The organism is Vibrio barjaei (assembly GCF_001639065.2).
Classification (GTDB): Bacteria; Pseudomonadota; Gammaproteobacteria; order Enterobacterales; family Vibrionaceae; genus Vibrio; species Vibrio barjaei.
Genome location: NZ_LQXO02000064.1, coordinates 1 through 57,671, shown reverse-complemented (window position 1 = coordinate 57,671; position 57,671 = coordinate 1). Strand labels below are relative to the sequence as shown.

General features: G+C 45.2%; 55 protein-coding genes. 22 read left to right on the top strand and 33 right to left on the bottom strand.

Annotated features, from left to right (window positions below):
• Nucleotides 1-122 precede the first annotated feature (122 nt).
• Nucleotides 123-1,106, top strand: a complete 984-nt coding sequence (locus AWH66_RS25135; protein WP_063604574.1) for a DUF2860 family protein — start codon at nucleotides 123-125, stop codon at nucleotides 1,104-1,106.
• Here AWH66_RS25135 and AWH66_RS25130 read toward each other — a convergent pair.
• Entirely contained in the window at nucleotides 1,103-2,626 is a 1,524-nt protein-coding gene (locus tag AWH66_RS25130; protein ID WP_063604573.1) for a YifB family Mg chelatase-like AAA ATPase, read from the bottom strand. The genes AWH66_RS25135 and AWH66_RS25130 overlap by 4 nt on opposite strands.
• A 483-nt stretch (nucleotides 2,627-3,109) precedes the next feature.
• Here AWH66_RS25130 and ilvG point away from each other — a divergent pair, with 483 nt between their 5' ends.
• Genes ilvG through ilvA form a run of 5 tightly spaced genes read left to right on the top strand, consistent with a single transcriptional unit; the run spans nucleotide 3,110 to nucleotide 9,403 of the window.
• A complete protein-coding gene (gene ilvG, locus AWH66_RS25125; RefSeq protein WP_063604572.1) occupies nucleotides 3,110-4,756 on the top strand; it encodes an acetolactate synthase 2 catalytic subunit in 1,647 nt (548 codons plus the stop codon).
• Nucleotides 4,756-5,037 carry an acetolactate synthase 2 small subunit gene (ilvM, locus tag AWH66_RS25120; protein WP_006073039.1) on the top strand — a complete coding sequence of 94 codons (282 nt, stop codon included), beginning with the start codon at nucleotides 4,756-4,758 and terminating at the stop codon, nucleotides 5,035-5,037. Before ilvG ends, ilvM begins: the two co-directional genes overlap by 1 nt.
• A gap of 14 nt (nucleotides 5,038-5,051) precedes the next feature.
• On the top strand, nucleotides 5,052-6,005 hold the full coding sequence (locus AWH66_RS25115; protein ID WP_006073040.1) for a branched-chain amino acid transaminase: 954 nt from the start codon (nucleotides 5,052-5,054) through the stop codon (nucleotides 6,003-6,005).
• Nucleotides 6,006-6,017: 12 nt separating this feature from the next.
• A complete protein-coding gene (ilvD, locus tag AWH66_RS25110) occupies nucleotides 6,018-7,859 on the top strand; it encodes a dihydroxy-acid dehydratase (RefSeq protein WP_063604571.1) in 1,842 nt (613 codons plus the stop codon).
• A gap of 5 nt (nucleotides 7,860-7,864) precedes the next feature.
• Complete coding sequence (gene ilvA / locus AWH66_RS25105; protein ID WP_063604570.1) at nucleotides 7,865-9,403, top strand: threonine ammonia-lyase, biosynthetic; 1,539 nt, start codon at nucleotides 7,865-7,867, stop codon at nucleotides 9,401-9,403.
• 31 nt (nucleotides 9,404-9,434) lie between these two features.
• On the opposite strand, the gene punR is transcribed toward ilvA, so the two are convergent.
• Nucleotides 9,435-10,334, bottom strand: a complete 900-nt coding sequence (gene punR, locus AWH66_RS25100; RefSeq protein ID WP_063604569.1) for a DNA-binding transcriptional activator PunR — start codon at nucleotides 10,332-10,334, stop codon at nucleotides 9,435-9,437.
• A 137-nt stretch (nucleotides 10,335-10,471) separates the two neighbouring features.
• Here punR and punC point away from each other — a divergent pair, with 137 nt between their 5' ends.
• Nucleotides 10,472-11,677 (top strand): purine nucleoside transporter PunC, encoded by a 1,206-nt coding sequence (punC, locus tag AWH66_RS25095; RefSeq protein WP_063604568.1) that lies wholly within the window; start codon nucleotides 10,472-10,474, stop codon nucleotides 11,675-11,677.
• Nucleotides 11,678-11,715: 38 nt separating this feature from the next.
• Here the strand turns inward: punC and AWH66_RS25090 are convergent, their stop codons facing one another.
• Nucleotides 11,716-12,492: a transporter substrate-binding domain-containing protein gene (locus AWH66_RS25090; RefSeq protein WP_063604567.1), complete on the bottom strand. Its 777-nt coding sequence runs from the start codon at nucleotides 12,490-12,492 to the stop codon at nucleotides 11,716-11,718.
• 92 nt (nucleotides 12,493-12,584) lie between these two features.
• On the opposite strand from AWH66_RS25090, the gene AWH66_RS25085 reads away from it, so the two are divergent.
• Nucleotides 12,585-13,328 carry an amino acid ABC transporter permease gene (locus tag AWH66_RS25085; protein WP_063604566.1) on the top strand — a complete coding sequence of 248 codons (744 nt, stop codon included), beginning with the start codon at nucleotides 12,585-12,587 and terminating at the stop codon, nucleotides 13,326-13,328.
• A 58-nt stretch (nucleotides 13,329-13,386) separates the two neighbouring features.
• Here AWH66_RS25085 and glmU read toward each other — a convergent pair whose 3' ends face one another.
• The 23 genes from glmU to AWH66_RS24975 all read right to left on the bottom strand — a co-directional run bounded on the left by glmU (nucleotide 13,387) and on the right by AWH66_RS24975 (nucleotide 33,468).
• Nucleotides 13,387-14,748 carry a bifunctional UDP-N-acetylglucosamine diphosphorylase/glucosamine-1-phosphate N-acetyltransferase GlmU gene (glmU, locus tag AWH66_RS25080; RefSeq protein ID WP_063604565.1) on the bottom strand — a complete coding sequence of 454 codons (1,362 nt, stop codon included), beginning with the start codon at nucleotides 14,746-14,748 and terminating at the stop codon, nucleotides 13,387-13,389.
• Between the two features lie 152 nt (nucleotides 14,749-14,900).
• On the bottom strand, nucleotides 14,901-15,323 hold the full coding sequence (locus AWH66_RS25075) for a F0F1 ATP synthase subunit epsilon (protein WP_042478114.1): 423 nt from the start codon (nucleotides 15,321-15,323) through the stop codon (nucleotides 14,901-14,903).
• Nucleotides 15,324-15,341: 18 nt separating this feature from the next.
• Complete coding sequence (gene atpD, locus AWH66_RS25070; protein WP_063604564.1) at nucleotides 15,342-16,745, bottom strand: F0F1 ATP synthase subunit beta; 1,404 nt, start codon at nucleotides 16,743-16,745, stop codon at nucleotides 15,342-15,344.
• 35 nt (nucleotides 16,746-16,780) lie between these two features.
• Nucleotides 16,781-17,647, bottom strand: a complete 867-nt coding sequence (gene atpG / locus AWH66_RS25065; RefSeq protein ID WP_063604563.1) for a F0F1 ATP synthase subunit gamma — start codon at nucleotides 17,645-17,647, stop codon at nucleotides 16,781-16,783.
• A 41-nt stretch (nucleotides 17,648-17,688) separates the two neighbouring features.
• Nucleotides 17,689-19,230 carry a F0F1 ATP synthase subunit alpha gene (gene atpA, locus AWH66_RS25060; RefSeq protein WP_063604562.1) on the bottom strand — a complete coding sequence of 514 codons (1,542 nt, stop codon included), beginning with the start codon at nucleotides 19,228-19,230 and terminating at the stop codon, nucleotides 17,689-17,691.
• A gap of 13 nt (nucleotides 19,231-19,243) precedes the next feature.
• Nucleotides 19,244-19,777, bottom strand: a complete 534-nt coding sequence (atpH, locus tag AWH66_RS25055; RefSeq protein WP_063604561.1) for a F0F1 ATP synthase subunit delta — start codon at nucleotides 19,775-19,777, stop codon at nucleotides 19,244-19,246.
• A 14-nt stretch (nucleotides 19,778-19,791) separates the two neighbouring features.
• Complete coding sequence (gene atpF / locus AWH66_RS25050) at nucleotides 19,792-20,262, bottom strand: F0F1 ATP synthase subunit B (RefSeq protein ID WP_006073063.1); 471 nt, start codon at nucleotides 20,260-20,262, stop codon at nucleotides 19,792-19,794.
• 82 nt (nucleotides 20,263-20,344) lie between these two features.
• A complete protein-coding gene (gene atpE / locus AWH66_RS25045; RefSeq protein WP_006073065.1) occupies nucleotides 20,345-20,599 on the bottom strand; it encodes a F0F1 ATP synthase subunit C in 255 nt (84 codons plus the stop codon).
• Between the two features lie 60 nt (nucleotides 20,600-20,659).
• On the bottom strand, nucleotides 20,660-21,466 hold the full coding sequence (gene atpB / locus AWH66_RS25040) for a F0F1 ATP synthase subunit A (protein ID WP_063604560.1): 807 nt from the start codon (nucleotides 21,464-21,466) through the stop codon (nucleotides 20,660-20,662).
• An 8-nt stretch (nucleotides 21,467-21,474) separates the two neighbouring features.
• Nucleotides 21,475-21,864 carry a F0F1 ATP synthase subunit I gene (locus AWH66_RS25035; protein ID WP_006073069.1) on the bottom strand — a complete coding sequence of 130 codons (390 nt, stop codon included), beginning with the start codon at nucleotides 21,862-21,864 and terminating at the stop codon, nucleotides 21,475-21,477.
• A gap of 191 nt (nucleotides 21,865-22,055) precedes the next feature.
• The gene (locus AWH66_RS25030; protein WP_063604559.1) at nucleotides 22,056-22,937 is read right to left on the bottom strand and encodes a ParB/RepB/Spo0J family partition protein; all 882 of its coding nucleotides are present in this window, start codon (nucleotides 22,935-22,937) and stop codon (nucleotides 22,056-22,058) included.
• 23 nt (nucleotides 22,938-22,960) lie between these two features.
• The gene (locus AWH66_RS25025) at nucleotides 22,961-23,734 is read right to left on the bottom strand and encodes a ParA family protein (protein ID WP_038224165.1); all 774 of its coding nucleotides are present in this window, start codon (nucleotides 23,732-23,734) and stop codon (nucleotides 22,961-22,963) included.
• A gap of 13 nt (nucleotides 23,735-23,747) precedes the next feature.
• Complete coding sequence (gene rsmG / locus AWH66_RS25020) at nucleotides 23,748-24,383, bottom strand: 16S rRNA (guanine(527)-N(7))-methyltransferase RsmG (RefSeq protein WP_063604558.1); 636 nt, start codon at nucleotides 24,381-24,383, stop codon at nucleotides 23,748-23,750.
• Nucleotides 24,380-26,275, bottom strand: a complete 1,896-nt coding sequence (gene mnmG / locus AWH66_RS25015) for a tRNA uridine-5-carboxymethylaminomethyl(34) synthesis enzyme MnmG (protein ID WP_063604557.1) — start codon at nucleotides 26,273-26,275, stop codon at nucleotides 24,380-24,382. Before mnmG ends, rsmG begins: the two co-directional genes overlap by 4 nt.
• Nucleotides 26,276-26,748: 473 nt before the next feature.
• Nucleotides 26,749-27,186 (bottom strand): FMN-binding protein MioC, encoded by a 438-nt coding sequence (gene mioC / locus AWH66_RS25010; protein ID WP_063604556.1) that lies wholly within the window; start codon nucleotides 27,184-27,186, stop codon nucleotides 26,749-26,751.
• 9 nt (nucleotides 27,187-27,195) lie between these two features.
• Nucleotides 27,196-28,557 (bottom strand): tRNA uridine-5-carboxymethylaminomethyl(34) synthesis GTPase MnmE, encoded by a 1,362-nt coding sequence (gene mnmE, locus AWH66_RS25005; protein WP_063604594.1) that lies wholly within the window; start codon nucleotides 28,555-28,557, stop codon nucleotides 27,196-27,198.
• 111 nt (nucleotides 28,558-28,668) lie between these two features.
• A complete protein-coding gene (yidC, locus tag AWH66_RS25000) occupies nucleotides 28,669-30,291 on the bottom strand; it encodes a membrane protein insertase YidC (protein ID WP_063604555.1) in 1,623 nt (540 codons plus the stop codon).
• Nucleotides 30,292-30,293: 2 nt separating this feature from the next.
• A complete protein-coding gene (gene yidD / locus AWH66_RS25610; RefSeq protein ID WP_081836355.1) occupies nucleotides 30,294-30,551 on the bottom strand; it encodes a membrane protein insertion efficiency factor YidD in 258 nt (85 codons plus the stop codon).
• The gene (gene rnpA / locus AWH66_RS24995; protein WP_081836356.1) at nucleotides 30,518-30,874 is read right to left on the bottom strand and encodes a ribonuclease P protein component; all 357 of its coding nucleotides are present in this window, start codon (nucleotides 30,872-30,874) and stop codon (nucleotides 30,518-30,520) included. Before rnpA ends, yidD begins: the two co-directional genes overlap by 34 nt.
• A gap of 9 nt (nucleotides 30,875-30,883) precedes the next feature.
• Nucleotides 30,884-31,021 carry a 50S ribosomal protein L34 gene (gene rpmH, locus AWH66_RS24990; protein ID WP_004400210.1) on the bottom strand — a complete coding sequence of 46 codons (138 nt, stop codon included), beginning with the start codon at nucleotides 31,019-31,021 and terminating at the stop codon, nucleotides 30,884-30,886.
• Nucleotides 31,022-31,228: 207 nt separating this feature from the next.
• Nucleotides 31,229-31,966: an amino acid ABC transporter ATP-binding protein gene (locus AWH66_RS24985; protein ID WP_063604554.1), complete on the bottom strand. Its 738-nt coding sequence runs from the start codon at nucleotides 31,964-31,966 to the stop codon at nucleotides 31,229-31,231.
• Nucleotides 31,963-32,634 carry an amino acid ABC transporter permease gene (locus AWH66_RS24980; RefSeq protein WP_038224176.1) on the bottom strand — a complete coding sequence of 224 codons (672 nt, stop codon included), beginning with the start codon at nucleotides 32,632-32,634 and terminating at the stop codon, nucleotides 31,963-31,965. Before AWH66_RS24980 ends, AWH66_RS24985 begins: the two co-directional genes overlap by 4 nt.
• Nucleotides 32,635-32,703: 69 nt before the next feature.
• Complete coding sequence (locus AWH66_RS24975) at nucleotides 32,704-33,468, bottom strand: amino acid ABC transporter substrate-binding protein (RefSeq protein WP_063604553.1); 765 nt, start codon at nucleotides 33,466-33,468, stop codon at nucleotides 32,704-32,706.
• Nucleotides 33,469-33,859: 391 nt separating this feature from the next.
• Here AWH66_RS24975 and dnaA point away from each other — a divergent pair, with 391 nt between their 5' ends.
• The 5 genes from dnaA (at nucleotide 33,860) to AWH66_RS24950 (ending at nucleotide 40,764) form a co-directional block, all read left to right on the top strand.
• On the top strand, nucleotides 33,860-35,266 hold the full coding sequence (gene dnaA / locus AWH66_RS24970) for a chromosomal replication initiator protein DnaA (RefSeq protein WP_038224178.1): 1,407 nt from the start codon (nucleotides 33,860-33,862) through the stop codon (nucleotides 35,264-35,266).
• Nucleotides 35,267-35,353: 87 nt separating this feature from the next.
• Complete coding sequence (gene dnaN, locus AWH66_RS24965; protein WP_063604552.1) at nucleotides 35,354-36,454, top strand: DNA polymerase III subunit beta; 1,101 nt, start codon at nucleotides 35,354-35,356, stop codon at nucleotides 36,452-36,454.
• Nucleotides 36,455-36,469: 15 nt separating this feature from the next.
• Nucleotides 36,470-37,552: a DNA replication/repair protein RecF gene (recF, locus tag AWH66_RS24960; protein ID WP_063604551.1), complete on the top strand. Its 1,083-nt coding sequence runs from the start codon at nucleotides 36,470-36,472 to the stop codon at nucleotides 37,550-37,552.
• 12 nt (nucleotides 37,553-37,564) lie between these two features.
• The gene (gene gyrB / locus AWH66_RS24955) at nucleotides 37,565-39,982 is read left to right on the top strand and encodes a DNA topoisomerase (ATP-hydrolyzing) subunit B (protein ID WP_063604550.1); all 2,418 of its coding nucleotides are present in this window, start codon (nucleotides 37,565-37,567) and stop codon (nucleotides 39,980-39,982) included.
• Nucleotides 39,983-40,329: 347 nt separating this feature from the next.
• Nucleotides 40,330-40,764, top strand: a complete 435-nt coding sequence (locus AWH66_RS24950; protein WP_006075097.1) for an Hsp20 family protein — start codon at nucleotides 40,330-40,332, stop codon at nucleotides 40,762-40,764.
• A 67-nt stretch (nucleotides 40,765-40,831) separates the two neighbouring features.
• On the opposite strand, the gene AWH66_RS24945 is transcribed toward AWH66_RS24950, so the two are convergent.
• The 3 genes from AWH66_RS24945 to glyQ form a co-directional block, all read right to left on the bottom strand.
• Nucleotides 40,832-42,082 carry a valine--pyruvate transaminase gene (locus tag AWH66_RS24945; protein ID WP_063604549.1) on the bottom strand — a complete coding sequence of 417 codons (1,251 nt, stop codon included), beginning with the start codon at nucleotides 42,080-42,082 and terminating at the stop codon, nucleotides 40,832-40,834.
• A 175-nt stretch (nucleotides 42,083-42,257) separates the two neighbouring features.
• Nucleotides 42,258-44,324 carry a glycine--tRNA ligase subunit beta gene (gene glyS / locus AWH66_RS24940; protein ID WP_063604548.1) on the bottom strand — a complete coding sequence of 689 codons (2,067 nt, stop codon included), beginning with the start codon at nucleotides 44,322-44,324 and terminating at the stop codon, nucleotides 42,258-42,260.
• An 18-nt stretch (nucleotides 44,325-44,342) separates the two neighbouring features.
• Entirely contained in the window at nucleotides 44,343-45,251 is a 909-nt protein-coding gene (gene glyQ / locus AWH66_RS24935) for a glycine--tRNA ligase subunit alpha (RefSeq protein ID WP_063604547.1), read from the bottom strand.
• 403 nt (nucleotides 45,252-45,654) lie between these two features.
• On the opposite strand from glyQ, the gene AWH66_RS24930 reads away from it, so the two are divergent.
• Complete coding sequence (locus AWH66_RS24930; protein WP_038224185.1) at nucleotides 45,655-46,209, top strand: TMEM165/GDT1 family protein; 555 nt, start codon at nucleotides 45,655-45,657, stop codon at nucleotides 46,207-46,209.
• Nucleotides 46,210-46,350: 141 nt separating this feature from the next.
• Nucleotides 46,351-46,611, top strand: coding sequence for a hypothetical protein (locus AWH66_RS24925; RefSeq protein WP_063604546.1), 261 nt, complete (start codon nucleotides 46,351-46,353; stop codon nucleotides 46,609-46,611).
• A 35-nt stretch (nucleotides 46,612-46,646) separates the two neighbouring features.
• On the opposite strand, the gene tusA is transcribed toward AWH66_RS24925, so the two are convergent.
• A complete protein-coding gene (gene tusA / locus AWH66_RS24920; RefSeq protein ID WP_006075103.1) occupies nucleotides 46,647-46,895 on the bottom strand; it encodes a sulfurtransferase TusA in 249 nt (82 codons plus the stop codon).
• 133 nt (nucleotides 46,896-47,028) lie between these two features.
• On the opposite strand from tusA, the gene AWH66_RS24915 reads away from it, so the two are divergent.
• The 4 genes from AWH66_RS24915 to AWH66_RS24900 all read left to right on the top strand — a co-directional run bounded on the left by AWH66_RS24915 (nucleotide 47,029) and on the right by AWH66_RS24900 (nucleotide 49,946).
• Complete coding sequence (locus AWH66_RS24915) at nucleotides 47,029-47,214, top strand: hypothetical protein (RefSeq protein ID WP_006075104.1); 186 nt, start codon at nucleotides 47,029-47,031, stop codon at nucleotides 47,212-47,214.
• A gap of 171 nt (nucleotides 47,215-47,385) precedes the next feature.
• Nucleotides 47,386-48,327, top strand: coding sequence for a LysR family transcriptional regulator (locus tag AWH66_RS24910; RefSeq protein ID WP_063604545.1), 942 nt, complete (start codon nucleotides 47,386-47,388; stop codon nucleotides 48,325-48,327).
• Nucleotides 48,328-48,411: 84 nt separating this feature from the next.
• Nucleotides 48,412-49,023: a c-type cytochrome gene (locus AWH66_RS24905; RefSeq protein WP_051867648.1), complete on the top strand. Its 612-nt coding sequence runs from the start codon at nucleotides 48,412-48,414 to the stop codon at nucleotides 49,021-49,023.
• A complete protein-coding gene (locus tag AWH66_RS24900; protein WP_063604544.1) occupies nucleotides 49,020-49,946 on the top strand; it encodes a c-type cytochrome in 927 nt (308 codons plus the stop codon). Before AWH66_RS24905 ends, AWH66_RS24900 begins: the two co-directional genes overlap by 4 nt.
• 53 nt (nucleotides 49,947-49,999) lie before the next feature.
• Here AWH66_RS24900 and acuI read toward each other — a convergent pair whose 3' ends face one another.
• From acuI to fadB, 3 genes are all read right to left on the bottom strand, one after another.
• Nucleotides 50,000-50,980 carry an acrylyl-CoA reductase (NADPH) gene (acuI, locus tag AWH66_RS24895; RefSeq protein ID WP_038224188.1) on the bottom strand — a complete coding sequence of 327 codons (981 nt, stop codon included), beginning with the start codon at nucleotides 50,978-50,980 and terminating at the stop codon, nucleotides 50,000-50,002.
• Between the two features lie 151 nt (nucleotides 50,981-51,131).
• Nucleotides 51,132-52,295, bottom strand: a complete 1,164-nt coding sequence (gene fadA, locus AWH66_RS24890) for an acetyl-CoA C-acyltransferase FadA (protein ID WP_038224190.1) — start codon at nucleotides 52,293-52,295, stop codon at nucleotides 51,132-51,134.
• A gap of 26 nt (nucleotides 52,296-52,321) precedes the next feature.
• Nucleotides 52,322-54,490, bottom strand: a complete 2,169-nt coding sequence (fadB, locus tag AWH66_RS24885; protein ID WP_063604543.1) for a fatty acid oxidation complex subunit alpha FadB — start codon at nucleotides 54,488-54,490, stop codon at nucleotides 52,322-52,324.
• A gap of 220 nt (nucleotides 54,491-54,710) precedes the next feature.
• Here fadB and AWH66_RS24880 point away from each other — a divergent pair, with 220 nt between their 5' ends.
• The 3 genes from AWH66_RS24880 to hemG are packed head-to-tail and all read left to right on the top strand — an operon-like array spanning nucleotide 54,711 to nucleotide 57,383.
• A complete protein-coding gene (locus AWH66_RS24880) occupies nucleotides 54,711-55,334 on the top strand; it encodes a YigZ family protein (protein ID WP_063604542.1) in 624 nt (207 codons plus the stop codon).
• A gap of 32 nt (nucleotides 55,335-55,366) precedes the next feature.
• Nucleotides 55,367-56,824 carry a TrkH family potassium uptake protein gene (locus tag AWH66_RS24875; protein ID WP_062463395.1) on the top strand — a complete coding sequence of 486 codons (1,458 nt, stop codon included), beginning with the start codon at nucleotides 55,367-55,369 and terminating at the stop codon, nucleotides 56,822-56,824.
• Between the two features lie 31 nt (nucleotides 56,825-56,855).
• Complete coding sequence (hemG, locus tag AWH66_RS24870) at nucleotides 56,856-57,383, top strand: menaquinone-dependent protoporphyrinogen IX dehydrogenase (protein WP_063604541.1); 528 nt, start codon at nucleotides 56,856-56,858, stop codon at nucleotides 57,381-57,383.
• Nucleotides 57,384-57,671: the final 288 nt, after the last annotated feature.

The following is a 57,671-nucleotide window of genomic DNA, read 5'->3' as shown; positions in this document are numbered from 1 at the left end:
GCCTTCCGTTATACGTGGCTTAGCGAAGCATTTTGCTAAGCCATTTTTTATCGCTACAGTACCCGCCAAGTTTATAAGGAAATAACTTCTTTACCCACAACCTACTGATTTATGGATATGTCATGGCCATTCGATACTCCTTTCTTTCGCTTATCGCGCTTATAGCATTTACTGCGACCTACAGCTCTCTATCTGTCGCGTCACTAGCCCAGAGTAAAGGCTTTAGCGGTGAAATATCGGTCAGCAATACACAAGTAGGAGAAAAATCCAATTTAGTGGCCAGCATCGATCCCAAAATCAGCGCCTCTCAAGAAGCATACGATGAGTTCTGGATGCCATTAGGTATGCTCAATTACACTTTTGGTTCGCAAAGCAATAAACAATGGTTCATTGGTACTTCCCGTAACGATATTGCCGTCGGTACCTTTGTATTAGAAGGCGGTTATCGGCAACAACAAAACGATGGTTCTATTTGGAGTGTGTCTTATTTGCCGACCGTCCTTGGAGAACCGATTTGGAACAATCCATACGTCAGTGCCGAACAGCTGCAAGCAGCAGAAGCAACAGGCGATGCGTATCGTTTTCAGATGGAGAACATCGCAGGCTCACTGTTTACCCTAGATTTGGCATACGGAACCCGAGTAGTTGATGAAGAGCTTTCGGCAACAAACCTTAATCTTCACTCTGATTATGATAGGAATAGCCATCTCTACTATGCGAAAGGCTCTTACACGTTAGCGGTTAATAATCACTGGCTGTTGTTTCCATCAGTGATTTATGTGGTTGATGATGCTAAGGGTCAAGCCGTCAGAAACCAAGGGTCTGGCGCCGAGCTTACTGCTCTATTCACCTATCAGCGACACAGCGTTGCCACGACCATGAGCTATATGAATCATGAATATCGTGGCGAGAATGTCATTTTCGATCAGAATCATCGTATCGATGAAAAATACAGTGCGTTTTTGGCTTACGAATACCTCTCTTTATGGAACATTGATGCATTATCTTTGATATCCCTATCAGGATACAACGCGACAGATTCCTCCATCGCCTTTTATGAGTCCGCCGATTGGATAACCTCTGTAGGCATGAACTTCGCCTTCTAAACGGCTTGCGCAGTCAATTGTTTTAGCAACCTATCCATAGCGCGATACCCTAACGCTTCAGCTAAATGTGCTCTTTGAATAGCCTCCTCACCGCCAAGATCAGCAATAGTACGTGCTACTTTGATAATTCGATGATAGGCACGAACAGACAGCCCCAAACGGTGTAGAGCATTCTCAAGAAACTCAGCATCCGCTTTCTTTAAGCGACAACAATCCTCGATTTCACCGCTGTGAAGGAGTGCATTCACCTTGCCATTGCGACTCAACATCACATCACGCGCTCGATGAACACGCTGACGCACGACTTGAGTTGACTCTCCTCGCTCTCCCCCTTCAGACAATGTGCCTTTGGGCAATGACGGTATTTCAATCGACATATCAAATCGGTCGAGCAAAGGTCCCGATAATCGACTGAGGTAGCGTAGAATCAGCTGAGGGTTGGTGCGTGATTGATTACCTTCATAGTAACCAGTAGGGCTCGGGTTCAATGCCCCAACAAGTTGGAATCGAGCTGGAAAACGGGTTTTCCCTTGGGCTCGTGAGATAATAATTTCGCCGGATTCAAGCGGCTCTCGAAGTGAATCCAATACTTTTCTTTCAAATTCGGGCATTTCATCGAGGAATAGTAACCCATTATGTGCCAGAGAAATTTCTCCTGGTCTTGGTATCGAACCTCCACCAACTAATGCCGCCATAGAACTCGAATGATGAGGGGCACGAAAAGGCCGAGTTTTCCAATTGTCTTCATTAATTTCCTGTTGCGTCAACGACGCGACCGAGGCCGTTTCCATCGCTTCTTGTTCGCTCATTTCAGGTAATAAGTCACAAAGCCGTGAGGCCAACATGGTTTTTCCGGTTCCAGGAGGACCGAGAAAGAGTAAGTTATGATTTCCTGCAGCGGCAATCTCTAAAGCTCGCTTTCCTTGCTGTTGGCCGATGATATCTTGTAGATCGCGTGTTTTAGGCACCATTTTTATCTGCTTAGCGTCGGTATATAGGGATAAAGCTTGTTGGCCCATCAAATACGCACTAACATCGAGTAGACCTGATGCCGATTTATGGTGCTCTCGGCCAACCAAAGCCGCCTGATTACCATTGCCCTCTGGCACCACTAAACATCGACGGCTTTTGTTAGCGGCTAGTGCCGCAGGTAAAACACCCTTGACGACCCTAAGCTCTCCAGAAAGCGCTAGCTCACCAACAAACTCATGCGCGAGTAGCTTATCGTGAGGTAACTGATCAGACGCCGCCAAAATGCCTAATGCAATAGGAAGATCAAATCGCCCTCCCTCTTTGGGCAGATCCGCTGGAGCAAGATTCACCGTGATTCTTTTCGCCGGAAACTCAAACCGTGAATTGATAATGGCACTGCGTACTCGGTCTTTAGATTCCTTAACTGTCGTCTCTGGAAGTCCTACCAGTGTAAAGCCGGGCATACCGTTACTGATGTGGACTTCAACCGTAACCAAAGGTGCTTCAACACCAACGCTCGCTCGACTATAAATAATCGATAATCCCATGAAATCCCTTTTTCCTTCCAATTTCTCTCACTTAGATGGTTAAAAGTCAGAGTTTTATATATACCCCATGTTATACAGCCATATTTAATGCTGAGTAAATGTGAAAAAAGTATGATTTTTTGCTTGTCAGGTAACAGAAATTTGTGATACCACTAGTGACGCAAACATTTTCGTTAGAAACAACACAACGATTTAGAAACAAGATAATGACTTTTAACGCTCACTCTCACACTCTGATTAGCCTGATTATTGTGGTCCTGATTGGTACCGCACGGGGGCATGTGGGCGGAAAATAACCACGAGATTCAAAAAACCCCCGCACTGAGAAGTCCGGGGGTTTTTTTACAAACTCAAAATATAAATTTGATAGTGATCACTCATAGAAGCCCTCTCGGTGGATATGACAGGAAGAAATGGAGCACACAATGTGCAATCGAACGACAAACAGTCACGACAGCAAGCGTGACACCCAAGGAGGCTATAATGACAGGTGCTGAATTAGTTGTAGCCGCATTGAGACAGCAAGGCATTGAAACGGTATTTGGCTATCCTGGTGGAGCCATCATGCCAATCTACGATGCTCTGTATGATGGTGGTGTAGAACATATCCTCTGCCGACACGAACAAGGCGCTGCAATGGCTGCCATCGGTCTGGCAAGAGCCACCAAAGACGTTGCTGTTTGTATGGCCACCTCCGGCCCCGGTGCCACCAATCTCGTAACCGGCCTCGCCGATGCTTTTCTCGATTCGATCCCTCTCGTAGCTATCACTGGTCAAGTTGCCAGCTCCTATATCGGTACTGATGCATTCCAAGAAATGGATGTGATTGGTATGTCTCTCTCGTGTACCAAACATAGCTATCTGGTCACTGACATTGAAGAGCTAGCTCCAACTCTTGCCGAAGCATTTGAAGTTGCTAAAACAGGCAGACCTGGCCCTGTTATTGTCGATATTGCTAAAGATGTCCAACTTGCTAATGCTCCGGTTGATGTCCTTCCCCCGTTTACGCCACCAGCGATCCCTGTTGCTTTGTCAGAGCAAGTCCAGTTAGCACAGCAACTGCTTGATCAAAGCTCTCGCCCTGTTCTGTATGTAGGTGGTGGTGTGCAACTTGCCGATGCCACAGAGTCTGTACGTGAGTTTTTACGCCTCAACCCTATGCCAAGTGTCAGCACACTAAAAGGCTTAGGCACCATAGAGAGACACGACCCACACTACTTGGGAATGTTGGGCATGCACGGTACCAAGGCCGCAAACTTAGTCGTTCAAGAATGTGACCTTTTAATCGTGGTTGGTGCTCGTTTTGATGACCGCGTGACCGGAAAACTGGATACCTTTGCTCCTCATGCAAAAGTGATTCATATCGATATTGATGCTGCAGAATTTAACAAGCTAAGACAAGCTCATGCCGCATTACGTGGTGACATCAACATCATCTTGCCACAACTTGAACTGTCAAAAGATATTGCTCCTTGGGTACATCACAGCGAAAGCTTACGCAGTGGTTTTAAATGGCGCTATGACCATCCAGGAGATTTGATTTTTGCTCCACTGCTCCTTAAACAGCTATCAGACATGATGCCTGAGTCTTCGATTATCTCGACTGACGTTGGCCAACACCAAATGTGGGCAGCACAACATATCCAGCCTAGATTGCCTGAGAATTTCATTACTTCGGCTGGTCTCGGCACTATGGGCTTTGGTCTTCCAGCAGCAATGGGAGCAGCAGTTGGTCGCCCTGACGACCAATCGATCCTAATTACTGGTGACGGTTCATTCATGATGAATGTTCAAGAGCTAGGCACACTGAAGCGCCGTCAAATACCCGTTAAAATTGTGCTGTTAAATAACCAACGTCTTGGTATGGTTAGACAGTGGCAGTCACTGTTTTTTGATGGTCGACACAGCGAAACAATTTTGGATGATAACCCTGACTTTGTCATGCTCGCTAAGGCATTCGATATCCCAGGAAAAACCATCACTCGCAAAGAAGAAGTCGAGCCTGCACTCAAAGAAATGCTAGAGAGCAAGACCTCATACATGCTTCACGTGTTGATAGATGAAGAAGAAAACGTATGGCCTTTGGTTCCGCCAGGTGCCTCAAATAGTGACATGTTGGAGAATACCTAATGGACAGATACTTATTAGACATCAAAGCCGATGACAAGCCTGTCTTGCTAGAGCGCGTATTACGCGTTATTCGCCACCGTGGCTTTATCATTAAACAAGTGGCTGCAACACAAAACCATGAAAGTAAGATTGCCAGTGTTGAGATCATTGTTGATAGCGATCGCCCTATCACGACCTTGATCAATCAGATTGAGAAGCTTTGGGATATTCGCACCATCGAGGTGACAGAGCTTAAACACAACGAACTGACCAATCACAACCTACAAGAACAAAGTGCATAAGGAAGGAATGCTAAATGGCTAAAAGTACAGCAGATTTTATTTGGTTTAATGGTGAGATGGTTCCATGGGCAGAGGCGAACGTTCACGTCTTAACTCACGCAATGCATTATGGTACTTCTGTTTTTGAAGGGGTTCGTTGTTATAACACACCTAACGGTCCTGTGGTTTTCCGTCACCCTGAGCACGCCAAGCGCCTTAAAGATTCCGCTAAGATTTATCGCTTCCCAATTCCTTACACTGAGGAAGAAATCATGGAAGCAACCCGTGAGACACTGCGCCAAAATAAGCTTGAATCCGCTTATATTCGTCCATTAGGTTTTGTCGGTAACGTTGGTCTAGGTGTTTGCCCTCCAGAAGGAACGCAAATGGAGCTCATCATTGCCGCTTTCCCTTGGGGCTCTTACCTAGGTGAAGAAGCACTGGCAAACGGTGTAGACGCAATGATCTCAAGCTGGAACCGCGCCGCGCCAAATACCATTCCAACTGCAGCAAAAGCTGGTGGTAACTATCTTTCTTCATTGCTTGTTGGCGGTGAAGCACGTCGTCACGGTTATGACGAAGGTATTGCTCTCAGTGTCGATGGTTATCTATCAGAAGGCGCTGGTGAGAACATTTTTGTAGTGAAAGATGGCGTCATCACAACACCACCAGCAACCAGCGCGATCCTACCAGGCATCACTCGCGACTCGATCATGACTATTGCGAAAGATATGGGCTACGACGTTCGTGAAGCTAACATTGCTCGTGAAGCACTTTACCTCGCAGACGAAGTATTTATGACCGGTACCGCTGCTGAAATCGTTCCGGTACGCAGCATTGATAAAATCGATGTTGGTACAGGTAAACGCGGTCCAATTACCAAAGTTATGCAAGATGCGTATTTTGGCCTATTCAATGGCACCACTGAAGATAAGTGGGGCTGGCTAGATTACGTATACCCAGAACAGAAACCAGCATCAGCAAAATAAGGAAGAAGTACAATGCCTAAATACAGATCAGCCACCACAACTCATGGTCGCAACATGGCTGGTGCTCGTGCACTTTGGCGTGCAACTGGTGTCAAAGAAGAAGATTTCGGTAAGCCAATTATTGCTGTTGTAAACTCGTTTACCCAATTTGTACCGGGACACGTTCACCTTAAAGACCTTGGCCAACTCGTCGCCAGAGAAATTGAAGAAGCGGGCGGTATTGCCAAAGAATTCAATACCATTGCTGTTGATGATGGCATCGCTATGGGTCACGGCGGTATGTTGTACTCACTGCCTTCACGTGAGCTCATTGCCGACTCTGTAGAGTATATGGTCAACGCTCACTGTGCAGACGCCATGGTGTGTATCTCCAACTGCGATAAGATCACTCCGGGAATGTTGATGGCTTCAATGCGCCTGAACATTCCAGTGATCTTCGTTTCTGGCGGTCCAATGGAGGCTGGTAAAACTAAGCTTTCTGATCAGATCATCAAACTCGATCTGGTTGATGCCATGATCCAAGGTGCCGATCCTACGGTTTCTGACGAGCAAAGTGAGCAAGTTGAACGCTCAGCATGTCCAACTTGTGGTTCTTGCTCAGGCATGTTCACCGCCAACTCGATGAACTGTCTAACAGAAGCATTAGGTCTTTCGCAACCAGGTAATGGCTCACTACTTGCGACTCACGCAGACCGTGAAGTGCTGTTCAAAAATGCTGGTAAGCGTATCGTTGACCTAACTAAGCGCTACTACGAGCAAGATGACGCGACTGCCCTCCCACGCAACATCGCCACCAAAGATGCTTTTGAGAACGCGATGGCGCTTGATATCGCTATGGGGGGCTCAACCAATACGGTGCTTCACCTATTAGCAGCCGCCCAAGAAGGTGAAGTGGATTTCGATATGGAAGATATCGACCAAATGTCTCGCCGCGTCCCTAACCTGTGTAAAGTGGCACCTTCCACACCTAAGTATCACATGGAAGATGTACACCGTGCTGGTGGGGTTATCGGCATTCTGGGTGAACTTAATCGTGCAGGCTTGCTTAATAGCCAAACTAAGACTGTTCTTGGCCTTACGATGGAAGAACAACTCAATCAATACGACATTATGTTGACGGATTCCGAGGAAATTAAGTCGTTCTATCGCGCAGGTCCTGCTGGTATTCGCACCACTCAAGCGTTCTCTCAAGATTGTCGCTGGGATACCTTAGATGATGATCGTGAGAATGGCTGTATTCGCACAAAAGACAACGCCTATAGCCAAGATGGTGGTCTCGCAGTGCTGAAAGGTAATATTGCTCTAGATGGCTGTATTGTTAAAACAGCAGGTGTAGATGAAGGCAGCCTGGTATTCCAAGGCCCTGCTGTTGTTTTTGAAAGCCAAGAAGATGCGGTTGATGGCATTTTGGGTGGTAAAGTAAAAGCAGGCGATGTTGTGGTTATTCGCTACGAAGGACCAAAAGGCGGTCCGGGAATGCAAGAAATGTTGTACCCAACCACATACCTAAAATCGATGGGCCTTGGTAAAGAGTGTGCACTTCTCACTGATGGTCGATTCTCTGGCGGTACTTCTGGCCTATCTATCGGTCACGCCTCTCCGGAAGCGGCAAATGGCGGTACTATTGGCCTTGTCAAAGACGGTGACACTATTAGCATTGATATCCCATCACGCAGCATCACGTTGGATGTCGCTGAATCTGAGCTTGCTGCTCGACGCGCAGAGCAAGACAAGTTGGGTTGGAAACCGGCAGATCGCGAACGTACGGTCTCTTTAGCACTTAAAGCTTACGCTAACCTTGCAACCAGTGCAGACAAAGGTGCAGTGCGCGATAAGTCGAAACTCGAGGGCTAACAGCGATGAGTGCAGCAGATAATCATCCTGAGTCTGGCGCAGATTATCTGCGCCAGATACTCAGAGCACCAGTTTATGAAGTGGCGACCGTAACGCCACTTCAAGAAATGCCAAGATTGGCAGCACGCATCGGCAACCAAGTTCAAATCAAGCGTGAAGATCGCCAGCCTGTGCACTCGTTTAAATTGCGCGGTGCTTACAACATGGTGGCCAATCTAACTGATGAGCAAAAACGTGCAGGTGTAATTGCCGCCTCAGCGGGTAACCATGCTCAAGGCATGGCACTATCTGGCACGAAACTGGGCATCAATACCACCATTGTGATGCCTAAAACCACCCCAGATATCAAGGTTGAAGCGGTTCGTGGCTTTGGTGGTAACGTCGTTCTGCATGGCAGCAATTTTGATGAAGCCAAAGCCGAAGCACAGCGTCTGTCAGAAGAAAATGGCTACACCTTTGTGCCTCCTTTCGATCACCCATTGGTGATTGCGGGGCAAGGTACCATTGGTATGGAAATGCTGCAGCAAAATGGTCACCTCGATTATATTTTCGTCCCTGTTGGCGGTGGTGGTCTAGCTGCTGGCGTTGCGGTCTTGGTCAAACAACTGATGCCTGAGATAAAAGTCATTGCTGTTGAACCGGAAGACTCAGCCTGTCTTAAAGCTGCGATGGATGCCGGAGAGCCTGTGGTACTCGATCAGGTCAGTATGTTTGCAGATGGTGTTGCGGTAAAAATCATTGGTAATGAAACCTTCCGACTGTGCCAGAAATATATTGATGGCCACATTACGGTTTCTAGCGATGAAATCTGTGCCGCAGTGAAAGACATCTTTGAAGATACTCGCGCTATTGCCGAGCCATCAGGTGCACTAGCACTCGCGGGTCTGAAAAAATTTGCTGAGCAAAATCAACTGCAAGGTAAGCAGCTAGGGACTGTGCTTTCGGGTGCTAATACCAATTTCCACGGCTTGCGTTATGTCTCTGAACGTTGTGAACTCGGTGAAAAACGTGAGGGTATACTAGCGGTGACTATTCCAGAGCGCCAAGGCGCCTTCTTCGAGTTCTGCAATATTATTGGTGGTCGAGCGGTTACTGAGTTTAACTACCGATATAACGATGACAAATTGGCCAACATTTTCGTCGGCGTGCGTCTCGTAGGTGGTCAAGAAGAATTGGATGGCATCATTAGTGATCTCAGAGCGAGTGGATACCCTGTGGTTGATCTCTCTGATGATGAAATGGCAAAACTGCACATTCGCTATATGATTGGTGGCAGACCGTCAAAACAGCTTAAAGAACGCCTATATAGTTTTGAATTCCCAGAGTATCCCGGAGCGCTACTTAAGTTCTTAAGCACATTAGGGACGCATTGGAATATTAGCTTATTCAATTATCGTAACCAAGGCGCAGATTACGGGCGAGTTTTGTGTGGTTTTGAATTGGAAGACAGTGATTTGAATGAGTTCTCGGCTCATTTGAGAGAACTGGGCTACCAGTGCAAAGACGAGACCGATAATCCATCTTATAAGTTCTTTTTATCTTAATCAGAAAATGGGAAGCGGCTGCTTCCCATTTTTATTTCAACCAATCTCGATACAGCTGAGCTTCATCCCCTAAGTACTCCACCATCCAATCCAATAGATTATGATTATCGTGCTTTCTCCACACCAAGCAGCATTCACTTGGCGCTTGGGCGTCTTCGAGAGTCCGCTCCACCAGCATGCCATAGTCGATGAGTGGCTGGGCAATGTGCCTTGGCATATAACCAATGCCTACGTTCTTTTTCAAACACTCGATGGCGGTAAACCAATTGGGCAACAATAACCGTCGCTGTTGCGGGTAGTGCTCATTGTGACGCTTAGGTAACACTCGCGACGTGTCATCAATGCAAATAGCGGTAAATTGACTGACGAAATCTTCATCCAGTTGCGCCTGATGAGCACATGGATGCGAGGGCGACATTACCAGAGCCCAATCTAGGCTGCCTATCTTCTTAACGCCGTATTCACCACTGACAGGAATCGCACTGGTCGCGCCAATCACAATATCCGCTCGTTGCTGGGAAATAGCCTCCCAAGAGCCATTATAGACCTCCATATTGATCTGCAGCTCTGCGAACTCAAACTCTTGATAAAAATCTTCTATCAGGTCAGACAGCTTATCTACTCTAACCACATTATCTAAGGTCAGCTTCAAGCTACTTTGCCATCCGAGAGCTGTACGTCTTGTCTGGTGAGTAAGTTCATCCATTTTGCGCAGCATTTGCCGAGCTTCCACTATGAAGACTTCGCCGGCCGAGGTTAACTCAACCTTTCTTGGTAGCCGAGTAAACAGTTTTACTCCGAGTTCTTGCTCAATTTGTCGCACACTGTAGCTAATCGCTGAGGGCACTTTATGCAATACCTCAGCGGCAGCGCTAAAGCTTCCTAATCGAGCGACCACATCTAACATTTCTAATGATGAACGAGAATACATATTAGCTTTCAAAATTTTTGATAGATAACTACAAAATATAGCGTTTTATTTTTCAAAGATCCAAAAATAGAATAAACACCATCAGCAGTATGGGCTGGCGCCAATTCATTCCTGTGAAAATATTTCAAGGAATAACAATGAAAATAACCAAACTACAACTCATCTATCTTGCGACCTTATCCATGTTGGGCTTCATAGCTACCGATATGTATTTGCCTGCGTTTAAACTCATTGAGCAAGATTTTGCGACAGGACCAGAACAGATTGCTCTGTCATTGACGGTCTTTTTAGTCGGCATGGGGCTGGGTCAATTCCTATGGGGACTAGCCAGTGACCGTTTCGGGCACCGTAAAACCCTATTTGCAGGACTCGTTGTCTTTACGATTGCCTCGGTAGGCTTAGCGTGGAGCCAAGAAGTATGGCAACTGCTAGCTCTGCGTATGCTGCAAGCTATTGGAGTCTGTGCGCCGGCTGTAATTTGGCAATCTATGGTGATCGACAAGTTCGATAAAAGAGCCAGCCAACAGATATTTGCCACTATTATGCCTCTCGTCGCCCTGTCTCCGGCACTAGCACCTCAGCTTGGCGTGTTATTAACTGAATTATGGGGATGGCATAGCATCTTTGTTGTACTGGCAATCACTGGCGCTCTACTAGCCATGATCACCTTATCGATGAAAGATCATAAAAAAGCAGAGCGTAAACAATCATCTGTTGGTGCTGATCTTAAGAGTCTATTGGGATCACGTGAATACGTGGGCAACGTGATGTTGTTCTCAGTCGCTTCTGCAGCGTTCTTCGCCTATCTAACCGGTATGCCGGAGATTATGAGCCAGCTGGGCTATTCGGCAAAAGACATTGGTTTGAGCTTTATTCCACAAACCATCGCATTTATGCTCGGTGGCTTTATGGGCAAGAAGTTAGTGGCTAAGTTAGGTGATGACGCGGTATTGAAACAGCTACTAGGGCTGGAGACAGTCGCTATACTGTTGGTATTTGCTGCGTGTCAGTGGGAACTAACCAGCGTATGGCCAATTCTAGCGCCATTCTGCTTACTTGCAGTGGCTAATGGAGCACTGTATCCAATTGTTGTAAACCGAGCTCTATCAAGCGCACCACATTGTTCAGCAACTGCGGCAGGTCTACAAAATAGCTTACAGATTGGTATTAGTAGTTTAGCCAGTGCGCTAGTCGCTGCATTTGCCGTTGTCGCTCAATCAGCGGTTGGTTACGTGATTCTTGGCTGTTTAGCATTAATGTGGGTAGGTTATCTGATCGCAACACCAGCACTAACGGAAGAACTGACCATACCGGACAACTCGCGAGTTGTGAGCGACGAGTAATCAAAAATGGGTGACTAAGTCACCCATTTTTCTAAATATTAAAGACTTTTCAGCCCCCACTTTTTCGCAGTTTCTTCAAAGAAACCCTGCGTTTTTTTCAGCTCTACCCAATGATTCACATAGTTAATCCAAACTTGGTCACTTTGTGGTAACAGCATCGAAATCGGTGTCGGCTTGCGAGGTTCCTTAACAGGTACAATGGCAAGTTGCTTGAACTTGGTTACTAACGTTGCCGCTTCCACATTTGACGTCACAGACACATCGGCACGACGCGCGAGTAGTTCTTGGAAATCTCGAGCAGGAGCTTCAATCACAATGTGCTCAGCATCTGGGAAAAAGTCTTTCACCATTTTCTCTTGCACGGTACCGAGCGTGGCAGCCACCTTTACATCAGGTTTGTTAAAATCCGCCCAATCAGAAAATTTCTCTAGGTCTTTCTTTTGAACCACGGGGACAAATGCCAGATAGAAATAGGGCTGGCTATATCCGGCCACTTTAGCACGCGACATGTTAAGCGACGCACTGCCCGTCATATCGTATTTGTTGGCAGTAATGCCGTTTACTAACGTTTTCCAATCCGTTGCCACATACTCCACTTTAACACCAAGATCTTTTGCAAGTTCTGTCGTCACATCAATATCGAAACCACGATACGAATTGGTCGCAGGATCTTTCATGGTCATCGGGTTCCAGTCACCCGTTGTACCCACACGCAATACACCTGAATCTAAGATCTTCTGCAGACGACTGGTTTCAGCCGCTACCTGACCGATAGAAAGAAAAGTAATAATAAAACCCAGAATCCACTTCTTCATTGAATAGTCCCTAAAATTATTAAACATTAGTGGTACATCCTTGATAACATAGCAGTAACAGATGGATTTTTCAGGAATAATTAGGGACGATTGTGAGCTATCGATTACTTGCTGTTGTTTTGTGCCTACCACTATTAAGTGGCTGTTCTGAGTATGAATGGGGTTGGTATGTGCTTGATCCCTCTACTGAACAAGGAAAAACTAACCTCGCTTTCCTACTAGCGGGCTTCAAGGACACTATCTATGTGTCCTTGCTAAGTATGGTGTTTGCCATGCTCATAGGCCTGCTTGTTGCCTTTCCAGCCTTGTCACAGAAGCCTTGGCTGCGCGCTATTAATCGAGTCTATGTCGAAGTAATTCGCTCCATACCGGTTCTAGTTTTGTTACTTTGGGTGTACTACGGCATGCCCACGTTATTAGACATTTCTCTCAACCATTTTTGGGCAGGAGTGATAGCACTTACTATCGCGGAAAGTGCCTTTATGGCAGAAGTGTTCCGTGGCGGTATTCAGGCAGTGACTCGTGGTCAGCATGAAGCTGCTGAGTCACTCGGCCTCAATTATTGGCAGAAGATGCGACTGGTTATCTTACCGCAAGCCTTTCGTCAGATACTGCCACCACTAGGCAACCAGTTTGTCTATATCCTCAAAATGTCATCATTAGTGAGCGTTATCGGACTAAGTGACCTAACTAGACGCGCCAATGAGCTTGTTGTAAATGAGTACTTACCTTTAGAAATCTATACGTTTTTGGTACTCGAGTACTTAGTGTTAATCCTATTTGTATCACAAGCTGTACGCTGGCTAGAAAAGCGTATTGCTATTCCAAGCCACTAACAATAAGTATGAAGAGACAAAAAAAGGGCCTCAACGAGGCCCTTTCTAATGGAAGAGTTTACTTCTGTTTGGTTGGACGCTGCCATCCTGTGATTTTGCGCTCCTTTGCGCGAGTAATCACTAACTCACCTTCTGCTACGTCTTTGGTTAACGTGGTGCCCGCACCAATCGTCGCCCCATCAGCGATAGTAATAGGAGCAATCAGTTGACTGTCAGAGCCGACAAACACGTCATTGCCGATAACCGTCTTAAACTTATTTGCACCGTCGTAGTTGCAAGTAATAACACCGGCACCAACGTTAGTACGCTGGCCAATGTCGGCATCACCTAGGTAAGTTAAGTGATTAGCTTTCGAACCTTCACCTAGACGCGCATTTTTCACTTCAACAAAATTGCCAACGTGAGAGTCATTACGTAAATCCGCTCCAGGGCGTAAACGTGTAAATGGTCCAACAGTACACTCCTCACCAACTGTCGCACCTTCGATTACGCTGTAGGGACGCACCAGGGTGTTATCGTCGATTTCACAGTCTTTCAGTACACAACCTGCACCAATAACTACGTTATCACCAAGAGTTACACTTCCCTCGATGATGACATTGGTATCGATTTCTACATCCATACCACACTGTAGCTGACCACGAAGGTCAAAACGTGCAGGGTCGCGGAGCATAACCCCCTGCTCTAGTAGCTTCTGTGCTTGCATAGATTGGAATGCACGCTCTAGACGAGCCAGCTGAGCACGGTCGTTCACCCCTTCAACTTCAATAGGGTTTATTGGGTGCACGGCTTCTACTGCACGACCTTCATTGTGAGCGGCAGCAATCACGTCTGTCAGGTAGTACTCACCTTGCGCATTATCATTGCTTAGGCCGGACAACCAACGCTTAAGATCACCACCGGTTGCGACCATCACACCCGTATTAATCTCTTTAATCAGCTTTTGCTCTTCCGTGGCGTCTTTTTGCTCAACAATCGCAACAACAGGGCCATTCTTACGCACGATACGACCATAACCTATTGGGTTATCAAGAACGACAGTGAGTAAAGCGATACCACCTGTAGGTTGAGCATCTAATAGATTTTCAATGGTCTCTTCAGAGATAAGAGGCACATCACCGTAGAGAACTAGGACTTTTTCATCTTCCGCCAAATAGGAAGATGCCTGATCAACAGCATGACCTGTGCCTAACTGATCGGCTTGTAGAACCCAGTTAACCTTTTCTTGCTGCAAAGCTGATTGCATCATTTCACCACCATGACCATAAACAAGGTGGATATTCTTAGAACCTAAGCTTTCACAAGTATCGATGACATGCTTTACCATCGGCTTGCCAGCAAGTGTATGCAACACTTTTGGCTTATTGGAATACATGCGGGTTCCTTTCCCCGCTGCAAGAACAACTGCACTGAATTTCATTATTATCAAACCATTGACGTTAACTAAGCTAACGTCATTCTAGCTATGAATAACAATAGTGTTAAATAGATTGGGTAAATTTCTGATAAAAATTAAGCAAAAAGGCGACCCTTAGGTCGCCTTTTTCATCGCGGTTAGTCAGTTTACCTGAATTAACGACGTTTTTTTGTCAGTTCGATTACTCGAAGCTGAGCAATGGCTTTAGCCAGTTCACTGGCCGCTTGCGCGAAGTCCATGTCGCCATGCTGATTAGAAATCGATTCCTCAGCTTTGCGCTTGGCTTCTTCTGCCTTTGCTGCGTCTAGTTCCTCACCACGGATAGCTGTATCAGCCAGTACAGTAGCTGTACCAGGCTGAACTTCTACAATACCACCAGAGACATAAATGAACTCTTCGTGGCCGTGCTGTTTAACGATACGCACCATACCAGGCTGAATAGCGGTCAGCAGCGGTGTGTGACCATGGAAAATACCAAGTTCACCTTCGCTACCGGACACCTGGAACGTTTCTACGCGACCAGAGAAAAGCTTTTTCTCAGCGCTTACTACGTCTAGGTGAAAGGTTATTGCTGCCATATCGCCTCCTATTTAGCCTTATAGCTTCTTAGCATTCTCGATAGCATCGTCGATAGTACCGCAGTACATGAACGCTTGCTCTGGAATGTCATCGTAGTCACCAGCTAGTAGACCTTTGAAGCCACGTAGAGTCTCTTTAAGAGGTACGTAGATGCCTGGGTCGCCAGTAAATACTTCCGCTACGTGGTAAGGCTGAGTTAGAAAACGTTCAATCTTACGAGCACGAGATACAACTTGCTTATCTTCTTCAGATAGCTCGTCCATACCTAGAATCGCGATGATGTCTTTCAGCTCTTTATAACGTTGCAGTGTTTGCTGCACACCACGAGCAACCTCGTAGTGCTCTTGACCAACCACTAGAGGATCAAGCATACGAGATGTTGAATCTAGTGGGTCAATCGCTGGGTATAGACCCATAGCAGCGATGTTACGGTTAAGTACAACCGTTGCATCCAAGTGCGCGAACGTTGTTGCTGGAGACGGGTCAGTCAAGTCATCCGCAGGTACATATACCGCCTGTACGGACGTGATAGAACCAGTCTTAGTTGACGTGATACGCTCCTGTAGTACACCCATCTCTTCTGCAAGAGTTGGCTGGTAACCTACCGCAGATGGCATACGACCTAGAAGTGCCGATACCTCTGTACCTGCCAGTGTGTAACGGTAGATGTTATCAACGAACAGTAGTACGTCACGACCTTCGTCACGGAAACGTTCTGCCATTGTTAGACCAGTCAGAGCAACACGTAGACGGTTACCTGGTGGCTCGTTCATCTGACCGTAAACCATTGCTACTTTTGATTCTTCAGGGTTTTCAACGTTTACAACGCCTGCTTCCTGCATCTCAAAGTAGAAGTCGTTACCTTCACGAGTACGCTCACCTACACCCGCAAATACGGATAGGCCAGAGTGTTGTAGTGCGATGTTGTTGATAAGCTCCATCATGTTAACGGTCTTACCTACACCTGCACCACCGAATAGACCGATTTTACCACCCTTAGCGAATGGACAAACCAAGTCGATTACTTTAACACCCGTTTCTAGAAGAGCGACTTCGTTAGATTGCTCTTCGTAGCTTGGCGCTTCACGGTGAATCGCATAGCTTTCTTCTGCACCGATCTCACCACACTCGTCAATCGCATCACCAAGTACGTTCATGATACGACCAAGAGTCTTAGTACCTACTGGTACTGAGATTGGCGCGCCTGTGTTCTCTACTGTTACGCCACGACGTAAACCATCAGAGCTACCCATTACGATACAACGAACTACGCCACCGCCTAGCTGTTGTTGAACTTCAAGAACAAGACGCTCTTTAGAGTCCGTTACGTTTAGAGCATCGTATACACTTGGTACGTCGCTCTGTGGGAACTCTACGTCGACTACCGCACCGATGATCTGTACGATCTTACCTGTAGCCATCGTTAATCCTCTAATCTATTTCGTTTTACCTAAGCTTAAACCGCAGCTGCGCCGCCAACGATTTCTGATAGTTCTTGTGTGATAGCCGCTTGACGCGCCTTGTTGTACACAAGCTCTAGATCATCAATCAAGTTGGTCGCATTGTCCGTTGCAGCTTTCATTGCAATCATTCGAGCCGCTTGCTCACAAGCAAGGTTCTCTACCACACCTTGATACACTTGAGATTCGATATAACGAAGCAATAGTGCGTCTAGTAGTGGTTTTGGCTCAGGCTCATAAATGTAGCCCCATGAATGTTCGCGCTGCATCTCATCACTGTCAGATTTAGGCAGAGGTAGCAATTGATCGATCGTTGGTTCCTGAATCATAGTGTTCACAAAGTGGTTATACACTACGTACAGGCGATCCAATTCGCCTTCGTCATATTTCTTCAGCATCACACCAACCGTACCGATTAGGTCTTCCAGACTAGGCTCATCACCCAGACCAGATACCTGTGCCGCTACTTTTGCGCCGCTGTTATTAAAGAATGCTGTTGCTTTAGAGCCGATTACAGCCAGCTCAACTTCAGCACCCTTATCTTTCCAATCCTGCATCTCTAGGACAGCTTTTTTGAACAAGTTAATGTTCAAGCCACCACAAAGACCACGGTCGGTAGAAATAATGACATAACCAACACGCTTGGCTTCACGCTCTTCTAAGTACGGATGTTGGTACTCTAGGTTTGCGTTAGCCAAATGACCGATCACTTTACGCATAGTTTCAGCGTATGGACGAGAAGCTTCACGCGCGTCTTGCGAACGACGCATTTTTGAAGCTGCTACCATTTCCATCGCTTTCGTAATTTTCTGAGTGCTTTTCACACTACCGATTTTATTACGTATCTCTTTTGCGCCGGCCATCGTTACTCTCCATAAGTGGTGACCAGAAGGTCACCCACCAATTACCAAGTCTGAGTTGCTTTGAAATCGTCAGTCAGTTTCTTAAGCTGAGCTTCGATATCGTCGTTGTAAGCACCCGTAGTGTTGATCTCTTTAGCAAGATCAGCATATTGACTGTGAGCATACGATAGAAGCGCTGCTTCGAAGTCTAGAATCTTGTTGATTTCAACATCATCTAGGTAGCCGCGCTCAACAGCAAAGATAACTAGCGCTTGGTCAAATACAGACATAGGAGCGTATTGCTTCTGCTTCATTAGCTCTGTAACTTTTTGACCGTGGCTTAGCTGACGCTTAGTTGCATCATCTAGGTCAGATGAGAACTGTGCGAATGCCGCTAGTTCACGATAAGCCGCTAGTGCAGTACGGATACCGCCAGATAGCTTCTTAATGATCTTCGTCTGTGCTGAACCACCTACACGAGATACTGAGATACCTGGGTCAACCGCTGGGCGTACACCCGCGTTGAAGGCTTCAGTTTGTAGGAAGATCTGACCATCGGTAATCGAGATTACGTTCGTAGGTACGAATGCAGATACGTCACCCGCTTGAGTTTCAATGATAGGAAGAGCAGTCAAAGAACCGGTCTTGCCTTTCACTTCACCATTAGTGAAACGCTCTACGTACTCTTCGTTTACACGAGCTGCACGCTCTAGTAGACGTGAGTGGAGGTAGAATACGTCACCTGGGAATGCCTCACGGCCTGGTGGACGTTTAAGTAGTAGAGAGATCTGACGGTAAGCTACCGCTTGCTTAGATAGATCATCATAAACAATCAGAGCGTCTTCACCGCGGTCACGGAAGTACTCACCCATTGCACAACCAGAGTATGGCGCAAGATATTGCAGTGCAGCAGATTCAGATGCAGATGCTACAACAACGATAGTGTTTTGTAGTGCACCGTGCTCTTCCAGTTTACGCACAACGTTTGCGATTGTAGATGCCTTTTGGCCAATCGCTACGTAGATAGAGAAGATACCAGAGTCTTTCTGGTTGATGATTGCATCGATCGCCATCGCGGTTTTACCGATCTGACGGTCACCGATGATAAGCTCACGCTGACCACGACCGATTGGGATCATTGAGTCAACTGACTTATAACCAGTTTGTACTGGCTGATCAACCGATTTACGGTCGATTACACCAGGTGCAATCACTTCTACTGGTGACGTAAGCTTAGCTTCAATTGGACCTTTGCCATCAATTGGCTCACCTAGCGTGTTTACAACACGACCAAGCAGTTCCGGACCAACTGGTACTTCAAGAATACGACCAGTACCTGTTACTTTCATGCCTTCCTTAAGGTCAGCATATGGGCCCATTACTACTGCACCAACCGAGTCACGCTCAAGGTTAAGTGCTAGTGCATAACGGCCACCCGGTAATTCAATCATTTCACCTTGCATCACGTCCGCTAGGCCGTGAATGCGAATGATACCATCGCTTACCGATACGATAGTACCTTCATTACGAGCTTCACTCACAACATCGAAAGATTCGATACGCTGCTTGATTAGGTCGCTAATTTCTGTGGAATTAAGTTGCATGCTCCAATCCCCATCAAGACTGCATTGCTTCACTCAGGCGGTTCAAACGACCACGTGCTGAGTTATCAATTACAAGATCTCCGGCTCGAATAATAACCCCACCTAGTAGGGTCTCATCTACACTGCAATTCAGCTTAACTTTGCGTTCTAGACGCTTCTCAAGTTTGTCGCTGATCGCTGCAAGTTGCTCGTCGTTTAGAGATGACGCTGAAATCACTTCAACATCAATTTGTTTTTCTAGCTCTTTTTTGAAAGCTACAAACTCTTCTAACACATACGGCAAGGCTGCTAGTCGACCATTTTCAGCCATAACTTTAATCAAGTTTTGACCGAATTCATCAAACTGTTCACCACCAACGGCAATAAAGATATCAGCGACTTTTTTCGCTGTTACAGAACCAGATAACAGGTCTGCAATATCTTCATTCTTGGTAATTTCAGCGGCAAAAGTTAGCATTTCAACCCATTGGTCTAATGCTTGCTTTTCTACCGCAAAGTCAAATGCTGCTTTAGCATAGGGGCGTGCGATTGTAGTCAATTCAGACATATGCGCCCCTCGCCTTAAAGTTTCGCAGTAATATTGTCGAGAATATCTTTTTGCGCATCCTTATCGATACTACGCTCAAGAATCTTCTCAGCACCAGCTACAGCCAGAGTTGCAACTTGTTTGCGCAGCTCATCACGGGCACGGTTACGTTCAGCTTCAATTTCTGCTTCAGCTTGAGCAAGAATCTTTTGGCGTTCTGCCAAAGCTTCTTCACGAGCTTCATCAACAATTTGTGCTTTACGCTTGTTTGCCTGTTCAATGACCTCTGTTGCAGTGCGCTTCGCTTCCTTCATTTGGTCAGAAGCGTTGGCTTGTGCTAGATCCAAGTCTTTAGCAGCGCGCTCAGCGGCTACTAGACCGTCAGCAATTTTTTTCTGACGTTCTTCAATCGCATTCATGATTGGTGGCCATACATACTTCATGCAGAACCACACAAATAGTGCGAATGAGATTGCTTGACCTAGCAGAGTTGCGTTCATATTCACAACAGCTACCCCTCTAATGGTTCATTGACGAGCTAAAGTTTAATCAGGTGACAAGTCCGAAACTTGTCTGAGAAAAAGCTGATTAACCTAGCTGACCAACGAATGGGTTCGCGAATGTGAATAGCAGTGCGATAACAACACCGATCATAGGAACCGCATCAAGTAGACCTGCGATGATGAACATCTTAACTTGAAGCATCGGAGCCATTTCAGGTTGACGAGCCGCGCCTTCAAGGAATTTACCACCTAGAAGACCAAAACCGATCGCCGTACCAAATGCTGCCATACCGATAATGATACCTACGGCGATTGCAGAAAAGCTCAGTAAAGTTTCCATTACTATCTCCAATTTATAGTTGTTGGCTTAAATTTGCCCAAATAAAAAGCGTTAATAAAGTTAGTGATCGCTGTCTTCGTGTGCCATTGATAGATAAACAATTGTTAGCATCATAAACACGAAGGCTTGAATCGTAATAACCAGAATATGGAATATCGCCCATGGTAGTGAGCCCATCCATTGTAAATACCATGGTAGCATTGCAGCACAAAGAATGAAGACCACCTCACCCGCAAACATGTTACCAAACAGACGCATACCGAGAGAAAGTGGCTTTGAAAGCAAAGACACGACTTCGATCAGCATGTTGAAAGGAATCATGATTGGATTGTTAAATGGGTGTAGCGTCAATTCTTTTGTAAAGCCAACTAGACCTTTTACTTTGATGCTGTAGTAAATCATCAGAGCAAAAACACCTAGCGCCAAAGCCATGGTGATATTGACATCAGCAGAAGGAACCACTTTGAGATAAGGGATGCCCATCTGCTCTGCAGGGTAAGGTAAGAAGTCAATAGGAACAAGGTCCATGACGTTCATTAAAAATACCCAACAGAAGATAGTTAGTGCTAAAGGCGCGATTAGCGCGTTGCGTCCATGAAACGTTTCTTTGACGTTGTCGTCAACGAATTCCACGATCATTTCAACAAAACACTGCAGCTTGCCCGGCACACCAGCTGTTGCTTTCTTAGCTACTGAACGAAATACTCCTAGGAATATCAGACCAGTAAACACAGAAAAAAACAGGCTATCGATATGTACGTTCCAGAAACTCGTCTCCTCCACAATTCCATAGCTTGCCAGAGACAAGTTGGTCAAGTGGTGAGTGATATATCCGGCCGATGTTAGCGCTTCACCTGGCGCAGCCATAACTCATCCTATTTTTTGTTGTTGACGAATATTACTGGTGCCATAAGGTTAATTAAGACGGCCAGTAAAAAAGTGAGATTCAAGGGAATCACTTCCACCTGAATATACATGTAAGCTATCGAGAACAGAGCAACCGTAATGAGGATTTTCAGAGTCACTCCTGCGTAGAAAGACGCGGCAACCTTTTTCGCAGCTCGAGCCCCACTAAACAAAAATGCACACAATGCAAAAACCGCATTAGCAATAACAAAACTGCCACCACCAATGAGCGCTGAAATTCCCCACTCAGCATTTACAGCTACTGCCATTCCAACAGCTACCAATGTAACCGCGCTGGCTTGAATCAGTAACAATCGCTTTGCAAGCTCTCGTCCTGGTCTAGCTAGCACAGCTACCATGTATTCTTACCTATAGTTTTTTCCACAATGCACCTAAATTACTACTGTGCTGGGAGATTCGCGAAAATTATACTTTCCGACAAAGTTATTGCAATCAAACAGCACCAAAAAGGTGCTATTTCGTTCACAAAACCATAACTTTCGCACAAAATTTCAATTTATAAATAATTGACCTACATCAATTATCTCATTTAGCTCTCAAGCTTGGCAATAAGTTGCTCCAATTTGTGAGGTTCATCAAGACTTATCGTTACTTTTGCTTTTCCGCTTGCATTTCGTACAAGAGACACTTTTGCACCTAGAATTTCACTTAAACGATGTGAAATTTCTTTAGCATCACGGTCTTCTGACTGTTTTTTCTCTGAAGAGTTCGGTTTTAAGCACTTTTTCACTAAATCTTCGGTTTGACGAACCGTCAGCTGTTTCTTAGCAACGGTGTCTGCAACCTCACATTGAACTTCACCTTCCAATGCTAATAGTGCGCGAGCGTGACCCATATCTATCTGTTTCGCTTCAACTAGCTTCTTCACAGATGACTCTAATTGATTCAAACGCAGCAAGTTACTAACCGCAGTACGTGATTTACCAATCACATCGGCCACTTGCTGGTGGGTCAATTCAAATTCGTCCTGTAGCCTTTCCAAAGCCTGAGCTTCTTCAATGGCGTTTAGGTCTTCACGTTGAATGTTTTCAATCAGCGCCATCGCAACCGCAGCACGATCCTGAACGTTCTTCACCAGACAAGGCACCATTTTCAGGCCTGCTTGTCTTGCTGCTCGCCAGCGTCTTTCACCAGCAATAATTTCAAACTGCTCATGACCAACACTTCTGACCACAATCGGTTGAATAATACCTTGCGACTGAATGGATGCTGCGAGCTCTTCGAGTGCTTCAGGAGCCATGTCTTTGCGCGGCTGGTAAATACCAGGGCGCAGACTATTGATTGAAAGTTCAGCCAGGTTACCATCGGTAGATAGGCTTTGGCTTTGCGTTGCGACTTGTTGTTTTTCTCTGGCAATAGAGCTCGTCGATAAAAGCGCGTCGAGCCCTTTGCCTAAACCACGTTTAGACATTGAATCTATTTTCCTTAAGAGCGTTAAGCCAATACTTCTTCGCGTCGTAGCATCTCACCGGCAAGGGCAAGATAAGCTTTGGCACCGGCGGAATACTTGTCGTAGTACATCGCTGGTTTACCATGACTTGGCGCTTCTGCGAGGCGTACATTCCTAGGGATAACGGTTCGATAAACCTTGTCTCCGAAGTGTTTTTTCAATTGTTCAGACACTTCATTAGCAAGACGATTTCGAGGGTCGTACATGGTACGAAGTAGCCCTTCAATCTTCAGGTTTTCATTGACTACCGCTGCCAACTTACTGATGGTATCCATCAATGCTGTCAGTCCCTCTAAAGCAAAGTATTCACATTGCATTGGCACTAACACAGAGTCAGCAGCAGCCATTGCGTTTATTGTAAGTAGGTTCAAAGAGGGAGGACAATCGATAAAGATGAAATCATAGTTATCGCGGATTGGCGCAAGTGCATGTTTTAAACGCACTTCTCTAGCAAACACTTCCATGAGTTTTATTTCAGCAGCCGTAACGTCTCCATTGGCAGCGATGAGGTCAAACTGACCAGAAGTGTCCTGACAAACTACCTGTTCAAAAGGAAGCTCATCAACCAGCAAATCGTAAGCAGTTGTTTCAACTTGATACTTATCGACGCCACTGGCCATCGTCGCATTTCCCTGCGGATCAAGATCTATCACTAATACCTTACGTTTAGTGGCAGCCATTGATGCCGCTAAATTTACACACGTGGTAGTTTTACCAACGCCACCTTTTTGGTTCGCAATAGCGACAATTTTTCCCACGACAACTTCTCCATTATCCCTTCTTGGATAAGATTACAAGATGACGGTCACCTTCCAACTCAGGAACTTGCAAAGGTTTGATATCGATCACAGAACACCACTCCGGTAGCTCTGAGACTTCCTGTTCATGAAGTTGACCTTTTAATGCATAGAAGCGACCACTCTGTGATTTTGGTAAATGTTCACACCAATTCACCATATCGGTCATAGAGGCAAAGGCTCGGCTCAAAACACCATCAAAGCCACCTTCAGGATCAAACTCTTCAACTCGAGATTGAACCGCAGTAACATTGGCCAGTTTAAGCTCGTGAACCACCTGTTTGATAAAACGAATACGCTTACCTAAGCTATCAAGCAAAGTGAACGAACGGTTTGGGTGCATGATCGCCAAAGGAACCCCAGGCAGTCCCGGTCCCGTTCCAACATCAATAAAACGTGCACCTTCAAGGTGCTCACCAACAATGATGCTATCAAGGATATGTTTCACTAACATATCTTCAGGTCGGCGCACCGAAGTCAAGTTGTAAGCCTTATTCCATTTATCAAGTAATTGGACATAGCCTACAAGTTGCTGCTTTTGAAGTTCAGAGACCTCTAATGAGGTCTCTGATAATAATTGTTCAAGTTTTGCGGTTAAGTTGTTGCTCACGCGGCTTCACCTTTTTTAAGCATTCCTTGTTTTTTCAAGTAAACCAGAAGGATAGAAATCGCTGCGGGTGTAATGCCAGAAATACGGGAAGCGATTCCAACCGTTTCAGGTTTTGCTTCTGTCAGCTTGGCAACGACCTCGTTAGACAGCCCTTTCACATCGCTGTAATCAAGATCGGCTGGGATCTTGGTGTTTTCATGGCGAAGAGACTTAGCGATCTCATCTTGTTGACGCTGAATATAACCTTCATATTTCACCTGAATTTCAACTTGCTCACTGGCTTGTTGATCTTCCATAGCGGGTGCGAACGCATCTAATGACGTCAATTGTGAATAGTTCAATTCAGGACGACGTAGTAGATCTTCACCGCTTGCCTCGCGAGAAATAGGTGTCTTCAGTAGCACATTAAGTGCTTCGATACCTTCAGATTTTGGATTAACCCATGTTTCTCTTAGTCGCTGACGCTCAGTCGCCATGTTATTCAGTTTTTCGTTGAATCGAGACCAACGTTTCTCGTCAATTAAACCGAGATTATGCGCATGCTCCGTCAAACGAATATCGGCATTGTCTTCACGCAGCAATAAACGATATTCCGCGCGAGATGTAAACATGCGATACGGCTCTTTGGTACCCATGGTTGATAAATCGTCAATCAGTACACCCATATAAGCCTGATCACGACGTGGGCTCCAGCCTTCTTTGCCTTGCGAGTAGAGGCTAGCGTTTAGACCTGCCATTAGACCTTGTGCCGCCGCTTCTTCGTAACCGGTGGTGCCATTAATCTGGCCAGCAAAGAACAAACCAGAAATAAACTTGGTTTCGTAAGTCTGTTTTAGATCACGAGGGTCAAAGAAATCGTATTCGATAGCATAACCAGGGCGAACAATATGTGCGTTCTCAAAGCCCTTCATTGAACGAACAATTTGTACCTGTACATCAAACGGTAAACTAGTTGAAATACCGTTAGGATACAGCTCATGTGTAGTCAAACCTTCAGGTTCTACAAAGATCTGATGGCTATTTTTGTCCGCAAAACGCATGACCTTATCTTCAATAGAGGGGCAATAACGCGGTCCAATGCCTTCAATCACGCCGGCATACATTGGGCTTCGATCGAGGTTATTGCGAATCACCTCATGCGTGGACTCATTAGTGTGCGTAATGAAGCACGGAATCTGCGTTGGATGTTGGTTGCGGTTACCCATGAAAGAAAAAACAGGCGTAGGGTTATCACCATGCTGCACTTCCAGTGCAGAAAAGTCGACGCTTCGTGCATCAATACGTGGTGGTGTACCTGTTTTTAAACGATCTACGCGAAATGGTAACTCTCGCAAACGAGCAGCTAGTGCAATGGACGGCTGATCTCCCATACGACCGCCGGAGGAGCTCTCCATACCAATATGGATCTTACCACCTAAGAAGGTACCGACTGTCAATACAACGGATCTCGAATGGAATTTCAATCCCATCTCAGTTACGACACCGCGTACTTGATCTTGTTCCACGATCAAGTCATCCACCGACTGTTGGAATAGGGTTAAGTTTGGTGTGTTTTCTAGCGCCTTACGTACATAAGCTTTGTATAACGCTCGATCTGCTTGAGCGCGAGTGGCACGAACAGCTGGACCCTTTGACGCATTCAGCGTACGAAATTGAATACCTGCATGATCAATGGCCTCTGCCATCAAACCACCCATAGCATCCACTTCTTTAACCAAATGTCCTTTACCAATACCACCAATGGCAGGGTTACATGACATTTGACCTAACGTATCAATATTGTGAGTTAGCAGTAGTGTCTTTTGCCCTGTACGAGCAGATGCGAGTGCGGCTTCCGTTCCTGCATGTCCGCCACCAACTACGATGACATCAAATGTTTCGTGATAAAGCATGAACCGACCTCAGTATTCAATCGAGAAATTTAGACAAACCAAAAGGAGCAGTATTCTACCGCTTTTCTTGAAGTGAGAAAAACGGTTTTCACATTTTTTGGATCCAAGAAATAAGTAATATAAAGATAAGATCTATATATATGATCTTTTATTAGATCTATTATTAGGATCCTCGATCTCTGTGGATAAGTCGAAAATGATCAACAATTCCATGGATCTTTCCGTGATCGCTTGTTGTGATCTAGCATTGATCTGGCGCTGTATTAGCTGGGATCAAAAAGGGTAGTTATACACAGAGGAGTCAGACTGTAAAAGTTATTCTTTGGATAAATATAGGTTTTTAACCGAATAGATCATGTTTTATCCACAGAAAGATTGGTTGAAAATTGCTCACTATGAGTGAGTTGAAGTTGATGAGTTACTCACAGGTATAAAAAAAGCGGCCAAAGCCGCTTATTATTAGGTGTTTGACGCTAGCTAAACTTGCTCATGTGTTCATTGAGCCAAACTTCCGCTGCGTCTTCAGGCACAGGATCGTTGAGAACATCGATTTTCAGGCACTCTGTCAGTGGTGTTGCGCCGATGTCTTCAAGTAACTCGTAAGCGTGTTTACCGGCTGCACAAAACGTATCATAACTAGAGTCACCGATGCCAACGACAGCGTATTTCACGTTCGACATGCGAGGTGGTGTATCTTGTAGAGCAGCGATGAAAGGCTGGATATTATCTGGGTAATCTCCAGCTCCATGCGTTGACGTGATTAAAAGCCAAATCCCTTCGGCCTTGATATCACTCAACTCAGGTTGATTGTGGATTGTAGTTTCTAGCCCTTGTTCTATTAGTAGGTCACTCAAGTGGTCACCGACATATTCCGCACCGCCAAGAGTGCTACCTGTGATGATATGAATCATTAATGTTCCTTATTTACCAATACAGAATGAAGAGAAGATACGACCAAGCAGATCGTCGGAGCTAAACTCTCCAGTAATCTCATTCAGATGTTGCTGGGCAATACGAAGTTCTTCAGCCAGAATTTCGCCCGCCATATAACCTTCTAGTTGCTGCTGTCCAATATCGAGATGCTCGGCAGCTCGCTCTAACGCATCAAGGTGTCGACGTCTTGCCATAAAGCCACCTTCATTGGCACCAGAGAAGCCCATGATGGCTTTTAGGTGTTCTCGTAAAGCTGGCACACCCTCACCAGTGCGTGCAGAAAGTCGAATTAGGGTTGGATCATTAACATGGCAGATCCCTAGCGTTTCGCCTGTTTCGTCAACTTTATTGCGGATCACGGTAATGCCGATCGAACTTGGTAGGCGATCGATAAAGTCGGGCCAGATTTCTTTTGGATCCGTAGCATCTGTTGTGGTGCCATCTACCATGAAGAGAACGCGATCGGCCTGCTCAATCTCTTCCCAAGCTCGCTCGATACCAATACGTTCTACCTCATCGGAAGCGTCACGTAGACCTGCGGTATCAATGATATGCAGTGGCATTCCGTCTATATGGATATGCTCTCTCAGTACATCTCGAGTCGTGCCTGCGATATCGGTAACGATAGCAGACTCTTTCCCAGATAGGGCATTGAGCAGGCTAGATTTACCTGCATTAGGGCGACCTGCAATAACCACTTTCATCCCTTCGCGCATAATGGCACCTTGATTGGCTTCCTTACGAACGGACTCTAAGTTATCAATGATATGTTGCAGGTCACCAGCGACTTTGCCATCCGCTAGAAAGTCTATTTCTTCTTCTGGGAAGTCGATAGCCGCTTCGACATAAATACGTAAATGGATTAGCGATTCCACCAGCACCTGAATGCGTTTAGAGAATTGTCCTTGAAGAGATTGCAGTGCCGATTTCGCGGCCTCTTCTGAACTGGCATCAATTAAATCGGCAATGGCTTCTGCTTGTGTTAAGTCCATTTTATCGTTGAGGAATGCGCGCTCACTAAATTCGCCAGGTCTTGCTGGACGAACGCCCGGAATTAGCAAGATACGCTTAATCAGCATGTCCATAACAACAGGACCGCCGTGTCCTTGTAGTTCAAGAACGTCCTCACCAGTAAACGAGTGTGGGTTAGGGAAGTATAGAGCGATCCCTTGATCAAGCTCGCTGCCATCTTGTGCTTTAAATGACAGATAGTCGGCGTAGCGCGGTTTAGGCGTTTTCCCTGTCACTTGTAAGGCAACCTCAGCAGCGAGAGGGCCTGATACTCGTATAATGCCCACGCCACCGCGGCCTGGGGCTGTGGCTTGTGCCACAATAGTGTCTGTTGTCATTGTGTTGCCTAATCGCAGTACTTTAGCCAAATTGTAATCATGGTAAATGAAAAAGGCGACCATTTAGGCCGCCTTTTATTCTATTCGCGTATTGTTAACCAATCAGCAGGACTACTTAGAGTGTAATCCTTTCTTCTCCAGCGCTCGATAAATCAAGGTTTGCTGAATCAGAGTAACGATGTTCGATACCAACCAGTATAGAACCAGACCTGATGGGAACCATAGGAAGAAGAAGGTAAACATAACCGGCATAAAGGTCATGATCTTCTGCTGCATTGGATCTGTTACTGTTGTCGGGCTCATCTTCTGGATCAAGAACATACTTGCACCCATTAGTAGAGGCAGAATGTAGTATGGGTCTTGAGCTGAAAGGTCATGAATCCAACCAAAGAACGGTGAATGACGTAGTTCAACCGACTCCATTAGTGCCCAGTAAAGTGCAATGAAGATTGGCATCTGTAGCAAGATTGGTAGACAGCCACCTAGAGGGTTTACTTTCTCTTTCTTGTACAGCTCCATCATTTCTTGGCTCATGCGTTGACGGTCATCGCCGATACGCTCACGCATAGCTTGCAGCTTAGGCTGAAGCATACGCATTTTCGCCATAGAGGTGTATTGCGCTTTTGTTAGAGGGTACATGGCACCACGAACAATGAAGGTCAAACAGATGATAGCTAGACCCCAGTTAACAACGATACCTTGAATGAACGATAGTAGCGTGTGAAGTGGTTTCGCAATGAACCATAACCAACCATAGTCTACTACCAGATCAAGGTTTGGCGCTGTTGCTGCCATTTGGTCTTGTAGTTTAGGACCTGCCCAGAGTGTTGCTTTTAGTGTTGCTGATTGGCCATCTGCAATTGTTGCGTTAGGCATACGAACACCAATATCACCGAGGTTACCGATTACACGAGTGTAAAGGTTAGTACCTGGTGCTTCACGAGGGATCCATGCTGCTGCGAAGTAGTGTTGGATCATCGCTGCCCAACCTTGACCGTCTGTCAGGTTAAGAGACAGGTTGCGATCTTGCATATCTTCGAAGCTGTATTTTTTATAGCGAACGTCTTGAGTTGAGTATGCGCCGCCATTGTATGTTGGCATTGTGATGCTGCCGCCTTTGTCTTGTAAGTTTTGACGAAGGTGAGCGTACATGCCGAATGTTGCATTTTGGCCAGAGTTGTTGTCTACATCGTATTCAACATCAATCGCGTAGTTGCCACGTTTTAGAATGAAGGTTTTGGTGTAAGAGATGCCATTCGCTTCGAATGTCATTGGAACACGCAGTTCATCTTGACCGTCAGCAATGGTAAAGCTGTCAGCAGACACGGTATAAGCTGGACGGCTTGTGCTGCTTAGGTCAATACCCTGAGGACCTACCAGACCACTTTGAGCGATAAACTGGTGACCTTGATCGTCTTTTAGAAGTTCAAACGGTTCGCTAGATTCTAACTCAGTTGCGTACTCGTTTAATTTTGCTGTTACTACATCACCGCCAACGGTATTAATACCTAGCGTTAATACGTCAGTTTTCACTGTGATGATTTTTTCTGCAGCAGTTTGGCTTTGACCAGGTGCAGGATCATGCTCATCAGCGAAAGATGGCGCAGGTAGAGTACTGCTTTGCGTCTGTTGGGTCGGAACTGGCGCTGGATTCTTATATGATTGCCATTGTTGGAACAGCAAAAAAGAAACTAAAGCCAAACCGATTAACAGAATATTACGTTGAGAATCCATCGTTATTTATCTCTGTCTTGTTTTTGGACTGGTGGAACGGGGTCAAATCCCCCTTCATTCAAAGGATGGCATTTTAATAGACGTTTGCCTGATAACCAACATCCTTTTACAAAACCGTGAGCTTTCAAGGCTTCTATAGCGTAAAGAGAACAGGTTGGGGTGAACCGACAACGAGGTCCGATAAGAGGACTGATAATCCACCTATATAGGTAGACGAGTCCGATAGCTAACCACGCGAAGGGCGAGACAGGCGATGCCATAATTTATCTAGAAGTTTGAACATTTCTTCATTGCTCAGAGTTTGCGCACTCTTCTTTGCAATTACAACAAAATCTTTGCTTGGAAGTTCATGTTGTTTGTTACGAAAACTTTCACGTACCAGACGCTTGAAGTGATTTCTAGCCACAGCTGTTTTTATCTGTTTTTTAGGAACCGCAAGACCAAGACGAGGGTGAGAGAGAGAGTTTTTACGAGCAATGATGGTGAAATGAGGGGAGCCAGCTCGATGAGCTTGCTTAAATACGTTTTGATAATGCTCGGGAGTTAACAAACGTAACTCCCGAATAAAGGCGTGCTTATTCAAAATAGAAAATTATTTTGATAGGCGTGCACGGCCTTTAGCACGACGTGCATTGATTACTTTACGACCGTTCTTAGTCGCCATGCGAGCACGGAAACCGTGAGTACGCTTGCGCTTTAGAACTGAAGGTTGAAAAGTGCGTTTAGACATGGTTATTACCTTTACTGATCAGTAGTTTTAGGTTCTCGTTGAACCCGGCGTGGGACATATTTCCCTACTCTATATAGAGAGAGGAAATCCGACGCCTCTCAACAAAGAGGCGGAATTGTAATCACTGACTCGTCAAGAGTCAATAATCAGTTCAACTTCAATTCCGGTTGGCGAATTATACTTTTTGTGAGCCAGAGCGCAAGGATCCTATTCGATCCCAACTTGATTTAAAAATTTCTTCAGTTGGATATCTTGTGGATCGTTAAAAATTTGCTCTGGTGTTCCTTGTTCCACTATATGGCCATCAGCCATGAAGATCACTCTGTCGGCGACTTCTTTGGCAAATTGCATTTCGTGTGTCACAACGAGCATGGTTTGATGCTGCGTTGCGAGCTTTTTCATAAGGTTAAGTACTTCACCCACCCACTCAGGATCGAGTGCAGAAGTTGGTTCATCGAATAACAGAAGCTCAGGTTGTAATGCCATCGCTCGGCCAATACCGACCCGCTGCTGTTGACCACCGGAAAGGGAGGCAGGGTATTGATCCCCTTTGTCTCCTAAACCGATGTCATCGAGAATTTGTTGTGCTTTCTCAAGAGCTTGCTCTTTTTTCCAGCCTTTTACCGTGATCAAACCTTCCGCAATATTTTGACGCGCAGTCATATGCGCAAACAGTGCGTAGTTCTGAAACACAAAGCCGGTCTTGCGTCTTAGTGCTAATACTTCTGCTTTAGTATGGCTTTGGCAGTTTACCGACACATCGTCAATAGTGATATGACCTTCATCGGCTTGCTCCAGGAAATTGACGCAACGTAATAAGGTAGACTTACCGGTACCACTTGAACCAATAATGACGATAATTTCGCCTTGTTTGATATCAATATCGATGCCTTTGAGCACTTCGGTGTCACCGAATCGCTTGTGGATATTTTTTAGTGTAATCATCGTTGATAAGCCTTATTCAGTTTTTGCTCTGCCACAATTTGAACGCGAGTAAGTACTAACACGACACCCCAGTATATGAGCGCGACGGCAAGAAATGCTTCAAAAAATCGGAAGCTGGATGACGCTTCCATTTGTGCTTTCGCCATAATCTCTGCCACACCAAGTGTGAACGCTAACGATGTCGACTTAATCATATCAATGAAGTAGTTCATCAATGATGGTAGAGCTACGCGAGTTGCTTGCGGCAAAATGATACGACGCATGGCTTGGCTAGTCGTCATACCTACAGAAAGACTTGCTTCCATCTGACTACGGTCGATGCCGATAATGGCGGCGCGAATACTCTCTGCCATATAAGCGGCAAAGTGCAGGGTCAGACCTATTACAGCGGCGCTGAAGGCGTTGAGTCCAACCATCCAAGGAAAAATTTGTGGTAAGCCATAATAAAGCAGAAACAGCTGAACCAATAATGGAGTACCACGGAAAAAGCTTATATAGAGCTGACTGAGCTGATCCAATACCGGGATCTTAAACACGCGAATGTTGGCTAAAATAACCGATAGAATCAATGAGAACAGCAGTCCCCATACCGCCATTTCCATGGTTGTACCAAGATACTTCAACAGTATCGGCATCAACTCAAGCATGTATTGAAAATCAAATCCCATAACAGCACCAAACTCTTAGAAAAACAAACGCCCACTACCAAGAGTAGTGGGCGTATCAATAGTAATCACTTACTTTTTAGTGATATCAGCACCAAACCACTTCTCAGAGATTTTTGCTAGCGTACCATCAGCTCGCATGTCTGCCAGTGCGCTATTTACTTCTTGTTGCAGCTTTTGACCTTTTTCGTTGTTTACGAATGGCCAAGCATTCTCGATGGTTTCAAAAGGTTGACCTGCAAGTTGCAGTGGCAGGCCTGTTTTCTTGATCAGTTCAAGTGCAGAAAGGCGATCCATAACAAAAGCATCAGCACGGCCTAGCGCGACGTCATGTTCAATACCTGTATCGTAAGTTTTGATGGTGATTTTGCCGTCTTTATCGTAACTACGTAGCAGTTGTTCGAAGTTTGACCCAAGGTTCACTGCGACTGTTTTACCTGCTAAATCATCGATACCTTGAATGCTGTCATTACCTTTTCGAACGGTAATTTGAGCACCATCAACTACATATGGGTCTGCGAACAGATATTTCGCTTTACGAGCGTCTGTCATAGTGATTTGGTTAGAAATCGTGTCGATACGACCGGTCTCAAGCAAACCAAACAAACCTGAAAAGTTTGCCGTCACGTACTCTACGTTATAGTCATTGCGACGACCAATTTCATCCCAAAGGTCGACTTCAAACCCTTGTAACTTGTCTTGTTTAACAAACGTAAATGGGAAGTAGCGACCAGACATGCCGACTTTCACTTCTTGTTGTGTCGCAGCATATGCTGCTTGAGATACGGTTGCAGAAAGCGCTAAAGCGGTTAGAAGGCCTTTAATCCAGTTTTTCATTTTACTACTCCTGATATTTATGGAGAGGATGTTACTGGTAAACATGTCGATAAGTTAAATAACTAGTTGTTATTAACCATAACAAACTCGGGGGTGAACGCTGACTTTTTCATCACTCTATCAATAGTAAACAAAAAGATAATGACAGCTTTAACGTTGATCTATACACAAGTTAGATCAACAGACTGCTTTTGTGGGTAGATCTGTGTTTTGTGCATTCATTTGTGAGTAAAATTAGGGCAAATTGTGTGGATCAAGCGAATTCAACCGAAAAAATTGTGAATAACTTAGATCTTATTCACTGGATCACTGATCATTTACTGGCGATCTTGGTTATCAACAGGTAAAATTACCAATCTTTTCCAATTCAAATAAATAGAGTGAGAGCACCGTGTCATCTTCGCTTTGGTTGCAATGTTCGCAACGACTACAAGAAGAGCTACCCGCTACCGAATTCAGCATGTGGGTCAGACCATTACAAGCTGAACTTAATGACAACACCCTAACTCTATTTGCGCCTAATCGCTTTGTATTAGATTGGGTACGTGACAGATACTTAAACAGCATCAACCGTTTACTTAAAGAGTATTGCGGTAATGACGTACCTAACTTACGTTTTGAAGTCGGCAGTAAGCCAGTTTCTGCGCCACCAGCGCCTAAGCCTGTTAAGACGGCCGCTGATGTAGCGGCAGAATCTTCAGCGCCAGCACAGTTGCAAGCACGTCAGCCTGTGCATAAAACGTGGGACGATGAGGCTGAAGTCTCAGATATCAATCATCGCTCGAACGTTAATATCAAGCATAAATTCAATAATTTCGTTGAAGGTAAGTCGAACCAACTCGGCTTAGCTGCTGCGCGTCAAGTTGCGGATAATCCTGGTGCAGCATACAACCCGCTGTTTTTATACGGCGGTACTGGTCTAGGTAAAACCCACTTGCTGCATGCGGTAGGCAATGCGATTGTTGATAACAAGCCGAACGCGAAAGTTGTGTACATGCACTCTGAACGTTTTGTTCAAGACATGGTAAAAGCACTACAAAACAACGCGATTGAAGAATTTAAACGTTACTATCGTAGCGTTGACGCATTGCTTATCGATGATATTCAGTTCTTTGCTAATAAAGAACGTTCTCAAGAAGAGTTCTTCCATACCTTCAATGCTCTATTAGAAGGTAACCAACAGATCATTCTTACCTCTGATCGCTACCCTAAAGAGATAAATGGGGTAGAGGATCGTCTAAAATCCCGTTTCGGTTGGGGTTTGACGGTTGCGATCGAGCCACCAGAGCTTGAAACTCGCGTGGCAATTTTGATGAAGAAAGCAGAAGATCATCAAATTCACCTTGCTGATGAGGTGGCGTTCTTTATTGCTAAGCGCTTACGTTCTAATGTTCGTGAGTTGGAAGGGGCACTTAACCGTGTTATCGCCAACGCGAACTTTACTGGCCGTCCTATCACTATCGACTTTGTTCGAGAGGCGCTGCGCGATCTATTAGCACTACAAGAGAAGCTAGTCACCATAGACAACATTCAAAAGACCGTTGCTGAGTACTACAAGATTAAAGTGGCCGACTTATTGTCAAAACGTCGCTCTCGTTCGGTTGCGCGTCCTCGCCAGTTGGCGATGGCTTTGGCAAAAGAGCTTACCAACCACAGTCTTCCGGAAATTGGCGATGCATTTGGTGGTCGTGACCACACCACAGTGCTTCATGCTTGTCGTAAGATTGCTCAGCTACGCGAAGAAAGTCACGATATTAAAGAAGACTATTCGAACTTAATTCGTACGCTTTCTTCATAATAGTGGCATAATCGCTATAATTAGCATTCAAGTTATTGTATTTCGCATATAAGTGGCATGGATTGCCAGCTTTACGAAGAGTTATCTATGAAATTTACTATCGAACGTCATCACTTATTAAAGCCGTTACAACAAGTCTCTGGCGCGCTAGGTGGGCGACCAACATTACCTATTTTGGGCAATTTGCTGTTGAAGGTTGAAGAAGGGGTGCTTTCTCTTACTGCAACCGACTTAGAAGTTGAGCTAGTAAGTAAAGTGACGCTAGAGAGTGAGTTTGAAGCGGGTAGTGTGACGGTACCTTCACGCAAGTTCCTAGATATTTGTCGTGGATTGCCGGATGACTCTACTATCACTATTGTATTAGAAGGCGATCGTGTACAAGTGCGTTCTGGACGCAGTCGTTTCTCGCTATCGACTTTACCAGCCAGCGACTTCCCAAATATTGAAGATTGGCAACAAGAAGTGGCAGTGACCGTTACTCAAGCCGAACTTAAATCACTGATAGAAAAAACACAATTTTCAATGGCGAACCAAGACGTTCGTTATTATCTCAACGGTATGCTGTTTGAGTTAGACCAAAACACGCTTCGTTCTGTTGCCACTGATGGCCACCGTATGGCAGTTGCTTTGGTGTCACTTGAAGGCAGTTTTGACAACAAACAAATTATTGTTCCGCGCAAAGGCGTGCAGGAGCTGTCTAAGTTATTAGATGCTCCAGAGCAACCAGTGACGCTGCAAATTGGCAGCTCTAATATCCGCGCAGAAGTGAATAACTTTATCTTTACTTCTAAGCTTGTTGATGGTCGTTTCCCTGATTATCGCCGCGTTTTGCCGCAAAATACCGATAAAACACTGGAAGCCAACTGCGACGAACTACGACAAGCATTCTCACGCGCCGCTATTCTTTCTAATGAGAAGTTCCGTGGTGTGCGAGTCAATCTAGACCAGAACGAAATGCGCATTACCGCGAATAACCCTGAACAGGAAGAAGCGGAAGAAATGTTAGACGTCGAGTTCCAAGGCGATGCATTAGAAATTGGTTTCAATGTGTCATACGTTTTAGATGTACTGAACACGCTGCGTTGCGATCAGGTCCGTATTTCTATGTCGAATGCCAATGCGAGTGCGTTGATTGAAAATAGCGAAGATGACAGTGCCATGTATGTGGTGATGCCGATTCGTCTCTAAGCTAGGCATGATGTTATGCCGCTTACGCGCTTAATGGTACAGCAATTTCGTAATATTAAAGCCTGTGATATAGAACTATCTACAGGCTTTAACTTTATTATTGGCCCTAACGGCAGTGGCAAAACCAGTGTCTTAGAAGCCATTTATCTACTCGGTCATGGACGCTCTTTTAAGAGCTCGCTAACAGGTCGAGTGATTCAAAATGACTGCCAAGAGCTGTTTGTTCATGGCCGTTTTTTGAACTCGGATCAATTTGAGATACCCGTTGGCATTAATAAGCAGCGTGATGGCTCAACTGAGGTTAAAATAGGCGGTCAATCTGGGCAAAAGTTGGCTCAGCTTGCCAAGGTGTTACCGCTGCAATTAATTCATCCAGAAGGGTTTGAATTACTGACGGATGGACCAAAATTTCGCCGTGCTTTTATCGACTGGGGTGTGTTTCACTCTGAACCGGGCTTTCATGAAGCTTGGGGACGATTTAAGCGTTTAAGTAAGCAACGTAATGCTCTACTTAAGAGCGCGACCAGTTATCGAGAATTGAGCTATTGGGATCGTGATTTGGCCCAGTTGGCGGAACAAATTGATGATTGGCGTCGGTGTTATGTCGAACAGATGCAAACTCTTGCCGAGGAAATGTGTCAGTCGTTTTTGCCCGAGTTTGAAATCAAACTTGGCTACTACCGTGGTTGGGAAAAAGACACGCCCTATGCTGAGCTATTAGAGCGCAACTTTGAACGAGACCAGAGCTTAGGGTACACCTTTAGTGGTCCTAATAAAGCCGACTTAAGAATTAAAGTGAACAACACGCCAGTTGAGGATGTGTTGTCTCGAGGTCAGCTAAAACTGATGATGTGTGCACTGCGTTTAGCGCAGGGACAGCATCTCGCCGAGTTGACTGGTAAGCAGTGCATTTATTTAATAGATGACTTTGCTTCCGAATTAGATAGCCTTCGTCGTAAACGCTTAGCGGATTACCTAAAACAGACGAACGCTCAAGTTTTTGTAAGTTCTATTACCCAAAGCCAAGTCGCCGATATGATTGACGAAAATGGCAAGATGTTTCATGTGGAACATGGCACAATAGAACCAGGTAAATAGTGAGAGAAACTCATGTCAGAAAATTACGATTCATCGAGTATTAAGGTACTAAAGGGTCTGGATGCAGTACGTAAGCGTCCGGGAATGTACATTGGTGACACGGACGATGGAACCGGTCTGCACCACATGGTTTTTGAGGTGGTTGATAACTCAATTGATGAAGCGTTGGCTGGTCACTGTAACGACATTATTGTGACAATCCATGAGGACAACTCTGTTTCTGTTAGCGATGATGGTCGTGGTATCCCGACTGAAATGCACCCAGAAGAGCAGGTTTCTGCTGCGGAAGTTATCATGACGGTACTTCACGCGGGTGGTAAGTTTGATGACAACTCATACAAAGTATCGGGTGGTCTGCACGGTGTAGGTGTTTCGGTAGTAAACGCCTTGTCGAAAAAAGTGACGCTAACCATTCATCGTGGCGGTCAAATTCATACTCAAACCTATCACCACGGTGAGCCAGAAGCGCCACTCGCTGTGGTTGGTGATACGGATAAAACGGGTACGGAAATCCGCTTCTGGCCAAGTGAAGAAACCTTCACTAACATTGAGTTCCATTACGATATCTTAGCAAAGCGTCTTCGTGAGCTATCGTTCCTAAACTCTGGTGTGTCTATCAAGCTGATTGATAAGCGCGAAGAAGACAAAATGGACCACTTCATGTTTGAAGGTGGTATCCAAGCGTTTGTTGAGCACTTAAACACCAATAAAACACCAATCATCCAAAAAATCTTCCACTTCGATAACGAGCGTGATGACGGTATTACTGTCGAAGTGGCGATGCAGTGGAACGATGGTTACCAAGAAAACATCTATTGCTTTACTAACAATATCCCTCAACGTGATGGTGGTACTCACCTTGCTGGCTTCCGTGCGGCGTTAACGCGTACGCTGAACACGTTTATGGATAAAGAAGGCTTTTCTAAGAAAGCGAAAACTGCGACATCAGGCGATGATGCGCGTGAAGGTCTAACTGCTATCGTTTCGGTGAAAGTGCCAGATCCTAAGTTCTCAAGCCAAACCAAAGACAAGTTGGTTTCATCGGAAGTGAAATCAGCGGTTGAGTCTGCGATGGGTGAGAAACTGTCTGAGTTCCTTGTTGAGAACCCTGGTGAAGCGAAGATTGTTTGTACCAAGATCATCGACGCTGCTCGTGCTCGTGATGCAGCACGTAAAGCTCGTGAGATGACTCGTCGTAAAGGTGCATTAGATTTAGCCGGTCTACCAGGTAAACTGGCTGACTGCCAGGAGAAAGACCCAGCGCTTTCTGAACTATACATAGTGGAGGGTGACTCTGCGGGCGGTAGTGCTAAGCAGGGTCGTAACCGTAAGAACCAAGCGATTCTTCCACTTAAAGGTAAAATCCTTAACGTAGAAAAAGCGCGCTTCGACAAAATGCTGTCTTCTCAAGAAGTGGCAACGCTGATCACGGCACTTGGCTGTGGTATTGGTCGTGATGAATATAACCCAGACAAACTGCGTTATCACAACATCATTATCATGACCGATGCGGACGTGGATGGTTCTCACATTCGTACGCTGCTATTAACGTTCTTCTATCGTCAAATGCCAGAGCTTATTGAGCGTGGCTACGTATATATTGCTCAGCCACCACTTTACAAAGTGAAGAAAGGCAAACAAGAGCAGTATATTAAAGATGAAGATGCCATGAACCAGTATCAAGTATCTCTGGCTCTAGATAACGCTGCACTGCATGTTAATTCTGAAGCACCTGCACTGGCTGGTGAAGCTCTTGAGAAGCTAGTTCAGCAATACAATGCTGCAGTTAAAACTGTTGACCGCATGAGTCGTCGTTATCCACATGCTATGGTTGGCGAATTCATGTATGTACCGCGTCTAACTGCTGAGCAATGTCATGACGCTGCGGCGGTGGAAGCATGGTCTAAACAGCTTGTTGAGCAGCTAAACAACAAAGAAGTGGGCGCAAGTCAATACAGCTTTGAAGTAGAACAGCACGCTGAACTGGGTGTAAACCTACCTAAAGTTGTGGTTCGTACCCATGGCGTGACTCATGAGCACGTTATCAGTGTTGATCTACTTAACTCGAAAGAGTATCGCCAATTGGCAGATACGTCAGAAGCGTTAGACGGTCTGATTGAAGAGGGTGCTTACATCAAACGTGGTGAGCGTACTCAAGAAATTACTAACTTCGTTGATGCTCTTGAGTGGTTAATCAAAGAGTCACGTCGTGGTTTAAGCCTACAACGCTATAAAGGTCTGGGTGAGATGAACCCTGATCAGCTGTGGGAAACAACCATGGATCCAGAGACTCGTCGTATGATGCAGGTGACGATTGAAGACGCGGTTGGCGCTGATCAACTGTTTACCACGTTGATGGGTGACCAAGTAGAACCTCGTCGTAACTTCATCGAAGAAAACGCACTGAAAGTGGCCAACCTAGACGTATAGACGGGTTGTTCTGCTAAACAAAAAAACGCTGCCTTAGGGTGGCGTTTTTTATTACTCGCGTATTCTTATTGTTGATAGTGAGTGTCCGTTTATAGAAAAAAGAGTAGGGCTCTCTTGAATATGGAGTGCATCATCCCTATATAAGGTAATGAAGAGGATGCCAACTTATGGGCCTCGGAAATAGCTGATCCCTTATTGCTCAAGAGAGGATAACGGTGGCAGCACACTATTTAGATTGATTCCAACTTATGTCCCGTTTATCAACAAACATCAGGGAATAAGCCATGAATCCCCTTAGTTCTTATGAATAATAGAGCTAAGACTATTGCTTAACTGAGGATAGTATTATGAGAACTGTAGATTTCACTCCTTTATACCGCAACGCAATCGGCTTCGATCGTCTATTTAATATGATGGAAGCGAACACCGCGAAAAACGCTTCAGGCGGTTACCCTCCGTATAACATCGAACAACAAGACGAGAACCACTTCCGTATCACTATGGCTGTGGCTGGCTTTGCTGAAGAGCAGCTCGATCTTACTCAAAAAGAGAATCTATTGATTGTTAAGGGTGAGCGTAAAGCTGAAGAAGGTAAAAACTATGTTTACCAAGGCATAGCAGAGCGCGATTTTGAGCGTAAGTTCCAACTAGCTGACTATGTGAAGGTGGTTGGTGCAAGCATGGAGAATGGCTTGCTTCACGTTGACCTAGAACGTGAAATACCAGAAGCGATGAAACCGCGTAAAATTGAGATCGGTGGTAATAAACTGATCGAAGGCTAATCATCAGCCTTGAAATAATTCTCGGAAATAAAGAGTGAAAGAGCGCCATAAGGCGCTCTTTTTAGTGTTAGGCTTCTGAGTAGGCTCTTGCTACCTCTTCCGCAATGATAGCGATGCCTTGCTGCATCTTGTCATCGTCTTGTACGTAGTTCATGCGTAAGCACTGATGAGCGTGATCCCATTCGTCTTCTTGGCCAATAAAGAAGTATTCACCAGGAACAATTAATACACCACGGTCTTTCAGTCGTTGGTACAGCTCCATGGTAGTAATCGGTAATTCATCAAACCAAAGCCATAAGAAAATTGCACCCTCTGGTTTGTGAATTCTAAAACGTGGGTCGGTTATGGCTGATTGCAGTAGCTCTACCGCACGCAGTGATTTCTGTTGATAGAAGGGCTTAATGACATTCGAACTTAAATCCAGCAGATCTCCTTTTTCAATCATATGATTGGCAAGCGCAGGACCAAAGCTCCCAGGAGCAAGACTAATGATGCCATTCATATTGGTCATCGCTTGCGTGACTTCTTCACTCGCAATAACAATGCCGCAGCGCAAGCCAGGTAACCCAAGTTTGGATAAGCTCATACATAGGATGGTGTTTTCATTCCAAAATGGTTCTACATCTTCAAAAATGATGTTTGGGAATGGCAGACCATAAGCATTATCAATAATCAGTGGGATATTGTTAGCACGAGCCAGTTTATCGAGCTTGTGGATCTCTTCGTCAGTCAGCACGTTACCCGTCGGGTTGGTTGGACGCGAGGCACAGATAGCTGCAACCGAATCATCGATTTTCAGGTGTTCAAAATCCACATGGTATTTGAATAAGCCACCGTCGAGTAATTCAATCTCTGGGTGATAAGAGACGAAGATATCTTCGTCAATGCCCGCGTCACCATAGCCAATATACTCTGGAGCAATAGGCAATAGAATTTTCTTGTGCGAGCCATCGGATTGTTTACCTGCAAGCAAGTTGAACAAATAGAAAAAGCCGCTTTGACTACCATTGGTTAGGCTGATGTTCTTTTCTGTTATTGCCCAGCCATAGGTTTCACGAAGCAGCTTAGCAAGCGCTTTAACAAAGGCATCTTTACCTTGTGGACCATCGTAGTTAGCCATAGCTGCGACGAGGTCGCCATTGGCGAGCATATCGGCACTGGCTTGGTGAAAGTACTCGAGCATTGCTGGGATAGCGGCTGGGTTGCCACCTCCGAGCATAATGGCACCTGGAGTGCGGAGGCCATCATTAAGATCATCCATTAATTGGGTAATACCTGAGTAACGATTAAATTTTTCACCAAACTTAGAAAATTGCATTGCTGTACCTAGTTCATTGTGTTCACTTGTTATATTTTTTCGGTTTTTTATCCTGCTGGTGGCAAGATTAATGTTTGAACATACATTAATGAAACTGTGAGGCAAAGCACTATTTGTGGTGGGAATAAAAAAAAGCCCAGTTAGGTAACTGGGCTTTTGCTGTTTTTCTAGAAAATTACTTTTGAATCAGTGAGATATCGGCAATTTGCAAGAATAGGTTACGTAGGTTGTTCAGTAGTGTTAGGCGGTTTTTCTTTAGCGCCTCATCGTCTGCCATCACCATTACGTTGTCGAAGAAAGCATCAACCGGTTCACGAAGATCTGCCAGTTTGCTTAGCGCTTCTTGGTAGTTACCTGTAGCGAAAGCAGGCTCTAGTGCTTCTGTCATGACTTCTACGTTTTCTGCCAGTACTTTTTCTGCATCTTCTTGTAGAAGTGCAAGGTCGATATCGGCTGCGAGTTCGCCATCAAACTTCGCTAGGATATTGCCGACACGCTTGTTTGCTGCAGCAAGTGATTCCGCCGCTTCCAGTTCGCGGAAGTGAGATACTGCTTTCACACGCTGGTCAAAGTCTGCAGGTTTAGTTGGACGACGTGCTAACACCGCCTGGATGATGTCTACGCTGAAGCCTTCGTCTTTGTACCATGCATTGAAACGACCAAGCATAAACTCAAGTACGTCTTCTTCAACATTTGCATTGGTTAGCTTGTCGCCAAATAGTGACTTCGCTTTTGCTATAAGGTCTGTAAGGTCTAAGCTGTAGCCGTTTTCTACGATGATACGCAACACACCTAGCGATGCACGACGAAGTGCAAATGGGTCAGAGCCCTTAGGTGCTTGACCAATACCGAAGATACCAACAATAGTATCTAGCTTGTCTGCCATCGCGACAGCGGATGAGATACCAGTGCTTGGTAGGTTATCGCCTGCAAAACGAGGCATGTATTGCTCGTATAGTGCTAGTGCTACTTGCTCATCTTCACCGTCGTGCGTGGCATAATGCATACCCATCACACCTTGAGTATCGGTAAACTCGAATACCATAGATGTCATTAGGTCACATTTAGCCAGTAGACCTGCACGCTTAGACTTTTCAACATCAGCATCGATTTGCTCAGCGATGTAGCCAGCAAGCTCAGTGATGCGATCCGTCTTGTCTTTGATAGTGCCAAGCTGCTTCTGGAAGATAGCTTGCTCTAGTTCAGGTAGACGGTCGATAAGCGGGCGCTTGCGATCTGTATTAAAGAAGAACTCGGCATCGGCTAGACGAGGACGTACAACCTTCTCGTTACCTTCGATAACGTAGCGAGGCTCTTTCGATTCGATGTTAGAAACGAAAATGAAGTTTGGTAGTAGCTTCTTGTTCTCGTCATAAACCGGGAAGTATTTTTGGTCACCCTTCATGGTGTAAACCAACGCTTCAGAAGGTACTTTTAGGAATTCTTCTTCAAACTTCGCAGTGAGTACTACTGGCCATTCAACCAGAGACGTCACTTCTTCGACTAAGTCATCTTCGAGATCCGCTACACCGCCAACCGCTGCCGCTGCTTTTTGAGAGTCCGCTAGAATGATGGCTTTACGTGCGTCATAGTCAGCCATCACTTTGCCGCGTTCTTCGAGGATCGCTGGGTATTGCTCTGCTGATTCGATAGTGAATTCTTGCTCACCCATAAAGCGGTGACCACGGATAGTACGATCAGACGCTACGCCTAGGATTTCGCCTTCAATAAGGTCAGAACCCATTAGCATCGTCAGTGTTTTAACTGGGCGGATAAATTGAGTGGTTTTATCACCCCAACGCATTGGCTTAGCGATAGGTAGATTAGCGAGTGCTTTCGCTGCAATTTCAACGATGATCTCAGACGTTGCCTGACCTTTCACCTCTTGTTTGAATAGCAGCCATTCACCTTTGTCAGTCACTAGACGCTCTGCTTGGTCAACAGTAATACCGTTACCACGAGCCCAGCCTTGTGCTGCTTTAGTTGCATTGCCATCAGCATCAAATGCTACCGATACTGCTGGCCCGCGCTTTTCAACCACTTTGTCAGCTTGACCTTCAGCCAGCGCTGAAACCTTAAGTGCTAAGCGACGAGGTGCGGCATACCACTTCACACCTTCGTGTGCTAGGTCTGCATCTTTAAGTTCAGACTCGAAGTTTGCTGCAAATGCTTCAGCAAGAGTGCGAAGTTGTGTTGGTGGTAGCTCTTCAGTACCTAGTTCAATTAGAAATTCTTTTGCCATGATTACTGTCTCCTCGCCTTATTTCTTACACATAGGGAAGCCAAGTGCTTCACGTGATGCGTAGTATGCTTCTGCTACTGACTTAGTCAGGTTGCGGATGCGAAGAATGTAACGTTGGCGCTCTGTTACAGAGATAGCTTTGCGAGCATCAAGCAAGTTGAACGCGTGGGCGGCTTTCAGAATGCGCTCGTAAGCCGGAAGAGGAAGAGGTTTCTCTAGTTCGAGTAGCTCTTTAGTTTCTTTCTCACATTGATCGAAATATGAAAATAGGAAGTCAACGTCAGCATGCTCAAAGTTGTATGTGGATTGCTCAACTTCGTTTTGGTGGAAGATATCACCATAAGTCACTTTGCTTCCGTCTGGCGCTGTGTTCCAAACTAGATCGTAAACAGAGTCAACTTCTTGGATATACATAGCAAGACGCTCGATACCATAAGTGATCTCGCCGGTTACTGGCTTACACTCAAGACCACCCACTTGCTGGAAGTAAGTAAACTGAGTGACTTCCATACCGTTTAGCCATACTTCCCAACCAAGACCCCAAGCACCAAGTGTTGGGTTTTCCCAGTTGTCTTCTACGAAGCGAATGTCATGCACTAATGGGTCGATACCAAGTACTTCTAGTGAGCCTAGATATAACTCCTGAATGTTGTCTGGAGATGGCTTTAGCGCTACCTGAAATTGATAGTAGTGCTGTAGTCGGTTCGGGTTTTCACCATAGCGGCCGTCAGTCGGACGACGAGATGGTTGGACATAAGCTGTCGACATTGGCTCAGGGCCAAGTGCGCGCAAACATGTCATTGGGTGAGAGGTGCCCGCACCTACTTCCATATCTAGAGGTTGTACAATGGTACAGCCATTTTGTGCCCAATAATCCTGCAGCGCGAGGATCATTCCCTGGAAGGTTTTGATATCGTATTTTTGCATAGTCAATTCGCGCGATTCTTTATCTGAAAAAGGTAAAAATAACGATCAAGTATACCCAGTAATTCCTTGGGGGAGTAGGGGTAAAAGTGGTTAATTAATCGTCATTATGCGAAAAAAGGTCAGTTTTTTGCTTTTCTCGCTTAACTGCGGCTTATGGGAAAGTGTTATTGTTGAATTTGATGGTTAGTGTGATTACAATACCGCCATCTTTGGGGAGTAGCTTATTCGGGCTCTAACAAGAGTCAGAATTCGTTCGTCAACATAATTGGTGCAAAATCACCATGGCGTTCGAGACTTGTGCCAACAAGTTTAGCAAGACCTTAGATAAACATCGTGAACCGGGGTGGGGCGCGAGGTTTATCTATAGGTTTAAAACTATAATCCCTGCCCCTTAGAGCATGTCGTGAGCGTTTTAGCTATTTCAATTACTACTGTCGCCTTAGCTGAGATTGGGGATAAAACCCAACTTCTCTCATTGTTGTTAGCCAGTCGTTACCGTAAACCTATTCCCATTATTGCAGCCATTTTTCTGGCAACGATAGCCAACCATGCACTTGCTGCTTGGTTAGGAGTTGTCGTCGCCGATTACCTTTCGCCTCAAGTTCTGAAGTGGGTTGTTGTCGTAAGTTTCGTAGCCATGGCTGGGTGGGTACTGATTCCCGATAAACTGGATGAAGAGGAAAGCATTTCCAACAAAGGCCCGTTTGTGGCCAGTTTCATAGCGTTTTTTATCGCAGAGATTGGTGACAAAACTCAAATTGCGACATCGATATTAGGGGCGCAGTATGCCGATGCCTTAATGCTGGTGGTCCTAGGAACTACCATTGGTATGTTGTTGGCGAATGTTCCGGTGGTACTGATAGGTAAGTTGTCGGCGGATAAATTGCCATTAGATTGGATTCGCCGAGTGACCGCTATTCTGTTTGTATTATTAGCAATTGGTGCGGCAGTTTTTTAATAACAATATCAACTAGCTAACGGTAATTTATTTAAGATCAAACTCTGGCTCGAATCTAGTGAGTTTCGTGATGTGTGACATATTAGTGTCACAATTGTCATGCTACTTTAATTATGTGGATCCTAGCGAGAGGGCAATACTATGCTTACACGTTACACAGGAATGACCGCAAAAAGTCAGAGTTCTTTATTTACGTTCGGTTTTGTTTTAACGGTTCTTGGAATGGTGCTCACCGACATGTGGACACCTATGGTAGTCGGTGCCATTGTGATGGCTGGGCTCTCTGTAGAGTCGTGGATTAGGGTGCAACATCTTATTCCCATGCACAAGGAAATACGTGCGATGCAAAAGCAGATTAAGCAGTTGCAATCGGAAGTCCGAACGCTTGAATATGATGAATAGTAAAAAGGCTGCATGATGCAGCCTTTTTTGATTCTTTACGCCAGACCTTTCTTGATTAAGTAAAGGTAAGGTATGGATTCCGTTTGTGATCCAAGTAATTGGTGATCCATAAAACGACAGAAGCTTGGGATGTCTCTCGTAGTAGAAGGATCGTCTGCTTTCACTAACAACACTTCCCCTTGTTCCATTTTACGAATTGTCTTCCTGACCATCATCACTGGCTCTGGGCAGCGCAAGCCTTCTGCTTCTAATGTTTGCGTTGCTAGGTCTGTATTGATTGTCATGGTGTGCTCTAATCTATAAAAAACAGCTCAAATTCTACTTATGAAGAAAAAATATGCAATAACTCTTGGCAAATGGATTTTTTTGTTTTAACTTTATTTAACAAGTTGGTAACAAAGAAGCAGGGGAGTAGCTATGTTAACCGCTTTAGATAGATTGACGATTTATTCAGTGCTTTGCTTTATTGCGTTCTGTGCCTTGGTATTAAAGACTTCAGCAGAGCCAAGCTTTGTTCCTTTAATTGGATTAAGTGCTTCAATCCTAGGGATTTGGATTGAGATGAGACGCTGGCAAGATGTTTCAGAAGAACAAGAAAGTTAACATTTTATAAACATCTGGCTAATTTAGATTTCTAACACTATACGACATTCCGACACTATCCCCATTTTCTTGGGCTTCCCCGCTGTCAAAGGCGGGATTTTTTTTATCTGGCGCTAGGTAAAGATATTCAGGCTCGGTGTACACTATAAAAGAACCCGTTAGGAAGTGTTTATGGAACTGGAAGAAATCTATCGTCGTGACTTGAATCTGTTGGTTGCGTTAAAAGTGTTGGTCGAGGAAGGTAGTGTTAGTCAAACTGCTGTGCGCTTGAACCTTAGTCAGTCGGCAACCAGTCGTGTTTTAGGTCGGCTTAGAGACTTATTGGGCGATCCACTGTTTACCCGTCAAGGGCAACGAATCATTCCTACCAGTAAAGCATTGGAAATCTGCAAACAAATTGATGCGCCGTTAGAATCATTCCGCCAACTTCTAACACCGAGTGAGTTCAATCCATATTACTGCAATGAGCGTTTTCTTATCGCCACCACTGACTACGCTATGCAGACCATACTTCCTTATGCCTTACCTATGGTGTATCAGCAGGCGCCTAACATTTCGCTAGAGTTTGCTCCACTGCAACACGAAAGCCTCTTTAAGCAATTGAGTACCGATAAGGTAGATATGGCTATCTGCAGACCATCAGGTTCTGTCTCACCTTTGCATCAAGATATATTAGGTCCTGTAGGGGTTTCATGTTTAGTGTCTAAACAGCACCCACTTGCGGAAAAGCCACTATTACTCGAAGACTATATTAATGCGCCGCACGCCATGATTGCGATAAGTGATGGTGTAAAATCATTACTTGATGCTGCATTGGTTAATCAGAACCCAAGAAGAATGGTGTTACGGGCTTATCACCTTGAAGCCGCATTGGCGATTGTTGATTCCATGCCTCTTATTATTACCGTTCCTGCCGATCTAGCGTATTTGGTGGCAGAGCGATATGACTTAGTGATTAAGCCATTGCCATTTGCGTTCACACCATTTGATTATTCGTTGATTTGGCATTCACGCTGCGATACTTCTGAGTCCCAGCAATGGTTGCGCAAAGTGTTGAAACAAGAATGTGGCAAATTGATTACTAAAAGAATTGAAGATGTAGGGTTAGGCTAGCAGTCGGTCGAATTGAGACCTTCATTTCCTTGTATTCACTAATCTTTATCCTAGTTTTACTTAAAAACAACAAAGGAATGAGCAATGAATATCAAAAGGATTATCGTTGGGCTAGCTGCTATAAGCCTTACTCATACTGCTCTCGCCAATAACATCATGGAGGCGTGTATCGACTGCCATGGTTCTGATGGTGTTGGTAGAGAAAACACTATCCCTAACCTTCGAGGGCAGCCTAAAGCCTACTTAGAGGCTCAAGTCCTTGCGTTTAAATCTGGCCATCGAACTAGCAGCTTTATGGAGCCTATCGTTCACGACGTTGCAGATGATCAGCTGGTACTCGCTGCTGATTTCTATGCCTCCATTCCCGTTGATACTCCTGAAACCTTGCAATGGCGAGGTGATAAGTGGCCTGCTGATATGCCATTGGGTGAACGAATAGCATACAGTGGTAAATGGAATAGCAATGTACCAGCTTGTGTTAGTTGCCACGGGCCCAATGGGGTGGGTGTTGCACCAAGTTTTCCTATGCTTATGGGGCAAAATAAAGACTACTTAATCAATCAACTCAACGCTTGGAAAAATGACCAACGTCCTCCGGGTTTGCTAGGGACGATGGTCACTATTTCTAAAGCACTCAGTGAAGAAGAGATCGAAGCTGTTGCGGAATATTTCTCATCGCAAGGAGGTTCTTTATGAAAACTCATTATCTAATCGCTTTGCTTGCTGGTTCTCCTTTCGTTGCCTTTGCTGATCAATATAAAGAGCTTCACCCCATAGAGCCTGGTAGGGCGTTGAACGAAGGTGAAACCCTTCATCAAGTATCTCATTGGGATAACTTACCAAAGGGTGAAATGGGGGAGTCGATAAAGCGTGGGTATTCATTGTTTATGAATACCCAGCAATTGAAACCGACGGGAAGAGTGAATAATGGTATGAACTGCACCAATTGCCATCTCGGAGGGGGGAGTGTAGCCAATGCGGCACCTATGTGGGCTGCTTTTGTATCTTACCCTGCCTATCGTTCTAAAAATAAACGAGTAAATACGTTTGAAGATCGATTGCAAGGTTGTTTTCTTTATTCTATGAATGCAAAAGATGGCCAGCCCCCAGAGGTATTAAGCCAAGAAATATTGGACCTTAATGCTTACTCTTATTGGTTGTCGTTTGGAGTGTCTGTTGATAATAAGTTGCCTGGAAGAGGATTTGGAAAACTAGATAAACCTGTGAAGGCACCTAGTTACAAGCGTGGCGAAAAGGCTTATCAAGAAGAATGTTCTGTATGCCATGGCGAAAATGGACAAGGACGACAGGTGGGTGGACGTTATGTCTTTCCTGCACTTTGGGGACCGGATAGTTTTAACTGGGGAGCAGGAATGCATCGAGTAAATACTGCTGCTACGTTCATAAAACACAATATGCCTTTAGGGCAAGGTGGAACATTAACAGATCAGCAAGCTTGGGATATCGCGTTGTTTATGGATAGCCATGAACGACCACAGGATCCACGCTTTGATGGTGACATTAAGTCGACGAAAGAAGCTTTTCATAATCATAATGGAGAGTACGGTAAACCAAGCCCTGCTAATAATAAGCAAATACTCGGTACTAAGGCGTACTAAATACAAAAGGCTCTCATGATGAGAGCCTTTTCAATAGTATATGTTATCTAAGATTAGATCTTAATTGTCACACGACCAGTGATAGCACCATTAGTGATATCTTCTGCAGCTTGAATAGCTTCTTCCAATGCCACTGTTTTGCTTGCTTGAGCGTAGTAGGACTCAGGAAGTAAAGTTGCCAATTGTTCCCATGCTTTGATACGTTTCTCGCGAGGGCACATTACTGAGTCAATACCCTGTAGGCGGACATTACGTAGAATGAATGGCATAACGGTTGTTGGCAAATCAAAACCACCTGCCAGACCACATGCTGCGACCACACCGTTATAGTTCATTTGAGCCAATACTTTCGCGAGAAGTTTGCTACCTACAGTGTCAACCGCTGCAGCCCAAACTTGACGCTCAAGTGGCTTAGCTGGTTCTTCAAGCTCACTACGTTCAACAATACGAGAAGCGCCAAGAGAAGTGAGTAATTCACCATTTTCTGAAGCACGACCTGTGACTGCTGCGACTTTGTAGCCGAGTTGGTTTAGTAGCGTTACTGATACACTGCCTACACCACCACTTGCGCCAGTTACCAATACTTCACCATCTTCTGGTTTGATGCCAGCATCAACAATCGCTTGTACGCAAAGCATAGCCGTGAAGCCAGCAGTACCGATAGCCATGACCTTTTCTGCATCTAGACCAGCAGGCATTGGTACTAACCAATCACCGTTTAGGCTTGCTTTCTCTGCCATGCCACCCCAGTGATTCTCACCGACCCCCCAGCCAGTGAGAACCACTTCGTCGCCTTCCTTATAACGAGGGTCATCAGATTGAGACACTACGCCAGAAAGATCGATACCCGGTACCATTGGGAAATTGCGAATAATTTTGCCTTTACCCGTAATCGCCAACCCATCTTTGTAGTTCAAAGATGAATATTTTACATCTATTTTTACATTACCTTCTGGAAGCTGAGACTCATCTACTTGTGAAATAGTAGCGATTGTTTTTTTATCTTCTTGGTTAAGTAACAGTGCTTTGAACATGGTTGTCTCCAATGAGTTGACGTGTTATCTGCAGCAGAGTGTAGGCGACAAATAGGTAAAAAAAAAATGAAACTTGAACATTTGATGTATGCATTTTATGCATAAATAAAAACAGCTCCGCAAGCGGAGCTGTTTTTACGTTCAGATGGGGTTATGGACGTTCGAATATGGTCGCAATGCCCTGACCCAAACCAATACACATGGTCGCTAGACCGATCTTCGCATCTTTGCTTTCCATAATATTGATAAGCGTGGTGGAAATGCGAGAGCCTGAGCAGCCCAATGGGTGTCCAAGTGCGATAGCACCACCGTTAAGGTTTACTTTCTCATCAACCACATCCAATAGACCCAGATCCTTAGCACATGGCAGTGACTGAGCAGCAAATGCTTCATTAAGTTCAACAATGTCAATATCATCCATTGTCAAACCTGCACGCTTCAGTGCTTTTTGAGTCGCAGGTACTGGACCATAACCCATAATAGAAGGATCACAACCAGCAATGGCCATTGAGCGGATTTTTGCACGAATAGGTAAACCTAGCTCGTTAGCTTTATCTTCACTCATGATCAGCATGGCAGAAGCACCATCAGATAACGCAGATGAAGTCCCTGCTGTGACCGTGCCGTTTGCAGGGTCAAATACAGGACGTAGCTTAGATAGACCTTCCACGTTAGTTTCCGGACGAATAACTTCATCGTAATCTAAAGTGAAGAGAGAGCCGTCTTCTGCGTGACCTTCTGTTGGTAGAATTTCGTTTTTGAAGCGTCCTTCTACGGTTGCAGCTTGTGCACGTTGGTGACTGCGGGCAGCGAACTCATCTTGTTGTTCGCGGCTAATTCCATGGAGTTTACCTAGCATCTCAGCCGTTAAACCCATCATGCCTGCTGCTTTTGCAACGTTCTTTGACAGTTGCGGATGAAAGTCAACGCCATGAGTCATTGGGACATGACCCATGTGTTCTACACCACCGATAAGACAGATTTCTGCGTCGCCTACCATGATAGAGCGTGCCGCGTCATGCAGAGCTTGCATTGATGAACCACACAAACGGTTAACGGTAACCGCGCCAATTTCAATAGGTAAACCCGCGAGCAGTGCAGCATTACGTGCCACGTTAAAGCCTTGCTCTAATGTTTGCTGCACACAGCCCCAATAGATATCTTCAATTTCTTCAGGTTTGACTTGTGGGTTGCGAGCCAAGATCCCTTTCATAAGATGCGCTGATAGATCTTCAGCACGTTGATGCCTAAATGCACCACCTTTGGAACGACCCATCGGTGTGCGAAGACAATCAACAACGACAACATTTTTCATTTTGATATTCCTCTTCCAATGGGTAATTACAGTGAGCCAGTTTGCTGCAGTTCATAGAAGCGCTTACCAGAGCTTGCCATGTCTACTAGCGACTGAGGGACTTTGTACATTGCACCCAATGACTCGTATTGTTTCGCCATTGCTACGTAGTTATCGATACCAATACTATCTAGGTAACGGAATACACCACCGCGGAATGGAGGGAAGCCCAATCCATATACTAGAGCCATGTCGGCTTCTTGTGGTGTTGCAATGATGCCTTCTTCAAGACAAAGTGCTACTTCGTTGATCATTGGAATCATCATACGTTGAATGATGGTATCGTCGTCGAACGCTTGGCTTGGTTTGCAAACCGGTTCTAGCAAGCTAGTGATGTCTTCACTTGGTGCTTTCTTTGGTCGACCACGCTTGTCTGTAGTATACGCGTAGAAGCCAGAGCCATTCTTTTGACCGTAGCGAGTGTTACTAAAGAGAACATCGATAGCATCGCGTTCTTCTTTAGCCATACGTTCAGGGAAACCTTCCGCCATTACAGCTTGAGCGTGGTGAGCGGTATCGATACCAACAACATCGAGAAGATAAGCAGGACCCATAGGCCAGCCAAACTTGCGCTCCATGACTTTATCAATCTGAATAAAGTCAGCACCATCACTTAATAGCTGACTAAAGCCACCAAAGTATGGGAAGAGTACGCGGTTAACAAAGAACCCTGGGCAATCATTAACGACGATTGGTGATTTACCCATTTTTGCTGCATAAGCCACAACACGATTAATGGTTTCTTCTGATGTGTGCTCACCGCGAATGATTTCGACCAGAGGCATACGGTGTACTGGATTAAAGAAGTGCATACCACAGAAGTTTTCTGGGCGTTTGAGTGACTTCGCAAGCACATTAATAGGAATCGTCGACGTATTCGATGCAATGACAGTATTCTCACCGATCAATCCTTCGACTTCGCTCAATACTGACGCTTTGATCTTTGGATTTTCAACGACCGCTTCGACAATCACATCGCTCTGTTCGATGCCTGCGTAATGAAGGCTTGGAGTGATAGATGCCAATACGCCAGCCATCTTAAAGCCATCAATGCGACCGCGTTGCAAGCGTTTGTTCAGCAGTTTGGATGCTTCAGTCATGCCAAGCTCTAAAGAAGCCTGAGCAATATCTTTCATGATTACGGGTACGCCTTTAAGCGCAGACTGATAAGCAATACCGCCACCCATGATGCCAGCACCTAGCACGGCAGCACGCTCGGTGTCTTTACCTGACTTCGCGGCTTTCTTAGCAAGACCCTTAATGTATTGGTCGTTAAGGAAGATACCAACTAGCGCGTTGGCTACATCAGAGCCAGCTAGTTGAATAAAGTAGTTTGCTTCAATATCAAGAGCCTGATCTCGGCCAGAGCGAGCTGCTTCTTCAATGGCTTTTACTGCTGCCATTGGCGCTGGATAATGTGGTCCAGCCTTCTGTGCAACAAGACCTTTAGCCATGGTGAAGCTCATCATCGCTTCAAGTTTACTCAGTGTCAGTGGAGACAATTTCGCTTGGCGGCGTGCTTTCCAATCAATTTTCTCATTGATGGCTAATTGAATCGTGTTAAGTGCAGATTCATATAGAGCATCGGTTTCGACGATTGCGTCGAGTAAACCAAGCTTTAGCGCTTCACCTGAGCGACATGCTTTACCTTGTGTGATGATTTCCATCGCGCTATCAGCACCAATGAGGCGTGGCAGACGCACGGTGCCGCCAAAGCCAGGCATAATGCCAAGTTTAGTCTCTGGAAGGCCGATGCTGGTGGTTTTATCACCAATTCTAAAATCTGTTGCTAATACACACTCACAACCGCCACCAAGCGTATGACCTTTTAGGGCTGAAAGTGTTGGAACGGGCAGGTCTTCTAACTTGTTGAAGATGCTATTTGCAAAACCAAGCCACTCTTTGAGCTCTGCTTTTGGCTTGGCAAACAATCCCAAGAATTCCGTGATATCGGCGCCAACGATAAATGCGCTTTTATCTGTAGTGAGGATTAGACCCTTTAAATCATTCCATGCTGCAAGAGCATCAAGTGCTTTGTCTAGGGCTTCAAGAGTAGCCAGATCAAGTTTATTGACCGACTGGGGAGAGCTAAAACACAGTTCGGCGATGCCGTTGTGTACTTCCTTTACCTGTAGGGTTTCAGATTGGTAAATCATTGTCATTCTCCGTGACAGACAATCCGTGATTGTGCGAAAGCGGTAGTTATTGTTTTTGCTTCTGGTTAGACCAGTTGTCTAATATTGAACCGCATTGAATTTAATTTCAATACATTTTTTAAACAACTGTTTAACATTATGACCGTGGTCCAATCTTGGAGTCAATCCTATTCACCCATGATAGAATACCCTTTTTAGGCTACAGATCTCATAAATCCTAATGAACTCAACTGCATACTTGATACCAGAGCACTCTGTGATTTTTGAAGAAGAAATCAAAAAGAGTGTCTTCATCACACAAATTGCCCATACACCCAGTATTGAAAGTGCTAAAGCGTTTATCGATGATGTGAAGAAAGAACACAGTAGTGCCAGACATAACTGCTGGGGCTTTGTTGCTGGTCGTCCAGAAAATTCCATGATGTGGGGCTTTAGTGATGATGGTGAGCCATCCGGCACCGCAGGAAAGCCTATTTTGGCGCAGTTGAGTGGTTCCGGGATTGGAGAATTGGCGGCCGTTGTTACTCGCTATTCTGGTGGAATTAAGCTCGGAACTGGCGGATTAGTGAAAGCTTATGGTGGTGGAGTTCAACAAGCACTTAAGCTAATTCAAACAATAGAAAAAAAAATCACCACACAATTACGACTAGAGTTAGACTATGCATTTGTAACCACAGCTCAGTCTGAACTTAGTAAGTGTTCTGCAGTAGAAGTGGAATCTCACTATAGCGATAAGGTTATTCTTATTGTAGAAGTTGAGGTGAACAAGGTTGATGCACTCACGCAAAGCATAATTAATAAAAGTGGAGCCAAGGCAATGGTTTCTCCAGTAGAACACAACTAGGACGTAACGAAGCGAAGCTTCATTCAACATATATGCAATTTCGATCCATAATCCGCATTGTCGGGCTTCTTTTAGCGCTGTTCAGTGTGTCAATGCTTGCGCCAGCTCTTGTCGCGCTCATCTATCGTGATGGTGCGGGTGTGCCTTTTGTTACGACCTTTTTTGTCTTACTAGTTTGTGGAGGCTTTTTCTGGTTTCCCAACCGACGCCACAAACACGAGCTCAAAGCTCGTGATGGCTTCCTTATTGTGGTTTTGTTTTGGACAGTAATCGGCAGCGCCGGTGCCTTACCGTTCCTTATCTCCGATTTCCCTAATGTGTCGATAACCGATGCATTCTTTGAATCTTTCTCTGCCTTAACTACAACTGGTGCGACGGTTATTGTTGGTTTGGATGAGTTACCTAAAGCGATATTGTTTTACCGTCAATTGCTACAGTGGTTTGGGGGCATGGGGATCATTGTACTCGCGGTTGCTATTTTACCAGTATTAGGTATTGGTGGTATGCAGTTATATCGAGCAGAAATTCCTGGTCCAGTAAAAGACAGCAAAATGACACCTCGAATTGCTGAGACAGCAAAGGCGCTTTGGTACATTTACTTAAGCTTAACCATCGCTTGTGCAGCTGCATTCTGGGTAGCTGGTATGACACCGTTTGATGCGATAGCCCATAGTTTCTCAACCATTGCGATTGGTGGGTTTTCTACTCACGATGCGAGCATGGGCTACTTTGATAGCCATGCTATCAATATGATTACCGTGGTATTCCTGCTTATATCGGCCTGTAACTACTCTCTGCACTTTGCTGCATTTGCTTCAGGTGGTGTACATCCTAAGTATTATTGGAAAGATCCCGAGTTTAGAGCTTTCATCTTTATACAGGCGGTGTTATTTCTGATCTGCTTCCTTATTTTATTGAAGCATCACTCCTATAACTCTGTATACGATGCGTTTGATCAGGCACTGTTCCAGTCGGTATCTATTTCGACGACGGCGGGCTTTACCACTACTGGATTCTCGGAATGGCCACTGTTTTTACCAGTGTTGCTACTGTTCTCTTCTTTTATTGGTGGATGTGCGGGCTCGACGGGCGGTGGTATGAAGGTAATTCGTATTCTATTACTTACTCTGCAAGGTGCTCGTGAGATGAAACGCCTTGTACACCCGAGAGCGGTATATACCATCAAAGTGGGTGGGACAGCACTGTCTCAGCGTGTCGTGGACGCCGTTTGGGGATTTTTCTCGGCTTACGCACTGGTGTTTGTGGTCTGTATGTTAGCGTTAATTGCTACTGGTATGGATGAGCTTAGTGCGTTCTCGGCAGTTGCGGCCACGTTGAACAATCTCGGCCCGGGTCTTGGAGAAGTCGCCGTCCACTTTGGTGAGGTCAATGATAGCGCTAAGTGGGTGCTCATCGTTTCGATGCTATTTGGCCGACTTGAAGTGTTCACCCTTCTTATTCTATTAACTCCTGCATTTTGGCGTAGTTAACCAGCCTGCTTATTAAGGTAAAGGAAACATCGTGGAAAAAGTTCTCTATCTCTATTCTTCTCGTGAAGGACAAACGACAAAAATCATTACGCGTATTGCTGAGCAATTAGGTGATAATGCCGCCACTATCGTCAATTTACACCAAGAGATGAACATTAATCTTGATGAGTTCGATAAAGTGCTTATCGGGGCATCAATCCGATATGGTCATTTAAATAAAAAGCTCTATCAGTTTTTAAATGCCAACAGTACTAAGTTGGCGTCAATGAAAGCCGCATTCTTCTGCGTCAATCTGACCGCAAGAAAAGAAGAACAAGGAAAAGACACGCCGGAAGGCAGTGCTTATATAAAGACGTTCTTGAAAAAGTCACCTTGGCAACCGGAGTTAATAGGTGTGTTTGCCGGCGCGTTGTATTACCCACGTTATAATCCTTTTGACCGCTTTATGATTAAACTGATTATGACGATGACCGGCGGAGAAACAGATACTTCAAAGGAAGTGGAATACACTAACTGGGACAAAGTCAGCTTGTTTGCGGATAAATTTGCTCAGCTATAACAAGAAAATGTCGATTTTTGCGTCGTTTTGAGCTGTTTTTAATCGAACGATAAAAAAACACGAAAAACTTCGAAAAAAGGGTTGCCAAGAAGATTTCGATCTCTATAATGCCCCCTCGCTGACACGGGAACGCAGACGAAAGTTCGCATCCAGTCAGAAGGTCTCAAGCTTCTAAGAAGCTTAGTAAAATAAGTTGAAAAAAGTGGTTGACACGACAACTTATCTCGCTAAAATGGCCGTCCGTTTTGAGCAAAGCTCGAAACAAGCTCTTTAACAATATAAACCTAT

Excerpts from the sequence above, each read along its gene's own strand:
- AWH66_RS25135 (WP_063604574.1), top strand. The coding sequence starts at position 123 with ATGGCCATTCGATACTCCTTTCTTTCGCTTATCGCGCTTATAGCATTT.
- AWH66_RS25130 (WP_063604573.1), bottom strand. The coding sequence starts at position 2,626 with ATGGGATTATCGATTATTTATAGTCGAGCGAGCGTTGGTGTTGAAGCA.
- ilvG (WP_063604572.1), top strand. The coding sequence starts at position 3,110 with ATGACAGGTGCTGAATTAGTTGTAGCCGCATTGAGACAGCAAGGCATT.
- ilvM (WP_006073039.1), top strand. The coding sequence starts at position 4,756 with ATGGACAGATACTTATTAGACATCAAAGCCGATGACAAGCCTGTCTTG.
- AWH66_RS25115 (WP_006073040.1), top strand. The coding sequence starts at position 5,052 with ATGGCTAAAAGTACAGCAGATTTTATTTGGTTTAATGGTGAGATGGTT.
- ilvD (WP_063604571.1), top strand. The coding sequence starts at position 6,018 with ATGCCTAAATACAGATCAGCCACCACAACTCATGGTCGCAACATGGCT.
- ilvA (WP_063604570.1), top strand. The coding sequence starts at position 7,865 with ATGAGTGCAGCAGATAATCATCCTGAGTCTGGCGCAGATTATCTGCGC.
- punR (WP_063604569.1), bottom strand. The coding sequence starts at position 10,334 with ATGTATTCTCGTTCATCATTAGAAATGTTAGATGTGGTCGCTCGATTA.
- punC (WP_063604568.1), top strand. The coding sequence starts at position 10,472 with ATGAAAATAACCAAACTACAACTCATCTATCTTGCGACCTTATCCATG.
- AWH66_RS25090 (WP_063604567.1), bottom strand. The coding sequence starts at position 12,492 with ATGAAGAAGTGGATTCTGGGTTTTATTATTACTTTTCTTTCTATCGGT.
- glmU (WP_063604565.1), bottom strand. The coding sequence starts at position 14,748 with ATGAAATTCAGTGCAGTTGTTCTTGCAGCGGGGAAAGGAACCCGCATG.
- AWH66_RS25075 (WP_042478114.1), bottom strand. The coding sequence starts at position 15,323 with ATGGCAGCAATAACCTTTCACCTAGACGTAGTAAGCGCTGAGAAAAAG.
- atpD (WP_063604564.1), bottom strand. The coding sequence starts at position 16,745 with ATGGCTACAGGTAAGATCGTACAGATCATCGGTGCGGTAGTCGACGTA.
- atpG (WP_063604563.1), bottom strand. The coding sequence starts at position 17,647 with ATGGCCGGCGCAAAAGAGATACGTAATAAAATCGGTAGTGTGAAAAGC.
- atpA (WP_063604562.1), bottom strand. The coding sequence starts at position 19,230 with ATGCAACTTAATTCCACAGAAATTAGCGACCTAATCAAGCAGCGTATC.
- atpH (WP_063604561.1), bottom strand. The coding sequence starts at position 19,777 with ATGTCTGAATTGACTACAATCGCACGCCCCTATGCTAAAGCAGCATTT.
- atpE (WP_006073065.1), bottom strand. The coding sequence starts at position 20,599 with ATGGAAACTTTACTGAGCTTTTCTGCAATCGCCGTAGGTATCATTATC.
- atpB (WP_063604560.1), bottom strand. The coding sequence starts at position 21,466 with ATGGCTGCGCCAGGTGAAGCGCTAACATCGGCCGGATATATCACTCAC.
- AWH66_RS25035 (WP_006073069.1), bottom strand. The coding sequence starts at position 21,864 with ATGGTAGCTGTGCTAGCTAGACCAGGACGAGAGCTTGCAAAGCGATTG.
- AWH66_RS25030 (WP_063604559.1), bottom strand. The coding sequence starts at position 22,937 with ATGTCTAAACGTGGTTTAGGCAAAGGGCTCGACGCGCTTTTATCGACG.
- mnmG (WP_063604557.1), bottom strand. The coding sequence starts at position 26,275 with ATGCTTTATCACGAAACATTTGATGTCATCGTAGTTGGTGGCGGACAT.
- mioC (WP_063604556.1), bottom strand. The coding sequence starts at position 27,186 with ATGATTCATATCATCACAGGTAGCACTCTTGGCGGTGCGGAATATGTC.
- mnmE (WP_063604594.1), bottom strand. The coding sequence starts at position 28,557 with ATGACAACAGACACTATTGTGGCACAAGCCACAGCCCCAGGCCGCGGT.
- yidC (WP_063604555.1), bottom strand. The coding sequence starts at position 30,291 with ATGGATTCTCAACGTAATATTCTGTTAATCGGTTTGGCTTTAGTTTCT.
- yidD (WP_081836355.1), bottom strand. The coding sequence starts at position 30,551 with ATGGCATCGCCTGTCTCGCCCTTCGCGTGGTTAGCTATCGGACTCGTC.
- rpmH (WP_004400210.1), bottom strand. The coding sequence starts at position 31,021 with ATGTCTAAACGCACTTTTCAACCTTCAGTTCTAAAGCGCAAGCGTACT.
- AWH66_RS24985 (WP_063604554.1), bottom strand. The coding sequence starts at position 31,966 with ATGATTACACTAAAAAATATCCACAAGCGATTCGGTGACACCGAAGTG.
- AWH66_RS24980 (WP_038224176.1), bottom strand. The coding sequence starts at position 32,634 with ATGGGATTTGATTTTCAATACATGCTTGAGTTGATGCCGATACTGTTG.
- AWH66_RS24975 (WP_063604553.1), bottom strand. The coding sequence starts at position 33,468 with ATGAAAAACTGGATTAAAGGCCTTCTAACCGCTTTAGCGCTTTCTGCA.
- dnaN (WP_063604552.1), top strand. The coding sequence starts at position 35,354 with ATGAAATTTACTATCGAACGTCATCACTTATTAAAGCCGTTACAACAA.
- recF (WP_063604551.1), top strand. The coding sequence starts at position 36,470 with ATGCCGCTTACGCGCTTAATGGTACAGCAATTTCGTAATATTAAAGCC.
- gyrB (WP_063604550.1), top strand. The coding sequence starts at position 37,565 with ATGTCAGAAAATTACGATTCATCGAGTATTAAGGTACTAAAGGGTCTG.
- AWH66_RS24950 (WP_006075097.1), top strand. The coding sequence starts at position 40,330 with ATGAGAACTGTAGATTTCACTCCTTTATACCGCAACGCAATCGGCTTC.
- AWH66_RS24945 (WP_063604549.1), bottom strand. The coding sequence starts at position 42,082 with ATGCAATTTTCTAAGTTTGGTGAAAAATTTAATCGTTACTCAGGTATT.
- glyS (WP_063604548.1), bottom strand. The coding sequence starts at position 44,324 with ATGGCAAAAGAATTTCTAATTGAACTAGGTACTGAAGAGCTACCACCA.
- glyQ (WP_063604547.1), bottom strand. The coding sequence starts at position 45,251 with ATGCAAAAATACGATATCAAAACCTTCCAGGGAATGATCCTCGCGCTG.
- AWH66_RS24925 (WP_063604546.1), top strand. The coding sequence starts at position 46,351 with ATGCTTACACGTTACACAGGAATGACCGCAAAAAGTCAGAGTTCTTTA.
- tusA (WP_006075103.1), bottom strand. The coding sequence starts at position 46,895 with ATGACAATCAATACAGACCTAGCAACGCAAACATTAGAAGCAGAAGGC.
- AWH66_RS24915 (WP_006075104.1), top strand. The coding sequence starts at position 47,029 with ATGTTAACCGCTTTAGATAGATTGACGATTTATTCAGTGCTTTGCTTT.
- AWH66_RS24910 (WP_063604545.1), top strand. The coding sequence starts at position 47,386 with ATGGAACTGGAAGAAATCTATCGTCGTGACTTGAATCTGTTGGTTGCG.
- AWH66_RS24905 (WP_051867648.1), top strand. The coding sequence starts at position 48,412 with ATGAATATCAAAAGGATTATCGTTGGGCTAGCTGCTATAAGCCTTACT.
- AWH66_RS24900 (WP_063604544.1), top strand. The coding sequence starts at position 49,020 with ATGAAAACTCATTATCTAATCGCTTTGCTTGCTGGTTCTCCTTTCGTT.
- acuI (WP_038224188.1), bottom strand. The coding sequence starts at position 50,980 with ATGTTCAAAGCACTGTTACTTAACCAAGAAGATAAAAAAACAATCGCT.
- fadA (WP_038224190.1), bottom strand. The coding sequence starts at position 52,295 with ATGAAAAATGTTGTCGTTGTTGATTGTCTTCGCACACCGATGGGTCGT.
- fadB (WP_063604543.1), bottom strand. The coding sequence starts at position 54,490 with ATGATTTACCAATCTGAAACCCTACAGGTAAAGGAAGTACACAACGGC.
- AWH66_RS24880 (WP_063604542.1), top strand. The coding sequence starts at position 54,711 with ATGAACTCAACTGCATACTTGATACCAGAGCACTCTGTGATTTTTGAA.
- AWH66_RS24875 (WP_062463395.1), top strand. The coding sequence starts at position 55,367 with ATGCAATTTCGATCCATAATCCGCATTGTCGGGCTTCTTTTAGCGCTG.